This window comes from Acidovorax sp. LjRoot38 (assembly GCF_964252975.1).
GTDB classification, from domain to species: domain Bacteria; phylum Pseudomonadota; class Gammaproteobacteria; order Burkholderiales; family Burkholderiaceae_C; genus Acidovorax; species Acidovorax facilis.
The window spans coordinates 283570-339880 of record NZ_CAXUPT020000003.1; the positions used below are offsets into that span (position 1 = coordinate 283570).

55 protein-coding genes (1 of these 55 cut by a window edge) are annotated in these 56311 nt (G+C 63.3%); 30 read left to right on the forward strand and 25 right to left on the reverse strand.

Annotation, left to right across the window (positions count from 1 at the left end; translation table 11 throughout):
- The 8 genes from dnaK to leuB form a co-directional block, all read left to right on the forward strand.
- Nucleotides 1-1323, forward strand: the 3' portion of a protein-coding gene (gene dnaK / locus ACSQ22_RS06455) for a molecular chaperone DnaK (protein WP_121420741.1). The gene continues 630 nt to the left of window position 1, outside the view; 1323 of the gene's 1953 nt are visible here — the last part of the coding sequence; its start codon lies beyond the left edge, outside the window; its stop codon occupies nucleotides 1321-1323.
- Nucleotides 1324-1409: 86 nt separating this feature from the next.
- The gene (gene dnaJ, locus ACSQ22_RS06460; RefSeq protein WP_055399485.1) at nucleotides 1410-2555 is read left to right on the forward strand and encodes a molecular chaperone DnaJ; all 1146 of its coding nucleotides are present in this window, start codon (nucleotides 1410-1412) and stop codon (nucleotides 2553-2555) included.
- Nucleotides 2556-2708: 153 nt separating this feature from the next.
- Entirely contained in the window at nucleotides 2709-4073 is a 1365-nt protein-coding gene (locus ACSQ22_RS06465) for an MBL fold metallo-hydrolase (RefSeq protein WP_436129784.1), read from the forward strand.
- A 136-nt stretch (nucleotides 4074-4209) separates the two neighbouring features.
- Nucleotides 4210-5166 (forward strand): LysR family transcriptional regulator, encoded by a 957-nt coding sequence (locus ACSQ22_RS06470; protein ID WP_176886611.1) that lies wholly within the window; start codon nucleotides 4210-4212, stop codon nucleotides 5164-5166.
- Between the two features lie 22 nt (nucleotides 5167-5188).
- Nucleotides 5189-6610 carry a 3-isopropylmalate dehydratase large subunit gene (gene leuC / locus ACSQ22_RS06475; RefSeq protein WP_121420744.1) on the forward strand — a complete coding sequence of 474 codons (1422 nt, stop codon included), beginning with the start codon at nucleotides 5189-5191 and terminating at the stop codon, nucleotides 6608-6610.
- An 11-nt stretch (nucleotides 6611-6621) separates the two neighbouring features.
- Nucleotides 6622-6753 (forward strand): entericidin A/B family lipoprotein, encoded by a 132-nt coding sequence (locus ACSQ22_RS06480; protein ID WP_055399399.1) that lies wholly within the window; start codon nucleotides 6622-6624, stop codon nucleotides 6751-6753.
- A 10-nt stretch (nucleotides 6754-6763) separates the two neighbouring features.
- Nucleotides 6764-7414: a 3-isopropylmalate dehydratase small subunit gene (gene leuD, locus ACSQ22_RS06485; RefSeq protein ID WP_436129785.1), complete on the forward strand. Its 651-nt coding sequence runs from the start codon at nucleotides 6764-6766 to the stop codon at nucleotides 7412-7414.
- A gap of 90 nt (nucleotides 7415-7504) precedes the next feature.
- Entirely contained in the window at nucleotides 7505-8578 is a 1074-nt protein-coding gene (leuB, locus tag ACSQ22_RS06490) for a 3-isopropylmalate dehydrogenase (RefSeq protein WP_121420746.1), read from the forward strand.
- A gap of 82 nt (nucleotides 8579-8660) precedes the next feature.
- Here the strand turns inward: leuB and ACSQ22_RS06495 are convergent, their stop codons facing one another.
- Nucleotides 8661-9335, reverse strand: a complete 675-nt coding sequence (locus ACSQ22_RS06495; RefSeq protein ID WP_055399406.1) for a dihydrodipicolinate reductase C-terminal domain-containing protein — start codon at nucleotides 9333-9335, stop codon at nucleotides 8661-8663.
- 382 nt (nucleotides 9336-9717) lie between these two features.
- Here ACSQ22_RS06495 and asd point away from each other — a divergent pair, with 382 nt between their 5' ends.
- The 7 genes from asd to accD all read left to right on the forward strand — a co-directional run bounded on the left by asd (nucleotide 9718) and on the right by accD (nucleotide 18493).
- Nucleotides 9718-10848: an aspartate-semialdehyde dehydrogenase gene (gene asd / locus ACSQ22_RS06500; protein ID WP_121505776.1), complete on the forward strand. Its 1131-nt coding sequence runs from the start codon at nucleotides 9718-9720 to the stop codon at nucleotides 10846-10848.
- Between the two features lie 289 nt (nucleotides 10849-11137).
- Entirely contained in the window at nucleotides 11138-13807 is a 2670-nt protein-coding gene (locus tag ACSQ22_RS06505; protein WP_436129786.1) for a FimV/HubP family polar landmark protein, read from the forward strand.
- Between the two features lie 52 nt (nucleotides 13808-13859).
- The gene (gene truA, locus ACSQ22_RS06510) at nucleotides 13860-14678 is read left to right on the forward strand and encodes a tRNA pseudouridine(38-40) synthase TruA (protein ID WP_218300681.1); all 819 of its coding nucleotides are present in this window, start codon (nucleotides 13860-13862) and stop codon (nucleotides 14676-14678) included.
- Nucleotides 14675-15427 (forward strand): phosphoribosylanthranilate isomerase, encoded by a 753-nt coding sequence (locus ACSQ22_RS06515; RefSeq protein ID WP_436129935.1) that lies wholly within the window; start codon nucleotides 14675-14677, stop codon nucleotides 15425-15427. Before truA ends, ACSQ22_RS06515 begins: the two co-directional genes overlap by 4 nt.
- On the forward strand, nucleotides 15405-16688 hold the full coding sequence (gene trpB, locus ACSQ22_RS06520) for a tryptophan synthase subunit beta (RefSeq protein ID WP_436129787.1): 1284 nt from the start codon (nucleotides 15405-15407) through the stop codon (nucleotides 16686-16688). Before ACSQ22_RS06515 ends, trpB begins: the two co-directional genes overlap by 23 nt.
- Nucleotides 16689-17498 (forward strand): tryptophan synthase subunit alpha, encoded by an 810-nt coding sequence (gene trpA, locus ACSQ22_RS06525; RefSeq protein WP_055399417.1) that lies wholly within the window; start codon nucleotides 16689-16691, stop codon nucleotides 17496-17498.
- A gap of 122 nt (nucleotides 17499-17620) precedes the next feature.
- A complete protein-coding gene (gene accD / locus ACSQ22_RS06530; protein WP_055399419.1) occupies nucleotides 17621-18493 on the forward strand; it encodes an acetyl-CoA carboxylase, carboxyltransferase subunit beta in 873 nt (290 codons plus the stop codon).
- A 279-nt stretch (nucleotides 18494-18772) separates the two neighbouring features.
- On the opposite strand, the gene ACSQ22_RS06535 is transcribed toward accD, so the two are convergent.
- A complete protein-coding gene (locus tag ACSQ22_RS06535; protein ID WP_055399421.1) occupies nucleotides 18773-19321 on the reverse strand; it encodes a YggT family protein in 549 nt (182 codons plus the stop codon).
- A gap of 79 nt (nucleotides 19322-19400) precedes the next feature.
- Here ACSQ22_RS06535 and ACSQ22_RS06540 point away from each other — a divergent pair, with 79 nt between their 5' ends.
- From ACSQ22_RS06540 to ACSQ22_RS06595, 12 genes are all read left to right on the forward strand, one after another.
- Entirely contained in the window at nucleotides 19401-20042 is a 642-nt protein-coding gene (locus tag ACSQ22_RS06540) for an LON peptidase substrate-binding domain-containing protein (RefSeq protein ID WP_121420752.1), read from the forward strand.
- Between the two features lie 40 nt (nucleotides 20043-20082).
- A complete protein-coding gene (locus ACSQ22_RS06545; protein WP_436129788.1) occupies nucleotides 20083-21996 on the forward strand; it encodes a polysaccharide biosynthesis protein in 1914 nt (637 codons plus the stop codon).
- A complete protein-coding gene (locus ACSQ22_RS06550) occupies nucleotides 21993-23225 on the forward strand; it encodes a lipopolysaccharide biosynthesis protein (RefSeq protein ID WP_008903935.1) in 1233 nt (410 codons plus the stop codon). The genes ACSQ22_RS06545 and ACSQ22_RS06550 overlap by 4 nt, the downstream gene beginning before the upstream one ends.
- The gene (locus ACSQ22_RS06555; protein ID WP_436129789.1) at nucleotides 23209-23787 is read left to right on the forward strand and encodes an acyltransferase; all 579 of its coding nucleotides are present in this window, start codon (nucleotides 23209-23211) and stop codon (nucleotides 23785-23787) included. The genes ACSQ22_RS06550 and ACSQ22_RS06555 overlap by 17 nt, the downstream gene beginning before the upstream one ends.
- 1 nt (nucleotide 23788) lies before the next feature.
- The gene (locus ACSQ22_RS06560; RefSeq protein ID WP_436129790.1) at nucleotides 23789-24844 is read left to right on the forward strand and encodes a glycosyltransferase; all 1056 of its coding nucleotides are present in this window, start codon (nucleotides 23789-23791) and stop codon (nucleotides 24842-24844) included.
- Nucleotides 24845-24849: 5 nt separating this feature from the next.
- Nucleotides 24850-25881 carry a glycosyltransferase family 2 protein gene (locus tag ACSQ22_RS06565; protein WP_436129791.1) on the forward strand — a complete coding sequence of 344 codons (1032 nt, stop codon included), beginning with the start codon at nucleotides 24850-24852 and terminating at the stop codon, nucleotides 25879-25881.
- The gene (locus ACSQ22_RS06570) at nucleotides 25878-26576 is read left to right on the forward strand and encodes a class I SAM-dependent methyltransferase (protein ID WP_436129792.1); all 699 of its coding nucleotides are present in this window, start codon (nucleotides 25878-25880) and stop codon (nucleotides 26574-26576) included. Before ACSQ22_RS06565 ends, ACSQ22_RS06570 begins: the two co-directional genes overlap by 4 nt.
- Nucleotides 26577-26619: 43 nt before the next feature.
- On the forward strand, nucleotides 26620-27789 hold the full coding sequence (locus ACSQ22_RS06575; protein WP_436129793.1) for a DegT/DnrJ/EryC1/StrS family aminotransferase: 1170 nt from the start codon (nucleotides 26620-26622) through the stop codon (nucleotides 27787-27789).
- Nucleotide 27790: 1 nt separating this feature from the next.
- Nucleotides 27791-28402 (forward strand): sugar transferase, encoded by a 612-nt coding sequence (locus tag ACSQ22_RS06580; protein ID WP_436129794.1) that lies wholly within the window; start codon nucleotides 27791-27793, stop codon nucleotides 28400-28402.
- A gap of 356 nt (nucleotides 28403-28758) precedes the next feature.
- A complete protein-coding gene (gene lysS / locus ACSQ22_RS06585; RefSeq protein WP_436129795.1) occupies nucleotides 28759-30303 on the forward strand; it encodes a lysine--tRNA ligase in 1545 nt (514 codons plus the stop codon).
- 68 nt (nucleotides 30304-30371) lie between these two features.
- Complete coding sequence (locus ACSQ22_RS06590; RefSeq protein WP_436129796.1) at nucleotides 30372-31406, forward strand: GGDEF domain-containing response regulator; 1035 nt, start codon at nucleotides 30372-30374, stop codon at nucleotides 31404-31406.
- 62 nt (nucleotides 31407-31468) lie between these two features.
- A complete protein-coding gene (locus ACSQ22_RS06595; RefSeq protein WP_121422808.1) occupies nucleotides 31469-32125 on the forward strand; it encodes a mechanosensitive ion channel family protein in 657 nt (218 codons plus the stop codon).
- A 145-nt stretch (nucleotides 32126-32270) separates the two neighbouring features.
- Here the strand turns inward: ACSQ22_RS06595 and nagZ are convergent, their stop codons facing one another.
- The 21 genes from nagZ to ACSQ22_RS06700 form a co-directional block, all read right to left on the reverse strand.
- Entirely contained in the window at nucleotides 32271-33362 is a 1092-nt protein-coding gene (gene nagZ / locus ACSQ22_RS06600; RefSeq protein ID WP_436129797.1) for a beta-N-acetylhexosaminidase, read from the reverse strand.
- Between the two features lie 73 nt (nucleotides 33363-33435).
- A complete protein-coding gene (gene acpS / locus ACSQ22_RS06605; RefSeq protein WP_121505760.1) occupies nucleotides 33436-33831 on the reverse strand; it encodes a holo-ACP synthase in 396 nt (131 codons plus the stop codon).
- A 59-nt stretch (nucleotides 33832-33890) separates the two neighbouring features.
- Nucleotides 33891-34676, reverse strand: a complete 786-nt coding sequence (locus ACSQ22_RS06610) for a pyridoxine 5'-phosphate synthase (protein WP_436129798.1) — start codon at nucleotides 34674-34676, stop codon at nucleotides 33891-33893.
- Complete coding sequence (gene recO, locus ACSQ22_RS06615) at nucleotides 34673-35437, reverse strand: DNA repair protein RecO (RefSeq protein WP_228896760.1); 765 nt, start codon at nucleotides 35435-35437, stop codon at nucleotides 34673-34675. Before recO ends, ACSQ22_RS06610 begins: the two co-directional genes overlap by 4 nt.
- Before the next feature lie 90 nt (nucleotides 35438-35527).
- A complete protein-coding gene (gene era, locus ACSQ22_RS06620; RefSeq protein WP_436129799.1) occupies nucleotides 35528-36532 on the reverse strand; it encodes a GTPase Era in 1005 nt (334 codons plus the stop codon).
- On the reverse strand, nucleotides 36529-37212 hold the full coding sequence (gene rnc, locus ACSQ22_RS06625; RefSeq protein WP_121505756.1) for a ribonuclease III: 684 nt from the start codon (nucleotides 37210-37212) through the stop codon (nucleotides 36529-36531). Before rnc ends, era begins: the two co-directional genes overlap by 4 nt.
- Nucleotides 37212-37580 (reverse strand): DUF4845 domain-containing protein, encoded by a 369-nt coding sequence (locus ACSQ22_RS06630; RefSeq protein WP_436129800.1) that lies wholly within the window; start codon nucleotides 37578-37580, stop codon nucleotides 37212-37214. Before ACSQ22_RS06630 ends, rnc begins: the two co-directional genes overlap by 1 nt.
- A 38-nt stretch (nucleotides 37581-37618) precedes the next feature.
- Nucleotides 37619-38596, reverse strand: a complete 978-nt coding sequence (gene lepB, locus ACSQ22_RS06635; RefSeq protein WP_176886635.1) for a signal peptidase I — start codon at nucleotides 38594-38596, stop codon at nucleotides 37619-37621.
- A complete protein-coding gene (gene lepA / locus ACSQ22_RS06640) occupies nucleotides 38596-40404 on the reverse strand; it encodes a translation elongation factor 4 (RefSeq protein WP_055399457.1) in 1809 nt (602 codons plus the stop codon). The genes lepB and lepA overlap by 1 nt, the downstream gene beginning before the upstream one ends.
- Before the next feature lie 510 nt (nucleotides 40405-40914).
- Nucleotides 40915-42378 (reverse strand): DegQ family serine endoprotease, encoded by a 1464-nt coding sequence (locus ACSQ22_RS06645; protein WP_436129936.1) that lies wholly within the window; start codon nucleotides 42376-42378, stop codon nucleotides 40915-40917.
- Nucleotides 42379-42561: 183 nt separating this feature from the next.
- Nucleotides 42562-43638: a MucB/RseB C-terminal domain-containing protein gene (locus ACSQ22_RS06650; protein WP_436129801.1), complete on the reverse strand. Its 1077-nt coding sequence runs from the start codon at nucleotides 43636-43638 to the stop codon at nucleotides 42562-42564.
- Nucleotides 43639-43674: 36 nt separating this feature from the next.
- On the reverse strand, nucleotides 43675-44355 hold the full coding sequence (locus ACSQ22_RS06655) for a sigma-E factor negative regulatory protein (protein ID WP_436129802.1): 681 nt from the start codon (nucleotides 44353-44355) through the stop codon (nucleotides 43675-43677).
- Between the two features lie 9 nt (nucleotides 44356-44364).
- Nucleotides 44365-44991, reverse strand: coding sequence for an RNA polymerase sigma factor RpoE (gene rpoE, locus ACSQ22_RS06660; RefSeq protein ID WP_055399464.1), 627 nt, complete (start codon nucleotides 44989-44991; stop codon nucleotides 44365-44367).
- A 647-nt stretch (nucleotides 44992-45638) separates the two neighbouring features.
- On the reverse strand, nucleotides 45639-46883 hold the full coding sequence (gene fabF / locus ACSQ22_RS06665; RefSeq protein WP_055399467.1) for a beta-ketoacyl-ACP synthase II: 1245 nt from the start codon (nucleotides 46881-46883) through the stop codon (nucleotides 45639-45641).
- Between the two features lie 47 nt (nucleotides 46884-46930).
- Complete coding sequence (gene acpP, locus ACSQ22_RS06670; protein ID WP_003058049.1) at nucleotides 46931-47170, reverse strand: acyl carrier protein; 240 nt, start codon at nucleotides 47168-47170, stop codon at nucleotides 46931-46933.
- Nucleotides 47171-47273: 103 nt separating this feature from the next.
- Nucleotides 47274-48020 carry a 3-oxoacyl-ACP reductase FabG gene (gene fabG, locus ACSQ22_RS06675; protein WP_436129803.1) on the reverse strand — a complete coding sequence of 249 codons (747 nt, stop codon included), beginning with the start codon at nucleotides 48018-48020 and terminating at the stop codon, nucleotides 47274-47276.
- Nucleotides 48017-48967 carry an ACP S-malonyltransferase gene (gene fabD, locus ACSQ22_RS06680; RefSeq protein WP_426304783.1) on the reverse strand — a complete coding sequence of 317 codons (951 nt, stop codon included), beginning with the start codon at nucleotides 48965-48967 and terminating at the stop codon, nucleotides 48017-48019. The genes fabG and fabD overlap by 4 nt, the downstream gene beginning before the upstream one ends.
- A 60-nt stretch (nucleotides 48968-49027) precedes the next feature.
- Nucleotides 49028-50005: a beta-ketoacyl-ACP synthase III gene (locus ACSQ22_RS06685; RefSeq protein WP_121420773.1), complete on the reverse strand. Its 978-nt coding sequence runs from the start codon at nucleotides 50003-50005 to the stop codon at nucleotides 49028-49030.
- Nucleotides 50005-51060, reverse strand: a complete 1056-nt coding sequence (gene plsX, locus ACSQ22_RS06690) for a phosphate acyltransferase PlsX (RefSeq protein WP_055399475.1) — start codon at nucleotides 51058-51060, stop codon at nucleotides 50005-50007. The genes ACSQ22_RS06685 and plsX overlap by 1 nt, the downstream gene beginning before the upstream one ends.
- A 108-nt stretch (nucleotides 51061-51168) precedes the next feature.
- Nucleotides 51169-51351 carry a 50S ribosomal protein L32 gene (rpmF, locus tag ACSQ22_RS06695; RefSeq protein WP_005794249.1) on the reverse strand — a complete coding sequence of 61 codons (183 nt, stop codon included), beginning with the start codon at nucleotides 51349-51351 and terminating at the stop codon, nucleotides 51169-51171.
- A 111-nt stretch (nucleotides 51352-51462) separates the two neighbouring features.
- Complete coding sequence (locus ACSQ22_RS06700; RefSeq protein WP_121420774.1) at nucleotides 51463-52011, reverse strand: YceD family protein; 549 nt, start codon at nucleotides 52009-52011, stop codon at nucleotides 51463-51465.
- Between the two features lie 25 nt (nucleotides 52012-52036).
- Here ACSQ22_RS06700 and ACSQ22_RS06705 point away from each other — a divergent pair, with 25 nt between their 5' ends.
- The 3 genes from ACSQ22_RS06705 to ACSQ22_RS06715 all read left to right on the forward strand — a co-directional run bounded on the left by ACSQ22_RS06705 (nucleotide 52037) and on the right by ACSQ22_RS06715 (nucleotide 54617).
- Nucleotides 52037-52636 (forward strand): Maf family nucleotide pyrophosphatase, encoded by a 600-nt coding sequence (locus ACSQ22_RS06705; RefSeq protein ID WP_436129804.1) that lies wholly within the window; start codon nucleotides 52037-52039, stop codon nucleotides 52634-52636.
- Nucleotides 52633-53436 (forward strand): SAM-dependent methyltransferase, encoded by an 804-nt coding sequence (locus ACSQ22_RS06710; protein WP_436129805.1) that lies wholly within the window; start codon nucleotides 52633-52635, stop codon nucleotides 53434-53436. Before ACSQ22_RS06705 ends, ACSQ22_RS06710 begins: the two co-directional genes overlap by 4 nt.
- Before the next feature lie 80 nt (nucleotides 53437-53516).
- The gene (locus ACSQ22_RS06715) at nucleotides 53517-54617 is read left to right on the forward strand and encodes a toxin-antitoxin system YwqK family antitoxin (protein ID WP_436129806.1); all 1101 of its coding nucleotides are present in this window, start codon (nucleotides 53517-53519) and stop codon (nucleotides 54615-54617) included.
- A gap of 150 nt (nucleotides 54618-54767) precedes the next feature.
- On the opposite strand, the gene ACSQ22_RS06720 is transcribed toward ACSQ22_RS06715, so the two are convergent.
- Both ACSQ22_RS06720 and ACSQ22_RS06725 read right to left on the reverse strand, forming a co-directional pair.
- Complete coding sequence (locus ACSQ22_RS06720) at nucleotides 54768-55814, reverse strand: S49 family peptidase (RefSeq protein WP_436129807.1); 1047 nt, start codon at nucleotides 55812-55814, stop codon at nucleotides 54768-54770.
- Nucleotides 55815-55906: 92 nt separating this feature from the next.
- The gene (locus tag ACSQ22_RS06725) at nucleotides 55907-56284 is read right to left on the reverse strand and encodes a Rieske (2Fe-2S) protein (protein WP_055395307.1); all 378 of its coding nucleotides are present in this window, start codon (nucleotides 56282-56284) and stop codon (nucleotides 55907-55909) included.
- Nucleotides 56285-56311: the final 27 nt, after the last annotated feature.

Here is a 56311-nt window from a genome sequence, read left to right on the forward strand (position 1 = left end):
GTGGACGGCGAAAAGCAGTTCGAAGTGCTGTCGACCAACGGCGACACCTTCCTGGGCGGCGAAGACTTCGACCAGCGCATCATCGACTTCATCATTGACGAGTTCAAGAAGGAGTCGGGCGTCAACCTCAAGAATGACGTGCTGGCCCTGCAGCGCCTGAAGGAAGCGGCCGAGAAAGCCAAGATCGAACTGTCGAACTCGGCCTCGACAGACATCAACTTGCCCTACATCACGGCAGACGCATCGGGTCCCAAGCACCTGAACATCAAGCTGACCCGCGCCAAGCTGGAACAACTGGTGGAAGAGCTGATCGAGCGCACCATCGCTCCTTGCCGCATGGCCATCAAGGACGCTGGCGTGTCGGTGTCTGACATCCATGACGTGATCCTGGTCGGCGGCATGACCCGGATGCCCAAGGTGCAGGAAAAGGTCAAGGAATTCTTCGGCAAGGACCCCCGCAAGGACGTGAACCCTGACGAAGCCGTGGCCGTGGGCGCCGCCATCCAGGGCCAGGTGCTGTCGGGTGACCGCAAGGACGTGCTGCTGCTGGACGTGACACCCCTGTCGCTGGGTATCGAAACCCTGGGCGGTGTCATGACCAAGATGATCACGAAGAACACGACCATCCCGACGAAGTTCGCACAGACCTTCTCGACGGCCGATGACAACCAGCCTGCCGTGACCATCAAGGTCTACCAGGGCGAGCGCGAAATCGCTACCGGCAACAAGCTGCTGGGCGAATTCAATCTGGAAGGCATTCCACCGGCAGCCCGCGGTGTTCCGCAGATCGAAGTGTCGTTCGACATCGACGCCAACGGCATCTTGCACGTGGGCGCCAAGGACAAGGGCACGGGCAAGGAAAACAAGATCACCATCAAGGCCAACTCGGGCCTGTCGGAAGAAGAAATCCAGCAGATGGTGAAGGATGCCGAGCTGAATGCGGCCGACGACAAGAAGAAGCTGGAGCTGGTGCAAGCCCGCAACCAGGGTGAAGCCGCCGTGCACAGCGTGAACAAGAGCCTGGCCGAACACGGCGACAAGCTCGACGCAGGTGAAAAGGACGCGATCACTGCCGCAGTCAAGGCGCTGGAAGAAGCCTTGAAAGGCGAAGACAAGGCCGCGATTGACGAAAAGACCACGGCGCTGATGGCTGCCAGCCAGAAGCTGGGCGAAAAGATGTACGCCGAGTCCCAGGCAGCGCAAGCTGCTCAGGCAGCCGGGGGTGCAGAGGCCGCAGGCGCGTCGGCTGGTGGCGCGTCCGCCAAGCCCGCAGACGACGACAACGTCGTCGATGCCGAGGTGAAGGAAGTCAAGAAGGGCTGAGCACGCCGCCGTTGACCCCAGCCGCCGCGCGGGGCCCTTGACGGGGCTTGCGCGGCGTTCCTGTTCCAACCGGGCTCAGAATGACCATGTCCAAACGAGACTTTTACGAAATCCTGGGCGTTCCGAAAAACGCCTCGGACGAAGAAATCAAGAAGGCCTATCGCAAGCTGGCGATGAAGCACCACCCTGACCGCAACCAGGGGGATGCAGCCAAGCCTGCCGAAGAGAAGTTCAAGGAGGCCAAGGAGGCCTACGAGATGCTCTCCGACCCGCAAAAGCGCGCTGCCTACGACCAGTACGGCCACGCCGGGGTGGACCCCAACATGCGCGGCCCCGGCGGCGCAGGGGCAGAAGGCTTTGGCGGTTTTGCCGAGGCCTTCGGCGACATCTTCGGCGACATGTTTGGCCAGCAGGGCGGACGTGGGCGCGGTGCCGGTGGCCGCCAGGTGTACCGGGGCAGCGACCTCAGCTACGCCATGGAGATCACGCTGGAAGAAGCCGCACGCGGCAAGGACGCGCAGATCCGCATTCCGTCGTGGGAGAGCTGTGACACCTGCCACGGCAGCGGTGCCAAGCCCGGCACCAGTGCCAAGACCTGTGGCACCTGCCAGGGCGCAGGCACGGTACAGATGCGCCAGGGCTTCTTCAGCGTGCAGCAGACCTGCCCCCACTGCCGCGGCACGGGCAAGATCATTCCCGAGCCGTGCACGACCTGCCATGGCCAGGGCAAGCTCAAAAAGCAAAAGACGCTGGAAGTGAAGATTCCTGCGGGCATCGACGACGGCATGCGCATCCGCTCCACCGGCAACGGCGAGCCGGGCACCAACGGCGGCCCACCGGGTGACCTGTACATCGAGATCCGCCTGAAGAAACACGACATCTTCGAGCGCGATGGCGACGACCTGCACTGCCAGGTGCCCGTGAGCTTCATCACGGCAGCACTCGGCGGCGAGATCGAAGTGCCCACGCTGGCTGGCAAGGCAGCGATCGACATTCCTGAAGGCACCCAGGCCGGCAAGCAGTTCCGCCTGCGTGGCAAGGGCATCAAGGGCGTGCGTGCCAGCTACCCGGGCGATCTGTACTGCCACATCGCAGTCGAGACACCCGTCAAGCTGACCGAGCACCAGCGCAAGCTGCTGCGCGAACTGGAAGATTCGCTCAAGAAGGGCGGCGCCCGCCACTCGCCCAGCGGCGAGAGTTGGACGGACCGGCTGAAGAACTTCTTCAGCTGACCGCGCACCGGCATCCCATCGAAAACCGCTTGTGGCCTTTTGGCCCAGGCGGTTTTTTCTTGACGCAGGGCAAGAAACTCCCTTAGGCCCGTGCGATGCACGCACAGCGCAGTAGGATGGGTCTCATCGATGATCACCCGGGAGCTTGGGCACATGAACGTCAACATCACCTTCCTGGGCGGCTCCGGCACGGTCACCGGCTCCAAGTACCTGGTGCGTTACAACGGCAAGAGCCTCCTGGTCGATTGCGGCCTGTTCCAGGGCTACAAGCAGTTGCGCCTGCGCAACTGGCAGCCTCTGCCCGTCACGCCGCACCAGATCGACGCCGTGGTGCTGACCCATGCCCACCTGGATCACAGCGGCTACCTGCCGCTGCTGGCGCGCGACGGCTACACCCACGCCATCCACTGCACACCGGGCACACGCGACCTGTGCACCATCCTGCTACCCGACAGCGGGCACCTACAGGAAGAAGACGCGGCCTTTCTCAACCGCCACCAGCTCAGCAGCCACAGCCCCGCCCTGCCCCTGTACACCCGGCTCGACGCGCTGCACTGCCTCAAGCAGTTCCAGATCCACCCATTTCACAAGGCGTTTGAGCCCCTGCCCGGCTGGCGTGTGACGTTTTCGCCCGCAGGCCACATCCTTGGTGCAGCCAGCGTGCTGCTGGAGGTGGGAGGCAGGCGCATTCTGTTTTCGGGCGACCTGGGGCGGCCCGATGACCTGCTCATGAACCCGCCTGACGCGCCGCCCCAGGCCGACACCGTGCTCATCGAGTCCACCTACGGCGACCGCGAGCACCCGCCCGAAGGCCCGCTCGATGAACTGGGCCCCGCCCTGCAGCGCCTGGCAGCGCGTGGCGGTATTGCCGTGGTGCCGGTGTTTGCCGTGGGGCGTGCGCAGGTCGTGCTGCACGCGATTGGCCTGCTCAAGGCGCAGGGTGTGGTGCCCGCATCGCTCAAGGTGTTTCTGGACAGCCCCATGGCCGTCAGTACCACGGGGCTGTTCCAGCACCACATGCAGGAACACCGCCTGAGCGGCCGCGAGGTGCAGGCACTGGAGCATGGCGCCACCATGGTCCAGACGCCCGAGCAATCCAAGGGGCTGGCCAAGCTTCATGGCCCCATGGTCATCCTGTCGGCCAGCGGCATGGCCACCGGGGGGCGCGTGCTGCACCACCTGGCACTGCACGCAGGCGACCACCGCAACATGATCATCCTGACCGGCCACCAGGCCCCAGGCACCCGTGGTGCGCGGCTGGCAGAGGGCGAAAAAACCATCCGTATCCACGGCCAGGACGTGGCCGTGCGGGCCGAGGTGGTTCGGCTGTCCTCTGCATCAGCCCATGCAGACGGCAACCAGCTCATCGCCTGGCTGCGCAGCATGGGGCACGCGCCGGACAAGGTGTACGTGGTGCATGGTGAAATGGGCGCGGCCGATCTGCTGCGTCAGCGCATTGAGCATGAGCTGCGCTGGCGTGCCGCTGTGCCAGAGCACGCCAGCACCTGCACCGCCTGAGCCACGGTAGCTTTCTGGGCCTCAGCGGTTCTACCCTCGCGCAGAAGGGCAGTGCCGCCATCGCGTATCGCGATGTCAAAGCGGCAATAATGGGGAGAAAATAGGCAACCTTCTCATTTCGAGAAGTTAAAACCCCATGAAAAGCTCCGAGCGCAGTTTTGCGCGCCGTATCGACCTAACCTCGCTGCAACTGTTTGTGGCGGTGTGCGAGCTCGGCAGCATTGGCCGCGCGGCTGAGCGCGAATTCATTGCGGCATCGGCCGTCAGCAAGCGCCTGTCGGACCTGGAAACCGCCGTGGACACCGCCCTGCTCTACCGCCACAGCCGGGGCGTCACGCTCACACCCGCAGGCGAGAGCCTGCTGCACCATGCGCGCACCGTGCTGTTTGGCCTCGAACGCATGCAGGGCGAGTTGAGCGAATACGCCGACGGCGTGCGCGGCCATGTCCGCATGCACGCCAACATCTCGGCCATCTTCCAGTTCCTGCCCGAAGACCTGGGCGCCTTTGCGCGCGAGCACAGCCAGATCAAGATCGACCTGCAGGAGCACCTCTCCAGCGACGTGCTGCATGCCGTGCAGGAGGGCGCCGCCGACCTGGGCATCTGCAACATCGGCATGGCCAGTGGCAACGGTGCCCTGGAATTGCAAAGCCGCCCTTACCGCGCCGACAATCTGGTGCTCGTTGTACCCCTGGCGCACGACCTGTCTGCGCTGGACGCTATCAATTTTGAAGAAGTTCTGGACTGGGACATCGTGGGCCTGCATGCCAACAGCAGCATCAGCCTGGCCATGCGCGCCGCCGCCGCCGCCGCCGGGCGCCCGCTGCGACAGCGCATCCAGGTCACAGGGCTCGATGCCATGTGCCGCATGATCGACAACGGCCTGGGCGTGGGCCTGCTGCCCGACCGGGCATTTGCGCTGATGCGCGGCGTGGGCAACCTGCAAGCCATCCCGCTGACCGATGCCTGGGCCCACCGCGAGCTGCGTGTGGTGGCTCGCGACTTCGACGCCCTGCCCGTCACGGCCCGTTTGCTGGTGGAACACCTGTCACCCCGGCCAGACCCCGACACTAAAATCCAATCACCCACCTGAAATGCAGAAAGAAAGCCACGCCATGGGACGCACCCTGTACGACAAGATCTGGGACGAGCATGTCGTCCACACCGAAGAGGACGGCACCTCCATCCTCTACATCGACCGCCATCTGGTGCACGAGGTGACCAGCCCCCAGGCGTTTGAAGGCCTGCGCGAGGCGGGCCGCAAGGTCTGGCGCATGAGTTCCATCGTGGCCACCGCCGACCACAACACGCCCACCACCGGCTGGGAAAACGGCTACGACGGCATCACCGACCCCATCAGCAAAGAGCAGATCACCACGCTGAACGACAACATGGCGCAGATCTCTCCCGCTGCGTTCTTCCCCTTCATGCACAAGCGCCAGGGCATCGTGCACGTCATCGGCCCTGAAAACGGTGCCACCCTGCCCGGCATGACGGTGGTGTGCGGCGACAGCCATACCAGCACGCACGGCGCGTTCGGCGCACTGGCCCACGGCATCGGCACCTCCGAGGTCGAGCACGTGATGGCCACACAGACGCTGCTGGCCAAGAAGGCCAAGAACATGCTGGTGCAGGTGGACGGCACGCTCGCCAAGGGCGTGACGCCCAAGGACGTGGTGCTGGCCATCATCGGCAAGATCGGCACGGCCGGCGGCACCGGCTACACCATCGAATTTGCAGGCTCCGTCTTCCGCGCGATGAGCATGGAAGGCCGCATGACCGTGTGCAACATGGCCATCGAAGGCGGCGCGCGCGCTGGCCTGGTGGCCGTGGACGACAAGACCATTGAATACGTCAGGGGCCGCCCCCTGTCGCCCACGGGCGTCGAATGGGACCAGGCCGTGGCGTACTGGAAGACGCTTCACTCCGATGCCGACGCGAAGTTCGACACCGTGGTGAAGCTCGACGCCTCCGAAATCGTGCCGCAGGTGACCTGGGGCACCTCGCCCGAGATGGTGCTGGGCGTGGATGCCCGCGTGCCGGACCCCGACAAGGAAAAGGATGCCAACAAGCGCGGCGCCATCGAGCGCGCCTTGACCTACATGGGCCTGCAGCCCGGCAAGGCGATCAACGACATCACCATCGACAAGGTGTTCATCGGCAGCTGCACCAACAGCCGCATCGAAGACATGCGCGAAGCCGCTGCTGTGGTGAAGAACCTCGGCCGCAAGGTGGCCAGCAACGTGAAGCTGGCCATGGTGGTGCCCGGCTCGGGCCTCGTCAAGGAGCAGGCCGAGCGCGAAGGCCTGGACAAGATTTTTGTGGCCGCAGGCTTTGAGTGGCGCGAGCCCGGCTGCAGCATGTGCCTGGCCATGAACGCCGACCGCCTGGAGCCGGGCGAGCGCTGCGCATCCACCAGCAACCGCAACTTCGAAGGCCGCCAGGGCGCTGGTGGCCGCACCCATCTCGTCAGCCCCGCCATGGCAGCAGCCGCTGCCGTGCACGGTCATTTTGTGGACATTCGCCAATTCGCCTGAAGGAGCCCGCCATGAAGAAAATCGCCGCCATCCTCATCGCACTGTCTGCCGCCTTGCTGCTGGGCGGGTGCAACACCGTCAAGGGCGTAGGCCAGGACGTTCAACGGGCAGGGGGCGCACTCGAACGCGCCGCCAACAAGTAACAAGGCACCCATGCAGAAATTCACCTTACTCAAGGGCCTGGTGGCCCCGATGGACCGCGAGAACGTCGATACCGACGCGATCATCCCCAAGCAGTTTCTGAAGTCGATCAAGAAGACCGGCTTTGGCGTGAACCTGTTTGACGAATGGCGCTACCTGGACCACGGCGAACCGGGCCAGGACCCGGCCAGCCGCAAGCTCAACCCCGACTTCGTGCTGAACCAGCCGCGCTATGCAGGCGCCTCCATCCTGCTGGCACGCAAGAACTTCGGCTGCGGCTCGAGCCGCGAACACGCGCCCTGGGCACTGGACCAGTTCGGCTTTCGCGCCGTGATCGCGCCGAGTTTTGCCGACATCTTCTTCAACAACTGCTTCAAGAACGGCCTGCTGCCTATCGTGCTGCCCGAGGCAACGGTGGCCCAGCTGTTCGATGAAGTGCACGCCTTCCCCGGCTACCAACTCACCATCGACCTGGAGCGCCAGGTCATCGTGCGTCCGCAAGGCGAAGAGATTCCGTTCGAGGTGCAGGCCTTCCGCAAGTACTGCCTGCTCAACGGCTTCGACGATATCGGCCTGACCCTGCGCCAGTCCGACAAGATCAAGGCGTTTGAAGCGCAGCGCCTGGCGACCAAGCCCTGGCTTGCGCACACCATGGTGTCGTAAGACACCGCAGGCATCAAAAAATATCATTTAAATTAGCCTCTAGCGCTTTATCCATAAGCGGTAACAGCTATCAAAATCAAAGCAAATTCAATGAAAATCGCAGTTCTGCCGGGTGACGGCATCGGTACCGAAATCGTCTCCGAAGCCGTGAAGGTTCTGGAAGCCCTGGACCTGAAGTTCGAGATGGAATCTGCCCTGGTCGGCGGCGCCGCCTACGAGGCCCACGGCCACCCGCTGCCCGAATCCACCCTGAAGCTCGCCAAGGAAGCCGACGCCATCCTGTTCGGCGCTGTGGGCGACTGGAAGTACGACAAGCTCGACCGCCCCCTGCGCCCCGAGCAGGCCATCCTGGGCCTGCGCAAGAACCTGGGCCTGTTCGCCAACTTCCGCCCCGCCATCTGCTACGAGCAACTGGTGGGCGCATCGAGCCTCAAGCCCGAGCTGATCGCGGGCCTCGATATCCTCATCATCCGCGAGCTGACGGGCGACATCTACTTTGGCCAGCCGCGTGGTCGCCGCGTGGCCACCGATGGCCACTTCCCCGGTGCCGAGGAAGCCTTCGACACCATGCGCTACAGCCGCCCCGAGATCGAGCGCATCGCCCACGTCGCCTTCCAGGCCGCGCGCAAGCGCAACAAGAAGGTCACCAGCGTGGACAAGGCCAACGTGCTGGAAACCTTCCAGTTCTGGAAGGATGTGGTCACCGACGTGCACAAGGAATACCCCGACATCGAGCTGCAGCACATGTACGTGGACAACGCGGCCATGCAGCTGGTCAAGGCCCCCAAGGCGTTTGACGTGGTGGTGACCGGCAACATGTTCGGCGACATCCTGTCGGACGAAGCCTCCATGCTCACTGGCTCCATCGGCATGCTGCCCTCGGCCAGCCTGAACAGCAGCAACCAGGGCCTGTACGAACCCAGCCACGGCAGTGCGCCCGACATCGCCGGCAAGGGCGTGGCCAACCCGCTGGCCACCATCCTGTCGGCCGCGATGATGCTGCGCTTCAGCCTGAACCAGGAAGCCGCCGCCCAGCGCATCGAAGCCGCCGTGCAAAAGGTGCTGGCGCAGGGCCTTCGCACGCCCGATATCTACAGCGAAGGCACCACCAAGGTGGGTACGGCGCAGATGGGCGATGCAGTGGTGAAGGCGCTGACCGCCTGATCCCCCGCTCAGCGGTCACAAAAAAAGCGCCGGACACTCCCGGCGCTTTTTTATTGTGGAGCCGGGGTACTGCCCGTACCGCCTACAGCCACCCGTTGTCGATGAATTCGATGATGGCGTAGCGCCGGTTCTCCAGCGGCCGCTCGCGCACGGCTGCCACGATGTGCGCAACGCCCTCCGCATACGGCGCATCGCCATAAACACGGGTTTCCAGCGTCACGCTGCAAGCCCCATCCTCTATCAGAACCTGGTGGTAGGCATGGCGGCCAAGATGTTCTGGGGGAATCTGCAGCACGCGCTGCTGAACCTCGGCATCGCGCACAGACCGGATATCACTGGGCACCAGACCCAGCGCCTGCGCCATGCTCACGGCCGTGCCCGGCACCGACGACTTCTGAGCCTGGTGCGATTCGGTCAGCCCGATGCGATAGCCACGGAACAAGTGCCCACTGCGCTCCAGCATGGCCATGAACTTGAGCATGAGAAGGTTGGTGTTGGGACACAGGACCACGGGAAAACCTACAGCCAGGTGTTCCAGCGCTGATCCCGTGGACAGCTCCACCAGCGCAGAGCACGTGGATTCACAGAACGCGCTCACCGCTTGTAGCTCCCGGCCCGAGCCTGCATGCACCACCACCGATTTTTCTGCAGGCAGCCCCTCGGCAGCCCAGGGCACAACCTGCCCTGCGTCCCCAGACGGCAGCGCCCCCAACAGCTCCCTGGCCAGCTTGCCAGACCCCACAACGATGACTTGCATTTTTCCACTCTCGATGAATCGCAGACAAAGCGATAGGCAGGACTGTAGTGCGGTGCAGACCATGGGCGCAGGCTCTCCCCCAAGTCATTGGCTTTTTTCTACCGTCTATCCCGCCGATCGCTCCCCAGAGATGCCTGTTGGAACAACGGCACAGAGCCCAAAGCCCGCATCCGCTACAATCTTCGCCTATGTTTGCCGCCCACACGTTCGCCCTGAACATTGCACCCGCCGCCACGGCCGGTGTGGCTGCGCGCGCAACCATCACCAAAACCACGACCATTAAGGGCTGACTCAGCCTGGTTCGTCGTGCGCCCTTCCTGGCCAGACGAGCCAGGCGAGCAGTCCGGTCTGGCACTGTTTCTTACTTAGAAAGGGCGTTGAAATGAGCAAGTTGGTAGGGTTGGTCGGCTGGCGCGGCATGGTCGGCTCGGTCCTGATGGACCGTATGGAACAAGAGAAGGACTTCGATCTGATCGAACCCATGTTCTTCTCCACCTCGAACGCAGGCGGCAAGGCCCCTGCCCAAGCCAAGAACGAGACTGCACTGCAGGATGCGTTCAACATCGAGGCTCTCAAGCGCTGCGAAATCATCATCACCGCCCAGGGCGGTGACTACACCTCTGAAGTGTTCCCAAAGCTGCGCGCCGCCGGCTGGAACGGCCACTGGATCGATGCCGCCTCCACCCTGCGCATGGACAAGGACGCCGTGATCATTCTCGATCCGGTCAACATGCCCGTCATCAAGAACGCCCTGGCCAACGGCGGCAAGAACTGGATTGGCGGCAATTGCACCGTGAGCTGCATGCTGATGGGCGTGGGCGCTCTGTACAAGGCAGGTCTGGTGGAATGGATGAGCACCCAGACCTACCAGGCAGCATCAGGCGGCGGCGCGCAGCACATGCGCGAGCTGCTCACGCAGTACGGCACGCTGAACGCCGAAGTGCGCGCGCTGCTCGACGATCCCAAGAGCGCCATCCTGGAAATCGACCGCAAGGTCATCGCCAAGCAGCGCAGCCTGTCAGCCGCTGAAACCGCCAACTTCGGCGTACCGCTGGGCGGCTCGCTGATCCCCTGGATCGACAAGGACCTGGGCAACGGCATGTCCAAGGAAGAGTGGAAGGGCATGGCCGAGACCAACAAGATCCTGGGTATGGGCGAGGGCTTCAACGCCTCCGCCATTCCCGTCGATGGTTTCTGCGTGCGCGTGGGCGCTATGCGCTGCCACAGCCAGGCGCTGACTTTCAAACTCAAGAAGGATGTGCCCGTGGCCGACCTCGAAGCCATGATCGCCGCCGACAACCAGTGGGTCAAGGTGGTGCCCAACACCCGTGAAGCCACCATCCAGGACCTGACCCCCGTGGCGGTGACCGGCACCATGAACATCCCCGTGGGCCGCATCCGCAAGCTGGCCATGGGCCCTGAATATGTGGGCGCCTTCACCATTGGCGATCAGCTGCTCTGGGGCGCCGCCGAGCCCTTGCGCCGCATGCTGCGCATCTTGCTCGACGCCTAAGCCGGCAATCCCCAAAAAGCGCGCACGGCCCTCGCCGTGCGCGCTTTTTTACGCCCGGCGCCTTGACACACTCAGTTACGCCACGTTGGCAATTGGCAACATTTGAATGCCCCAATCTGGTGCGTCTGAACCTCGCTCAAAGCTTCGGAGCCACCTCAGCTTGTCAGTGCAAAACATTGATGCTATGGTGCTTTTTACATATTTTCACGCGCCGGGGCGGGACCAGACCATGAGAAAAAAAGCACCGCTCGACCGAGCCGCACAAAAACCTAATCAGTTGTTGGCAAACATGCATCGTTGGAAATTTTCTGTCCTGGCGGCTGCGGCCGTAGCGTCGGCTGGCTTTTACGCTGGCGACGCCTCGGCCCTGGCGTTGGGCCGCATCACCGTGCAGTCTGCCTTGGGCGAGCCTTTGCGCGCCGAAATTGACCTGCCCCAGATCACCCCCGCCGAAGCCGACACCCTGCGCGCTACGACGGCTACCCCGGAAGTTTTTCGCGCCCAGGGCATGGAATACACGCCCGCGATCAACAACCTGCAAATCCAGCTGCAGCGTCGCCCAGACGGCACCGCCGTGCTGCGTCTGACGAGTGATCGCCCGGTGAACGACCCCTTCCTTGATCTGGTGCTGGACGCCAACTGGGGCTCGGGCCGCATTGTGCGCAGCTATACCATGCTGTTTGACCCGCCAGCACTGCGCCGCGCAGCACCGAATGTGACGGCGTCCCCTCAGATCTCGGCACCTGCTGCCCCATCGGCGCCCGCCGTGCGCGCACCGGTTGCCCCGCGCGCCACCGAATCCTCTGCCGCTGCTGCACCTCCAGCACCACGCCCGGCAGCAGCTGCCCCTCGTCCAGCCCCCGCAGACGGCGTCAAAGTGCAGGCCGGTGACACCGCTGGCCGCCTGGCGAATGCCTACCGCCCCGCCAGCGTGTCTCTGGATCAGATGCTGGTTGCCATGATGCGTGCGAACCCGGACGCATTCATTCAAGGCAATGTCAATCGCCTCAAAGCTGGCGCGGTACTGCAGATGCCCGATGAAGTTGCGGCGCAGGCAACCCCAGCCCCCGAGGCACGCCAGATCCTGGCAGCCCAGGCCAAGGATTTCAACGAATTCCGCCGCAAGCTGGCAGGTGCCGCCCCGACCACGGCAGTGGCCGCTGCCGAGCGCTCTGCGTCGGGCACGGTGCAGACCCGCGTGGAGGACAAGAAACCTGCCACGACCGCACCCGACAAGCTGACGCTGTCCAAAGGCTCCGTGAAGGGCCAGAAGGCCGCCGAGGACCAGCTCGCCAAGGACAAGCAAGCCAGCGAGGCCGCCACCCGGATGGCCGAACTGTCCAAGAACATTACCGACCTGAACAAGCTGGGCGCAGCATCGGCCGCTGCTGGCAGTGCCGCGCCCGCTGGCGGTGCCAGCGCCCCCGCTGGCGTGGCCGTGCAGGCCCCCGCAGTCCCCGCCACGCCTACAGCACCCGCCACGCCTACAGCACCCGCCGCGCCTGAAACACCTGCGTCGGCCCCCGTGCCCCCAGCCAGTGCCCCAGCGGATGTTGCCGTTCCTGCCGAGGCGGCCTCCGAACCCGCCTCTGCACCGGCTCCCGTCGCATCCGCACCCGCAGCCCCCGTACGGATGCCTGCGCCAGCACCAGCCCCTGTTGAAGAGCCGAGTTTCCTGTCCGGCCTCATGGACGATCCGATCCTGCCCCTGGCCGGTGGTGGCCTGCTGGCCCTGTTGCTGGGTTATGGCGCTTACCGTGTGGTGCAGCGTCGCCGCCAGAACGCTGGCGTAGACAGCTCGTTCCTGGAAAGCCGCATCCAGCCTGATTCATTCTTCGGTGCCAGCGGCGGACAGCGCGTGGATACCGCCAACAGCGAAATGACGACCGGCTCGTCCATGGCCTACTCCCCGAGCCAGCTCGATGCTGGCGGCGATGTGGATCCCGTGGCGGAGGCAGACGTTTATTTGGCCTATGGCCGCGACCTTCAGGCCGAGGAAATCCTGAAGGAAGCGATTCGCCACAATCCGGCCCGCGTGTCGGTCCATGTGAAGCTCGGCGAAATTTACGCCAAGCGCCAGGATCGCAAGGCACTGGAAGCGGTGGCAGGGGATGTGTTCAAGCTGACGCAGGGCGAAGGCCCGGACTGGAACCGCATTGCCGAACTCGGCCGCGACCTGGACCCCGAAAACCGCTTGTACCAGCCTGGCGGCCGCCCCGGCATGGCCGAGGACGAATCTCCATCGCTGCCCCCAGGTGGCTTCCCGAGCACCTTCACGGGCGGTGCTGGCAATGCGGCGGCCACAGCGGCACTCCCCCCCGATCTCGATCTGGATCTCGATCTGGACCTGCCAGATGACGCACTGACCGACGCTCCCTCGGTGGCACCAGCACCCCCAGGCGGGTTTGCAGCGGCTGCCGCTGCAGCAGCGGCCGCAGGTGGCACCCGTCGCACTACGGACGCCGATGCCAGCGATGAACCACAAACACTGCGCCCAGAACTGGATTTGCCAGAGCTGCCCTCTGCAACGGCACCAGCCTGGGGTGGTCAAGATACAGCCCCCGGCCCGATGATGGCCCCTCCGCCCGTCGCCAACCTCGACTTCCCGAGCGCAGACGACCTGAGCATGGCGCCATCTGGCCCCATGCCGCTGGCAGGCGACGCCAAGGATTCCGGCCCCATGGAATTTGATCTGGGCGAACTGTCTCTGGACCTGAACGCACCGTCCAAGCCCATGGCAGCCCCCGCGGCCAAGGCACCCGCTCCGGCACCCGAGTTCGTCGATGACGGCTCGGCTGCGGCGCAGGATGATCCGCTGGCTACCAAGCTGGCATTGGCCGAAGAGTTCAACGCCATTGGCGACACCGACGGTGCTCGCACGCTGATCGAAGAAGTGGTGGCCGAATCCAGCGGCGCCCTCAAGACCCGCGCCCAGCGTATGCTGGCCGAACTGGGCTGATGCAGCCGGGTTCTCTCACGGCGCGCTTTCCCCACCCCCAGGCCGCCCCATGATGCGGGTGGCGCTGGGTGTCAGCTACAACGGACAGGCCTACAGCGGCTGGCAAAGCCAGTTGTCGGGCAACACGATTCAGGACAAACTCGAAGCGGCCCTGGGCCGCTTTGCCACGCACCCTGTCAGCACTTTGTGTGCAGGCCGTACCGACGCAGGTGTGCATGGATTGATGCAGGTGGTGCACTTTGACACGCCGCTGAACCGCCCGCCCTCCTCCTGGGTACGGGGTACCAACACCTTTCTTCCTGCCGATATTGCCGTGCAATGGGCGCAGCCCGTGCCGGACGGCTTCCATGCCCGCGCCAGCGCGATCGCGCGGCGCTATGCCTATGTGCTGCTGCAGTCCCCCGTGCGGCCGAGTGTGGACGCCGGTCGCGTGGGCTGGGTTTTCCATCCGCTGGACCACCAAGCGATGCGGCAAGCTGCGGACTACCTGCTGGGCGAGCACGACTTCACCTCGTTTCGTGCGTCGGCGTGCCAGGCCAAGTCCCCCGTCAAGACCCTGCAGCGCATCGACATTACGCGCCGGGGTCTGGGAGAACCACACCCGGAGCTGGGCTGGAGCCCCTGCTACTGGCGCTTTGAGTTCGAAGCCAACGCGTTTTTGCACCACATGATCCGCAACATCATGGGCTGCCTAATTGCCGTGGGCCAGGGCAACCAGCCTCCTGAATGGGTGGCGCAGGTGCTCGCCGCCAAATCCCGCGATGCGGCAGCGCCCACGTTTTCGCCGGATGGGCTGTTTTTTCAAGGCCCGGTCTATGACGCCGCCTGGGGCTTGCCCCAGCGCACGGCTGCGTATGATTGGTTGCCATGAACGCACAAGACATCTCCAAGCTGCCGCATGCACGCACCCGCATCAAAATCTGCGGCCTGACCCGCGAGCAGGACGTGGATGCCGCAGTGGCGGCAGGCGCCGATGCAGTGGGTTTCGTGCTGTATGCCCCCAGCCCGCGTGCGGTAACACCCGAACGCGCAGCACAACTGGCCAGACGCCTGCCGCCCTTTGTCACACCAGTTTTGCTGTTCGTGAACGAGCCCGCTACCAATGTGATAGCTACCAGCGCTTTGATAGCAGGCGCTACGATCCAGTTTCACGGTGATGAATCTCCCCAGGATTGCCTGGCCGCCACCCACCAAGGCGCACGCCCCTACCTGCGAGCCGCCCGAATTCCCCTGGGCGACGGTGCGGCCAGCTTTGACCTCGTAAAATACGCCCACGATTACTCTCACGCCCAGGCCATCCTGCTCGACGCCCATGTCGAAGGTTTTGGCGGCAGCGGCAAGGCATTCAATTGGTCACTCCTTCCACCAAGCGTCAGCTCTCACCTCGTTTTGTCTGGTGGACTCACGCCTGCAAACGTGACCGATGGCATTTTGCAAGTCCGTCCGCGGGGTCTCTCGCTGGCGGTTGATGTCAGTTCCGGCGTCGAAGCCGATGGCCCCGATGGAAAGCCCATCAAGGGCATCAAAGACGCACTGAAGATCCAACGCTTCGTTGCCGCCGTGCGGGCGGCCGATGCACAACTTGCAAAGAACCCCCATGAATTCCTATCAGCAACCTGATACTTCTGGCCATTTCGGCCCCTACGGCGGCAGCTTCGTCAGCGAAACCCTGACCCACGCCATCCAGGAACTGCGCGAGGCCTACGCGCGCTACCAAAACGACCCCGAGTTTCTGGCCGAGTTTCACTACGAACTCAAGCACTTCGTCGGTCGCCCATCACCCATCTACCATGCAGCCCGTACCAGCCGCGAAATGGGTGGCGCGCAGATCTACCTCAAACGTGAGGACCTGAACCACACCGGCGCCCATAAGATCAACAACGTGATTGGCCAGGCCATGCTGGCCAAGCGCATGGGCAAGCCCCGCGTGATTGCAGAAACGGGCGCAGGTCAGCACGGCGTGGCCACGGCCACCATCTGCGCGCGCTATGGCCTGGAATGCGTGGTGTACATGGGTGCAGAGGACGTCAAGCGCCAAAGCCCCAACGTGTACCGCATGAAATTGCTGGGCGCCACGGTGGTGCCCGTGGAATCGGGCAGCAAGACGCTGAAAGATGCCCTCAACGAGGCCATGCGCGACTGGGTGGCCAATGTGGACAACACCTTCTACATCATCGGCACGGTGGCAGGCCCACACCCCTACCCCATGATGGTGCGTGACTTCCAGAGCGTGATCGGCAAGGAGTGCATCGACCAGATGCCCGCCATGTTGGCAGAGCAAAAGGCGCTGGGCGACCAGCCCGATGCCGTGATCGCCTGCGTGGGTGGCGGCAGCAACGCCATGGGCATCTTCCACCCCTACATCCCGTTCGAGAAAACGCGCCTCATTGGCGTGGAAGCGGCAGGCGAAGGGCTGGAGTCGGGCAAACACTCGGCATCGCTGCAAAAGGGCAGCGCGGGCGTGCTGCACGGGAACCGCACCTTCATCCTGCAGGACGACAATGGCCAGATCACAGAAACCCACAGTATCAGTGCAGGTCTGGACTATCCGGGCGTGGGCCCGGAGCACGCCTGGTTGCAGGAAATCGGCCGTGCCGAATACGTCGGCATCACTGACAAGGAGGCTCTGGAAGCCTTTCACTACCTGTGCCGCACCGAGGGCATCATCCCCGCGCTCGAATCCAGCCATGCCGTGGCCTACGCCATGAAACTGGCCAAAACCATGCGCCCTGACCAATCGATCCTGGTCAACCTCTCGGGCCGTGGTGACAAGGACATTGGCACCGTGGCCGACCTGAGTGGCGCCGATTTTTACTGCCGCCCCAGCTGCCAGGGGCAGTCCGTCAAGGGCGGCGAGCAATCCATCAAGGTGGTGAAGTAAATGAGCCGTATTGCATCCACCTTCTCTGCCCTGCAAGCGCAGGGCCGCAAGGCACTGATTCCCTATGTGACCGCTGGTTTCCCCTTCGCCGACATCACCCCTGCACTCATGCACGGCATGGTGGAGGCCGGTGCCGACGTGATTGAACTGGGCGTGCCCTTTTCCGACCCCATGGCCGATGGCCCGGTGATTCAAAAGGCGGGCGAAAAAGCCCTCAGCCTGGGCATTGGCATGGTGCAGGTGCTCGACCATGTGCGCGAGTTCCGCAAACGCAACAGCACCACACCCGTGGTGCTGATGGGCTATGCCAACCCCGTGGAGCGCTACGACCAAAAGCACGGTGCAGGTGCCTTTGTGCGCGATGCCGCAGCCGCTGGCGTGGACGGTGTGCTCATCGTGGACTACCCACCCGAAGAGTGCGAGACCTTTGCCGCCAGCCTGCGTGAGCACGGCATGGACCTGATCTTCCTGCTGGCCCCCACCAGCACCGATGAGCGCATGGCCCAGGTGGCGCGCGTGGCCAGCGGCTACGTGTACTACGTGTCGCTCAAGGGCGTGACCGGCTCGGGCGCGCTGGACACCTCGGCCGTGGAGCAAATGCTGCCCCGCATCCGCCAGCATGTGACGATCCCCGTGGGTGTGGGCTTTGGCATTCGCGACGCCGCCACCGCCCAGGCGATTGGCAAGGTGGCCGACGCCGTGGTCATTGGCAGCCGCATCATCCAGCTGATTGAAGACCAAGAGCACGCCAAGGTGGTGCCAATCACGATCGACTTCCTGCGCGGCATCCGCAAGGCAATGGACGCGTAGACGCATAATGCAGCCCGGCGCGCCGCCCTCATCGGGGCACGGCGCGCCACAGATTCCACCCGGCCTGCCCCCTGCGGCGCCCCAGCGCCCCGGCAGGCCGAGCCACTGAAGAGGAGAACACCATGTCCTGGCTCGAAAAACTTCTGCCCTCCAAGATCCAGCAAACCGACCCCACCGAGCGCCGCCAGGTGCCTGAAGGGCTGTGGATCAAGTGCCCGAGCTGCGAAACGGTGCTCTACAAGGCCGATCTGGAGCAAAACCAGAACGTTTGCCCCCATTGCAGCCACCACCACCGCATTGGCGCCCGCGCGCGGCTGGACGCTTTTCTGGACGCCGAAGGCCGCTATGAAATCGGCCAGGAAGTGCTGCCCGTGGATGCCCTCAAGTTCAAGGACAGCCGCAAATACCCCGAGCGCCTGAAGGAAGCCCTGGAAAACACGGGTGAAACCGATGCCCTCATCGTCATCGGTGGCGCGGTCAAGAGCATCAACGTGGTGGCAGCGTGCTTTGAGTTCGACTTCATGGGTGGCTCGATGGGCTCCGTGGTGGGCGAGCGTTTTGTGCGCGGCGTGGAAACCGCCATCGAGCAGAAGGTGCCCTTTATCTGCTTTACCGCCACCGGCGGCGCACGCATGCAGGAAGGCCTTCTGTCCCTGATGCAGATGGCCAAAACCAACGCAGCGCTGACCCGCCTGGCCAAGAAGGGCCTGCCCTACATCAGCGTGCTGACCGACCCGACCATGGGCGGCGTGAGCGCAGGTTTTGCGTTTGTGGGCGACATCGTGATTGCCGAGCCCAAGGCCCTGATCGGCTTTGCCGGACCGCGTGTGATCGAATCCACAGTGCGCGTGACCCTGCCCGAAGGCTTCCAGCGCGCCGAATTCCTGCAAACCAAGGGCGCCGTGGACTTCATTTGTGACCGCCGTGAACTGCGCAACACCGTGGCCAGCAGCCTGGCCATGCTGCAGCGTTTGCCTGCTGACGCAGTGATGTAACACCACCGGGTGGGTGCGTGCGCAAAGCCTCGTGCTGAGGTGATGCGCCCGCCAAAGCCGCGAAAACACTATTATTTTGATAGCTGCTAGCGCTTTATGGATAAGCGCTAGATGTCAATTTGAATCATATTTTTGGTATCAGATAGATATCCATTTGCCGCGCATCATGCGCAGCCGCCGAAACCGGCGCGGCCCCAACCAGGGACGGCAAGCAAGGGCCGCCCCGCAGCAAGGCCGTCGTCCCCCTGGGGGGAAGGCGCCAAAGGCGACTCAGGGGGGCTACTTCATTACGCTGGCCTGCAAATGGCCCAGCACGATCATCGCCACCTGCAGCAACACCAGCACGGCCAGCGGCGACAGGTCGATACCGCCCACCAGCGGGATGATGCGGCGAAACGGCCGCAGGATGGGCTCGCACAGCCGGGCAATCACATCGGCCAGGGGTGACCGCGCCTGCACCCACGACATCACGGCATAGACGATCAACAAGCCAATCAGCCCCGACACCGCCACCCGCGCGAGGCCAAACAATGCCAGCCACGGCAGCCAGGCCCATGCCGAGGCGGCGCCCAGCAGCAGGGTCAGCAAAAAATACTGCGCCAGCTGCAGCAACACGGCTGCCACTAGGCTCGACACATCCCAGCGCCCCACCGGCGGGATCACGCGGCGCAGCGGCATGATGAGCCAGTCCGTCAGCGCAAAAACCAGTCCGCCGACGGGGTTGGAAAACGGCACGCGCTGCCACTGCATGTACAGCCGCAACAGGCATGCCCCGGTGAGCAGGCCACCAACAACGTCGAGCAGGAAAGAGGCGATCTGGTAGAGCATGGATGAGACAAAAATAAGGGGCCGCCGCGAAAGCAGGCTGCGCCATGGGATGATAGCGAGCCAAGGTATCCCCCCTTTCATGACACAACCCCTCACCCTGTCATCCTTGCCCCTTTTCCCTCTGGGCTCCGTGCTGTTCCCAGGTGGTCTGCTGGCCCTGCGCGTGTTCGAAGTGCGCTACCTGGACATGGTGCGCAAGTGCCATCAGGCGGGCGCCCCCTTTGGCGTGGTCGCCCTCACGCAAGGCCGCGAAGTGCGCCAGGCGGGCGCGCCTGAAGAACAGTTCAACGATGTGGGCACCCTGGCCGTCATCGAGCAGATCGACACCCCGCAGCCTGGCCTGATCACACTGCTATGCCGTGGCAGCCAGCGCTTTCGCATCACCCAGCGCAGCCACCTGCCCCATGGCCTGTGGATCGCCGATGTGGGGCACATCGACCCGGATCTGATGGTGCCAATCCCGCAAGACCTGAGAAAGGCATCGACAGCCCTCGCCCAGGTGCTGCACACCCTAAAGCAGCGTGACCCCGAAATTCCGACTGCGATTGTCCCCACGGCAGCCCAGCTGGACGACTGCGGATGGGTGGCCAACCGCTGGTGCGAGCTTTTGCCCGTGCCCCTGGAACTCAAGCAGCGCCTGATGGAGCTGGACAACCCGCTGGTGCGGCTGGAACTGGTGGGAGATATCCTTGAGCGGACCGGGATTGCGCCCACGCAATGAGCCGCCGAATCGCAACTACCCCCTCTTCTTCTCATAGCCCATGCTGAACCGCATCCTGGGCTGGTCACGCGCAGCCAAGCGCCTCGTGGTGGTGGCCATGGACATCTGTCTGGGCCTCATCGCCATGTGGCTTGCCTTCACGCTGCGGCTGGAGACGCCCCACTGGCCTGAGGGCATGCAGTGGCTCGCGTATGCACTGGCCCCGGCCCTTGCCTTTCCGATTTTTGCCAAACTGGGGCTGTACCGCGCCATCTTCCGCTACACGGGGATCACGGCGCTCATCACTACCGGCAAGGCCGTGGCCATCTACGGCGCGCTTTTGCTGGGCTGCCTGCTGGCGGCTCAGTGGGAGGGCGTACCACGCAGCGTCGGCATCCTCCAGCCGCTGTTGTTCATGCTGCTGGTGGGTGCCAGCCGTGCACTGGGGTGGCTGGCGCTGGCGGGGCGCAGCAGCCATGCGCCGTACCGCCTGCTGATCTACGGCGCTGGCAGTGCGGGCGCACAGACGGCTGCAGGGCTGGGCAGCATGCGCCAGTACCTGCTAAAGGGGTTTGTGGACGACGATGCCAGCAAGATCGGGCGCAGCATCAACGGCGTGCGTGTGCACGCCTCCAACGCGCTGCCCGAGGTGGTACGCCGCCTTGGCATCACCGACGTGCTGCTGGCGCTGCCCAGCACCACGCGCGAGCGACGGCGGCAAATCATCGAAAGCCTGCGCGAGCTGCCCGTGCGGATCCGCACGCTGCCGGGCCTGTCGGACCTGGCCAGCGGCCGGGTGACCGTCACGGACTTCCAGGACCTTGAAATCGAAGACCTGCTGGGCCGGGAGCCGGTGGCGCCGGACCCAGGTCTGCTGGGGCGCAATCTGGCGGGCACCGTGGTTCTGGTGACCGGCGCGGGCGGCAGCATTGGCAGCGAACTGTGCCGGCAGATCGTGCGCGAAGGGCCGTGCCAGTTGCTGCTGGTGGACCATAGCGAATACGCGCTGTACTCCATCCACCACGAATTGGCGGCGCTGGTGCACCAGGGCGAGCATGCATGTGCGCTGGTGCCCCTGCTCGCCAGCGTCACCCACAAGGCGCGCATGGCAGACATCTGCCGACAATACCGGCCCACATCCATCTACCATGCGGCCGCCTACAAGCACGTGCCCATGGTGGAGGCCAACGCGGGCGAAGGTATTTTGAACAACGTGTTTGGCACCTTGAACATGGTGCAGGTGGCGCTGGAGTGCGGTGCCAACCATTTCGTGCTGATTTCCACCGACAAGGCCGTGCGCCCGACCAACATCATGGGCGCCACCAAACGTGTGGCAGAGATGGTGCTGCAAGCAATTGCAGCGTCGCCCCGAGCGCCTTTCCCGCAGCTTGCCGACAGCTCACCCGCCTGGACTTGCCCCACCCGCCTGTCGATGGTGCGCTTTGGCAATGTACTGGGCTCTAGTGGCAGCGTGATACCGCTGTTTCGCAAGCAGATCGCGGCCGGTGGCCCCCTTACCGTGACGCACCCGAACGTCACGCGCTACTTCATGACCATTGCCGAAGCCGCCCAGCTGGTACTGCAGGCAGGGGCGATGGCCGAGGGCGGCGACGTGTTCCTGCTGGACATGGGCGAGCCGCTGCAGATCCTGGAGCTGGCTGAGCGCATGGTGGCCCTGTCGGGATTGACGGTGCGCGACGATCTGCACCCCGAAGGAGACATCGAAATCGTTTTCACCGGACTGCGCCCGGGTGAAAAACTGTTCGAGGAACTGCTGATTGGGGACAATCCCTTCCCCACCGACCACCCCCGCATCCTGCGGGCGCGTGAAGAATACCGCCCATGGGAGGAGCTGCAGACCTTGCTCCAGGCATTGCAGAAGGCAGCCCAAGCGGGCGACCCCATCGCCATGACCGCTCTGCTGCGACAGCTGGTGCCTGGCTACCACCCCGAAACGCAACCCGTACTGCCATGAAGTCGGGACTTGTACGGGCAACGCTGACCCTGCTCACGGGCAGCGTTGCAGCCCACGCCATCCCGCTGGTGCTGGGCCCCGCACTCACACGCCTCTACAGCCCTGAGGACTTCGGACAGTTTGCACTGCTGTGGGCGCTGGCCACCAACCTGGCGGTGGTGGGCTGTGCGCGCTATGAATTCGCACTCCCCCTCGAAAGCACCGAGCCGCGCGCCGCCCAGCTCATGGCGCTGTGCGCTCGCATCTTGCTCGCTGTCACCACGGCATCTGCTGCAGCCGCAGCCGTGCTTCTCCTGTGGCGCGGCATGCCGATGGTGTGGGCGCTGCCATTGGCGGTGTTCGCAGGCGGCGCTGTGCAATGGCTCACCCTGTGGGCAACTCGGTCCCAGCGCTTTGGTCTGCTGTCGGCGGCCAGGCTGCTGCAACAAGGCGGTGGCGCCATCCTGCAATTGCTGTTCGGATTCATGAAGACCGGCCCGCTGGGTCTGGTGCTGGGCGCCACATTGGCCAGCCTGGGCGCGGCATGGATGCTGGCCAGGCCTGCCCCTGCGGGTGGCTGGGTGGGTCTGTGGCGCCAGCCGTTGGCCACCCTCCGGTCCATGGCCCAACAGCACCGGGACTTTCCGTTGCTCAACACACCCCACGCTTTCATGGGGGCGCTGCAGGACACCCTGACTCTGGTGCTGGTGGCGGCCTGGACCGGAGATGCCGCAGCGGGGTTCTGGGCGCTGGCGCTGCGCTACCTCAAGGCCCCTGCGACCCTCATCGGCGGGGCCTTGTCGCAAACCTTGTACCCCCGCCTTCTGAAGGCGCAGAGCCCCAACGAAGCGCGCACCCTGGTGCGCCAGGCCATGATGGGGCTGGCCGCCCTGGCCTGCCCGCTGGCGGCAGTGCTGCTTGCCTGGGGCCCGGACATCTTTTCCCTGGCCTTTGGCGACCAATGGGCGCAGACCGGGGAACTGGCCCGGGCCATTGCGCCGTACATCGCCGTGCATTTCATGGCATCGCCCCTCGCGGTGGTCACCATGGCCTGGGGCGCGCAGGCCTGGGCGCTGCGCCTGGCGTTGGTTGGACAATGCCTGTTTTTCGCGGGCCTGCTGCTGGGCCTCCATCTGGGCGGGCTGACCGGTGCCGGATGGGGGGTGTCAGCGAGCATGCTGGCCTACTTTGCCTACTATTTCTGGGCGTTGGCAAACTGGAAGGACATCCCCCATGAGAGCCGTGCTTAACCGCTGGCGCCGCCGCCTCTGGCAGGCGCTGTTCTACCGCATGGTGTTCGGGGAAAGCGACCACCTGGGCCGCGGCCTGCCCCACACCCGCATTGCCCCCAGCACCTGCATCGAAGGCGCCGAGGGGCTGCTGCTTTCCGACCACGTGTTCATTGGGCAATTCAACTTCATCGACGCCACGGCAGGCCTGCAGATTGGGCAAGGGGTACAGATCACCAACTTCGTCAGCATCGTCACCCACAGCTCCCACCGCGCCATTCGCCTCCTGGGCAGCAGCTACGCAGTCCACGAGGGCCCCAAGCCTGGCTACATCAGCGCGCCCGTTGAGATCGGCGCCTACACCTTTGTTGGCCCCCACAGCCTGATCGAAGCGGGTACACGCATCGGCAAGGGGGTGGTGGTGTGCGCCTACGCGCAGGTGCGCGGCGAAGTGCCCGATTTCGCCATCATGGCAGGGGCCCCAGCGCGCAAGATTGGCGACGTGCGCGAGCAGGATGAGCGCCTGCTGTTGCAGCATCCGGAACTGCGCCCACACTACGAATCCTGGGCACGGGCAAGCTGACATGGCCACACACCTGTGCCTGCTGGGCGATGCCACCAGCCCCCATGTCCAGCGGTGGGCGCGGGAGATGCTCCAGCGCGGGTGCCGCGTTTCGCTGATCACGGCCCGCCCCGCGTCCATCGATGGCGTCACGGTGCGGGCCATCCGGCCTGTGCACCGATCACTGGACTGGCTGCTCCGTGTACGGGAAACGAGGCGCCACGTGGCCGAACTGGCTCCTGACCTCCTGCATGCCCACTACGTCACCTCCTACGGCTATCTGGCCGCACGTTGCGGCAAACATCCGCTGGTGATGACCGCCTGGGGCAGCGACCTGTTGGTGACCCCCGGCAAAAGCGCCTGGATGCACTGGCTGACCGGCTGGATACTGCGCCAGGCTGACCTCATCACGGGCGACTCAGCGAGCCTGATGAGCGCGGTGGCAGACTTCCGCCCGCCCGGCGCTGCCGAGGAAATCCATTGGGGTGTGGAACTGCAACGCTTCCACCCCGTTCCCTGGAGTCACAAGCAAGGCAGCCAGCTGGTGAGCCTGCGCGCGTGGGAACCCAACTACAACATCGACACCATCATCGAAGCGTTCGCCCTGCTGCAGGCGCGATTGCCGGGCGCCGATCTGCGCTTGCACCTGCTCGGCGGAGGCAGTCTGGAAGATGCCCTGCGCAGCCAGGTGCACACGGCGCAGCTGGACAACAAGGTGCAGTTCCACGGCCGACTCGATGACGCGGGCATGACCCGGGTACTGGGCGAAAGCAAGATATCTGTGTCGGTGCCCAGCAGCGATGCAACATCGGTCGCCATGCTGGAGAGCATGGCGTGTGGCCTCGCCGTGGTGGCCAGCGAACTGCAGGCCAACCGGCACTGGATCGACGCTCAGTGGCTGGTTGCAGCCGGAGATGCCACAGCGCTCGCCGCCCGGCTGGAAGCCCTGATTGCCAATGACGCCATCGCGGAACAAGCCGGGCTGCAAAATGCTGCCCGCATCGCGCAAGACGGCGACCGCGCGGTGCAAATGAACCGCATGCACGCGCTGTACCAGCAACTGCTCCGTACACCTTGAACCCCATGCCCCAAGGCCTTGAATTGGACAACCTGATCAGCGTCATCGTGCCGTGCCGCAACGAGCGCCAGCACATCGACGCTTTCTGCAACTCCGCCCTGCGCCAAGAACTGCCCGCAGGCTGGCGCATGGAAGTGCTGATTGCAGACGGTGACAGCGATGACGGTACGCGCGAACACCTCGCGCAGCGCTGCGCCGCAGACCCCCGGCTCGTGCTGGTGGACAACCCCGGCCGCATTGTGTCCACCGGACTCAACGCCTGCATTGCCCGCGCACGGGGCGGCACCATTGCCCGCATGGACGTGCACAGCCAGTTTGCCCCCGACTACCTTGCGCAGTGCATCGAGGCGCTTGAACGCACCAGCGCTGACAACGTGGGCGGCCCCTGGGTTGCCCACGGAACGGACCCCACCGGGGCCGCCATAGCCGCCGCCTTCCAATGCCGCTGGGTGGTGGGTGGCGCACGGTCGCGCGATGTGCAATACGAAGGCGAGGTGGATACCGTCTACCTCGGATGCTGGCCCCGCGGCGTGTTTGACCGATTCGGGCTGTTTGACGAAACGCTGGTGCGCAACCAGGACGACGAGCACAACCTGCGCATGCGCCTGGGGGGTGCACGCATCTGGCAGAGCAGCCGCATCCATTCCACCTACCACCCGCGCAATTCGCTGAGGCACCTGTTCGCGCAACAACGGCAATATGGCTACTGGCGGCCTTTTGTGATGCGCAAACATGGGCAGCCGGGCTCCGTGCGACAACTGGTGCCCGCAGCTTTTGTGGCCGCAGCAGTGGGCGCCTCCGCTGCCTTGCCGTGGTCCGCCTGGCCCTTGGCTGCACTGGGCATCGCCTACGCCGGGTATCTTCTGGCGGCATCCGTGGCGGCAGCCCGGTCGGCCCGCAACGGGGGGCTGCTGCCCCGCCTCCCGGCGACGATTGCAGCGTTTCATGTGGGCTACGGCCTGGGCACCTGGCGAGGACTGTGGGACATTGCGCGCTCGCGCGCCCCTTCGTCCGACTTTGCACGCATCACCCGATGACCGACAACGAACCCCAGGCCGTCAAGGCCCGCTACGCCCGGCGCGACACAGTGGCCGACGAAGCGCGCTACAGCCTGTATGCCAACGCTGCGGCGCTGCAGGCGCAGCAGGAGCGCCTGCGCGCCATGGCACGCATCTGGCAGGCCCACGGCTGGAGCAGCCTGACCCAGCGGCCCATGCTGGAGGTTGGCTGCGGGAGTGCGGGCAATCTGCATGATCTCGTGCGGCTGGGCGCCACGCCCGCGTGCCTGACAGGCCTGGAGCTTCTTCCCGAACGTGCCGCCGCAGCGCGCGCCTCGCTGCCAGCAGGCGTGGCCATTGTGGAAGGGGATGCCGCCCTGGCCCCGGTGCAGCCCGCCAGCCAGGATGCCGTGCTGGCGTTCACACTCTTCAGCTCCTTGCTCGACGAGGGCTATCGCCGCCATCTGGCCGACGTGATCTGGCAATGGGTCGCGCCCGGCGGCGGTGTTCTCGTCTATGACTTTGTCGTCAACAACCCCGCCAACAGCGATGTACAGGGCATTCCACTGCGCGAACTGAGCATCCTGTTTCCCGGGGCACAGATACACTCCCGCCGCGTTACGTTGGCACCTCCGCTGGCACGGCGCCTGCCCGCGCCAGCGATTGCGCCAGCATCCGCACTGCTGTGGTTTCTGCGCACCCACCGCCTGACCTGGGCCGTGAAGCCACGCTGAGCGCGGCCTCGCTCTGGCCCTTTTAGCACGCACCACAACGCCCATGAACTCCCCCGCCGACCTACCCTTTCTCCCGTTCGCCCGCCCCGACATCGGGCCGGCAGAAATCGATGCCGTCAGCGCGGCCATGCGCTCGGGATGGGTCACGACCGGGCCCAAGACCAAAGAGTTTGAGCAGGCATTCACCGCCTTCCTGGGCGGCGGTGGTCTGCAGAGCATCGCCGTCAACTCCGCCACGGCGGGCCTGCACCTCGCGCTGGAGGCCCTGGGCATCGGCCCCGGCGATGAAGTGATCGCGCCCACACTGACCTTCACCGCCACCGTGGAGGTGGTGCGCTACCTGGGTGCGGACCCGGTACTGGTGGACGTGGACCCGGTGACCCTCAATATCGACCCGGCCAAGGTGCGCGCGGCCATCACACCCCGCACCAAAGCCATCATGCCCGTGCACTACGGGGGCCTGGCCTGCGACATGGACGCCATCCTGGCCATCGCCAAAGAACATGGCTTGAAGGTGGTGGAAGACGCAGCCCATGCCTTGCCCACCACCTGGCACGGCACCCTGGTGGGGCAGTTGCAGTCCGATGTCACGGTGTTCAGCTTCTACGCCAACAAGACCATCACCACCGGCGAAGGCGGCATGGCCGTCACACACGACCCGGCGCTTGCGCAACGCATGCGCACCATGCGCCTGCATGGCATGAGCCGGGATGCGTTTGACCGCTTCACCTCCAAAACCCCGGCCTGGTACTACGAGGTGGTCGCTCCGGGCTTCAAGTACAACATGACGGACGTTGCCGCCGCCATGGGCGTGGAGCAATTGGCGCGGCTGCCGCAATTTGTGCAGCGGCGCCAGGACTTGGCAACCCGCTACCACGATCAGCTGGCGCCGCTGCCCCTGACCTTGCCAGCCGATGCACCCCAAGGCGACACCCACGCATGGCACCTGTATGTCATCCGGCTGCGGGCGGACGCACCACTGGGGCGTGACGCGGCCATCCAGGCACTGTCGGACAGGGGCATCGGCACCAGCGTGCACTATGTGCCGCTGCACCGGCACCCGTACTGGCGGGACCGCTATCAGCTCACGCCGGAGATGTTCCCCCAGGCCGATGCAGCCTACCAGGCCATGATCAGCATTCCCCTTTTCACAGCCATGGGTGACAGCGATCAGGACCGTGTGATTGCCGCGCTGCACGAGGTGCTGGGCTGACATGCCCAAGCGGCTGTTCGACCTGTTCTTGGCCGCCCTCGGGCTGCTGCTGCTCGCGCCCGTGCTGCTGGCCGTGGCACTGTGGGTGGTGTGGGATTCGCCCGGCCCGGCATTCTTTCGCCAACAGCGTGTGGGCCGCGCAGGCAGGTTGTTTCGCATCGTCAAGTTCCGCACCATGCACCCGCGTGCAGAAGCTGCGGGCCCGGCGATTACCGTGGGGGCCGACGCCCGCATCACCCGGGCGGGCCACTGGCTGCGGCGCACCAAGATCGATGAATTGCCGCAGCTTTTCAACGTGCTGCTTGGCCATATGAGCCTTGTCGGCCCCCGGCCCGAGGTGCCGCACTATGTGGAGCTCTACCCGGATTCCGTGCGGGACCTGGTGCTCAGCGTGCGGCCCGGCATCACGGACCGCGCCTCCATCGAATTTCGCGACGAAAGCACTTTGCTGGGCCAGAGCAGCGATCCAGAGCGCACCTACGTGGAACAGATTCTGCCCATCAAGCTGCGCTACGCCGCCGAGTACGCCCGCTCGCACACGCTTTGGAGCGACCTGAAGATCATCGTGAGGACGGCATCCGCGCTGTGGGGCGACCGGCCGTCCAGGGGATAAGAACCTGTTCTAAATCTTTTCGGGGTCGCACAAGGTCCTTGCCGGGATGGGATGCAAGGCGCGGGGTGCAGTGGATAGCCCGGCTATCCACAAGCGCCGCAACGCCGCAGACCGCCCGGCAAGGCACTTGCCCGAAGGGTTGGAGTGAAATCGGGCGATTGGACGCCCCGGCTGCTTGCATGGGCACAAGCCCATGCGGCGCATCCGAAGCATCCACTCATCCCGATTGCACTCCAATGCGATCCCCGAAAAGATCTTGAACAGGTTCTTAGGACCTGTCGGCAACACATAGCCGATAAAATGAGGGGTTTGGCTGAACCCAGCCCCCATTTCACGCCCCCGCACCCACGGCACCTATGTCAGACCAAAACCACGCCCCCGCTCCCCAGGACGAAAACCAGCTCATCGCAGAGCGCCGCGAAAAGCTCCGCGCTCTGCGCGAAGTCCAGGCCACTGGCGGTGGGGTTGCCTTCCCCAATAACTTCAAGCCCGGCCACAAGGCTGCCCAGTTGCACCTGGAACACAGCACTGCCACGAACGAGTCCCTCGAAGCCACGCCGGTGAACGTCTCGGTCGCTGGCCGGATGATGCTCAAGCGCGTGATGGGCAAGGCGAGTTTCGCCACCGTGCAGGATGGCTCGCTGGGCGACGTGGGCGGGCGCATCCAGCTTTACGTAACCCGCGACGCCGTGGGCGAAGACCTGTATGCCGCCTTCAAGCACTGGGACCTGGGCGACATCGTGGGCGCCGAAGGCACGCTGATGAAGACCAAGACGGGCGAGCTGTCGGTCAAGGTGACCAGCCTGCGCCTGCTCACCAAGAGCCTGCGCCCGCTGCCCGACAAGTTCCACGGCATGGCCGACCAGGAGCAGAAATACCGCCAGCGCTACGTGGACCTGATCACCGATGAGCACGCCCGCAAGCGCTTCATGGCGCGCAGCAAGGCCGTGAGCGGGCTGCGCGAGTTCATGGTGAGCCACGGCTTCCTTGAAGTCGAAACGCCCATGCTGCACCCCATCCCGGGCGGCGCCAATGCCAAGCCGTTCGTGACGCACCACAACGCGCTGGAGCAGGAGATGTACCTGCGCATCGCGCCCGAGCTCTACCTCAAGCGCCTGATCGTGGGCGGCTTCGAGCGTGTGTTCGAAATCAACCGCAGCTACCGCAACGAAGGCATCTCGGTGCGCCACAACCCCGAGTTCACCATGATGGAGTTCTACGCGGCGTACTGGAACTACCTGGATCTGATGGACTTCACCGAGACGCTGATCCGCGAAGTCGCGTTCAAGGCCACCGGTTCGCTGCAGATGACCTACCAGGGCCGCGCGGTGGACCTGACCCAGCCCTTTGCCCGCCTGACGATCCGCGAAGCCATCTTCCAGCACACCGAAGCAGGCGCCCATGTGGACGATGCCGCCTGGCTCATCAGCGCATTGAAGAAGCTGGGCATGACCGAAGAAAAGGACAAGCTCTCGGCCCGCACGCTGGCCAGCCTGCAGGTGCTGTACTTTGAAGAAACGGTGGAAGACAAGCTGTGGCAGCCCACCTTCATCATGGAGCACCCCACCGAGATCTCGCCCCTGGCACGTGCCAACGACGCGCGCCCCGAGGTGACGGAGCGCTTTGAGCTGTACATCACCGGCCGCGAGTTCGGCAATGGTTTCAGCGAACTGAACGATGCCGAAGACCAGGCCGCCCGCTTTCACGCCCAGGTGGCCGCCAAAGACAGCGGCGATGACGAAGCCATGTTCTACGACCACGATTTCGTGCGCGCACTGGAATACGGCATGCCCCCCACGGGGGGTTGCGGTATCGGCATTGACCGTCTCATGATGCTGCTGACTGACAGCCCCAGCATTCGCGACGTGATCCTGTTCCCCGCGCTTCGCCGCGAGTCCTGAGTTGCGCGTCCGGGATGCCCTCGGGGCATCCCGGACCCGCCCTTTGACGGCCCCAAGGAGACACTACCGTGCCCTTCAGTTCCAGCAGCGCCCCCTACCCGGCCAGCCAGCCCTTGCCCTCGGGCAACGCTTTTTCGGTGCTGGTGGTCGAAGACCAGGGATCCGTGCGCGCAGCGCTGGTGGCCGAGCTGCGGCGGGCTGGGGTGTCAGACATCTTTGAGGCGCCCGAGGGCAACGCAGCGCTGCACCTGTTCAAAACCCACCGCCCCGATCTGGTGCTGCTGGACATCCGGCTGCCCGGCCGGGACGGCTACTGGGTGGCCCAGCAGATGCGCGAGAGCGAGGCGGGCGACTGGACGCCCATCATCTTCCTCTCGGGCCTGGACAACGAACTCGATGTGTGGCGCGGTATTGAAGTGGGTGGTGACGACTACCTCGTCAAACCCGTCAAGCCCATCGTGCTGATGGCCAAACTGCGTGCCATGCGCCGGCTGCTGGACATGCGCCGCAGGCTCGTCTCCATGTCGGCCGAGTTGCATCTGGCCAACCAGCGGCTCAACGAAATGGTGGAGATCGATGCGCTCACCGGCCTGGTCAACCGCCGGGGGTTTGACCGCATTTTGCACAACGAAATCCTGGCTGCGCGCCGGGACGGTACGCCGCTCACGCTGATGCTGTGCGACCTGGACCACTTCAAGCTCTTCAATGACGCCAGCGGGCATGTGCAGGGCGATGCCTGCCTGAAGGAAGTCGGCCGCCTGTTGCGCGAGGTGTGCGTGCGCCCGCGTGACATCGCCTCACGCTACGGTGGTGAGGAATTCGCCCTCATCCTGCCCAACACGCCACGCTCGGGTGCCATGACCTTCGCGCGGGCCCTGGGACAGCTGCTCAAGGTGCGCGCCCTTCCACACGCAGATTCCCCGCTGGGCAACATCCTCACGCTGTCAGGCGGCATCACCACCTGCGTGCCTGACGACAGCACGAACGCCGAAAGCATGATCATGCGTGCCGACCAGGCGCTTTATGCCGCCAAGGCCCAGGGCCGCAATCGCTTCTTCAGTTTTGAAATGCAGATGGACACCGTGGAGCAACTGCGCAATTGAGTTTCTTTTCTGCCCTCACGTTTGACGCCACCGAGCGCAACGCCCGCACCGCCGTTTCGCGCATGCAGCTGCTGAAAACCCGCCTTCCCGACTGGGTACAAGACTGGCTCGAAGTCATCATCCCCGGCACGCAGATCCTGCTGATCCTGTTTGTCGCCTGGCTGCTGCAACGGGTGCTGCGCCGCATAGTGCGCCGTGCCAGCGCGCACTACCAGGTGCCCGACGAACTGGTGGTGCCCATGAACGGGCTGATCCGCTGGCTCATCATTGCCAGTGCGGCGCTGCTGGTGCTGGAACGCATGGGGGTGTCGGCCACCGTGCTCTGGACCGCGTTCACCGGGTTTGCCACTGTCGGGGCCGTGGCCTTTTTCGCGGCGTGGAGTGTGCTCTCCAACCTGTTTTGCGCGCTGCTCATCTTCACCGTGCGACCCTTCAAGATTGGCGACTACATCGAGGTGCTGGACACCGCCGAAAAGCCCGGGGCCAAAGGACGTGTGGTGGACATCAACCTGCTCTACACCACGCTCGAAGACCATGGCGCTGCGGCGGACCAGGTCGCCTGGCTGCAGATTCCCAATGCGCTGGTGTTTCAACGCGTGGTGCGCAGGTTTCAGGGGGTGCCACCACCGCCTGCACTACCCGCCAACGCTGCAGAGGCCGCAGAAAGTGCACCGGCAGCCCCGCCTCCAGTCACGCCAGGGCCTTTCAACACGCCCTAGTCCACTGAAGCCGAGAAATCGGCTGTGCGTGAGGGTCTGGCAGGGTCGCACGCTAGGCGGCGGGCGCAGGCGGGTTGCACACCCGGCGAGCACGGTAACGACGAGGGGCGCCGCACCAGACTCCGGGCCAGGGGCTCTCACGGCGTCAGGGCAACAGGTCCAAGGCCTGCAGATAGGCGGGCTGGTACATCAACTCATCCCAGGCCTGGGGCAGGGTTTCGGGCAGCAGCGCCAGGCGGCGGGATTCGCTGTCCACACTCGGCTGCCAGCGGCCCTGGTTCTGGGCCTGTTCCAGGCCGTCGATGAGTTCATCCACGGCCTTGCCATCGCCCACGCTCTGGTTGCACAACAGCACCAGGTCGCAGCCTGCCTCCAGCGCTGCAACGGCTGCGTCGGTGTAGCTGACGACCTGGCCGTCCAGACGCCGAGCGCCTTCCATGCTGAGGTCGTCGCTGAAGATGGCGCCGTCAAAACGCATCTGCCGCCGCAGGATGTCCTGCAGCCAGCGCTGCGAGAAGCCTGCGGGGCGGCTATCGACCTTGGGGAAGATCACATGGGCGGGCATCACGCTGGTGAGCGTGCTGCTGAGCCAGGGGTATGGCGCGGCGTCGTCGGCCAGGATGGCCTTCAGGCTACGCTTGTCCACCGGCACCTCGGTGTGCGAGTCGGCTTTGACAAAGCCGTGCCCCGGGAAGTGTTTGCCGCAGTTGGCCATGCCGGCCTGCAGCAGACCGTGCATGAGGCTCTTGGCGAGCAGCGCCACCACACGCGGGTCGCGGTGAAAGGCACGGTCGCCGATCACGCCGCTTTCACCCCAATCGAGATCGAGAACGGGGGTGAACGAGAAATCAACCCCACAGGCGCGCAACTCCGCACCCAGCACGTAGCCCGCCGCCGTGGCGGCATTGGTGGCGCGCAGCGCGCCGCTGCCAGGCACGGCCTTGGCGCCCTTGCCATCGTCCATCCACATCTCGCCCAGGGCGCGCATGGGCGGCAGGTGGGTGAAGCCATCGGTGCGAAAGCGCTGCACGCGGCCGCCCTCATGGTCCACGCAGATCAGCAGATCGTCACGCACGGCCTTGATACTGCTGGTCAGCTGCAGCAGCTGCACGCGGTTTTCCCAGTTGCGGGCAAACAGGATCACGCCGCCGGTCAGCGGGTGGGCCAGGCGGCGGCGGTCGGCGGCAGTCAGCTCTGTGCCTGCCACGTCGAGGATGAGGGGGGCGTGTTCGGTCATAGGGTGTCAAACATCAGGTTGCTATTACAAACATAGCTGCTAGCACTTATCCATCAAGCGCCAGAGGCCATTTTTAATCCAATTTCTCTACCACACAGAAGCTGGCGGCGTAGTCGGTCTCGTCCGTCACGCTCAGGTGCGCTTTCAGCCCTTTGGCGTCAAACCATTCCTTGAGTGCGCCGTGCAGCACGATCACGGGCTGGCCGCTCGCAAGCTTGGCCACTTCGCAGTGGCGCCAGGTCATGGGCATGCGCATGCCCAGGCCGATGGCTTTGCTGAACGCTTCCTTGGCAGAGAACCGCGTGGCCAGGTAGCGCAGGCCGCGGTCGGGCCAACGGCCACTCCTCTCGCGCCAGGTGGCCAGTTCGCCGTCGGCCAGCACCTTCTGGGCAAAGCGCTCGCCGTGGCGCTCCAGGCTGGCCGCGATGCGGCGCACGTCGCAGATGTCGGTGCCAATGCCGTAGATCATGATTTTTTGAATGAAATTGGGCTCTAGCTCTTATCCATCATGCACTGACAGCTATCAAATCAGGAGCAATCAGGTTGTGCGGCACAACCCGACTGGATGCAGCCCAGGTAGGCCAACACCGTGGCGGCGTAGCCCAACTCCAGCGCGTCGGCAATGAGGGCGTGGCCGATCGAGACTTCGAGCACACCGGGCACCTCGCGCACAAAGGCGGCGAGGTTGTCACGGTTGAGGTCGTGACCCGCGTTCACGCCCAGCCCCACATCCAGCGCGGCCTGAGCAGCGGCGGCGTAGCGCTTGAGCTCAACGTCTTGCTGCGGCGTGCCCCAGGCTGCAGCGTAGGGCTCGGTATAAAGCTCCACCCGGTCTGCGCCCACGGCCTTGGCGGCGGCCATCTGCTCGGGCACGGGGTCCATGAACAGGCTCACGCGCACGCCCAATGCTTTGCACTCGGCGATCAGGGGCGCCAGGCGCTCGGCATCCTGCGGAAAGCTCCAGCCGTGGTCGCTGGTGAACTGGTCTTCGCTGTCGGGTACAAAGGTCGCCTGGTGCGGGCGAACCTTGCGGATGAAGTCCATCAGGTTCTGAGATGGATTGCCCTCGATGTTGTATTCGCGGTCGGGCCAAGCCTTCATCAGCGTGGCCAGCTCGAACACGTCCTGGCTGCGGATGTGCCGCTCGTCGGGCCGAGGATGCACGGTGATGCCCTGGGCCCCCGCCTGCAGGCACAGCTCGGCCGCCCGGGTGACACTGGGAATGCCCAGGTGGCGCGTGTTGCGCACCAGGGCGACTTTGTTGACATTGACCGAGAGGGCCGTGGCGTGGGGGGTGTGTGAGGTCTGGTTCATAGGGCCTGCAGATCGATCATGAGCTGGCGGGTGCGCAGCATGGGGCTGCCGCAATGGTATTGCAGCAGGGCGCGCAGCTGGGGTTTGAGTTCTGCAGCCACCGGCGCGCAGGCACGCAAGGTGGCGGTGTAGGTGGCCGCGTCGTCCAGCGCGCGTTGCAACGTCTGCCACTGACCGCCGAGCAGGCCCACGCGGTCGGCCGAGGAGGAGGCGCGCAGGCCGCCTTCGGGCACCAGCGTGTAGCGCGTCTTGGGTTGCAAGACCTCCAACGTCATGGTCTGAACATCCAGGCCAGGAAGCAAGCCAATCTCGCGCAGCAGCAACAGTTCGAAGCTGCGCAGCACGGGCTCTAACGCATCGCCGTGTTCGCTGGCCAACACGCGCACCACACCGGCATAGGCATCGAACAGGGCTGCATGTGGATCGGCGCGCGCCAGCAGGCGCAGCAGTAGCTCGTTGAGGTACATGCCCGACAGCAGGGCATCGCCCGTGGGCATCACATGGCCGCCCACCCACTCCGCCCCCTTGAGGGTGTGGATGTCTGCGCTGCCATCGCCGGTGAGCGTGTAAGTCACCAACAAGGGCTGGAGCGGCAGCAGCACCGGGCGGAAGTTGGAGCTGGGCTTCTTGGCCCCCTTGGCCACCAGCGCCACACGCCCTTGCTGACGGCAGAAAACCTCCAGGATCAGGCTGGACTCGCTCCAGTCGTAGCTGTGCAGCACGAAGGCGGGTTCATCGGAGATGCGCTTGGCGGCAGCCATTGGCTTCAGGCCCGCAGAAATGCATGCGGCTGGCAAGCGCCAGACAGCTTGTGCCGCCCGGGCAAGACAGGGTCGCAGGCGGGCACGGAATTATTCGTAACCGAACGAACGCACGCGCGCCTCGTCGTCGGCCCAGCCGGAGCGCACCTTGACCCAAAGCTCCAGGAACACCTTGGCATCCATGAGCTTTTCCAGTTCCTGGCGGGCTTCGGTTCCAATACGCTTCAGGCGCTCGCCCTTGTCGCCGATCACCATCATCTTGTGGTTGTCACGCTCGACCACGATGGTGGCAGCGATCTTGACCAGCCGCTTGTGCTGCTTGCTGGCTTCTTCCTCAAACTTGTCGATCACCACGGTAGAGGTGTAAGGCAGTTCGTCGCCCGTGAAGCGGAAGAGCTTCTCGCGCACGGTTTCGGACGCCAGAAACTTCTCGCTGCGGTCGGTCAGCTCGTCTTCGCCGTACCACCAGCCCTGCACGGGCAGGTACTTGGCGCAGATGCCAAACAGGCGCTCGATGTCGCCCTTGTTCTTGGCCGACATGGGCACAAACTCGGCAAACGGGTGGCGCTCCTGCATGCTCTTGAGCCAGGGGGCCAGCTCGGCACGGCGGTGCACCATGTCGAGCTTGTTGGCCAGCAGCAGCGTGGGGATGCCGGGCTTGAACAGCGACAGCACCTTGGCATCGGCCAGCGTGAAGTTGCCAGCCTCGACCACAAAGAGGATCAGGTCCACATCGCCAATCGCGCCCATCACAGTCTTGTTCAGCGACTTGTTGAGTGCGGTGGCATGGCGCGTCTGGAATCCCGGTGTGTCCACGAAGATGAACTGTGTCTGCTCGCGCGTACGAATACCGGTGATGCGGTGCCGCGTGGTCTGCGCCTTGCGCGAGGTGATGCTGATCTTCTGCCCCACCAGCGCATTGAGCAATGTGGACTTTCCCACGTTGGGCTTGCCCACGATGGCGATCACACCACAACGCTGGCCGGGCACGGCGGCCGGGGAGCCTGCTGCCGCCAGCATGGCTTCGAGGTCATTTTGCGCTCCAGCGCTTGCTGGAGCGGCTTCATTCGCTACATCTTTGGTAGCATCATTCATAATTTCTTTGCTTTCAATGTGGCCAGCATGGCAGCAGCGGCTGCCTGCTCGCCCGCCCGGCGGGAGCCGCCGATGCCGCGTTCGGTGAGGCCAAGTTCAGGAATATCGCACTCGACGTCGAAGGTCTGACGGTGCGCAGCGCCCACTGTGCCGACGACCTTGTACTGCGGCAGCTTCATTTTGCGGCCCTGGAGCAACTCCTGCAATGCAGTTTTCGCGTCCTTGGATGCAGCCTGCATCTGCGGGTTGATCTCCACGCCCTGAAAAAGGCGGTGCACCAACGCTTCGGCACTCGCATAGCCGGCATCCAGGTACACCGCGCCAATCAGCGCTTCGAGCGCGTCGGCCAGGATGGATGGACGTTGCTGTCCACCTGATTTGGACTCGCCCTCACCCAATCGCAGCACATCGGAGATCTTGAGGCCCAGCGCCAGCTGGTGCAGCGTGTCCTGCTTGACGAGGTTGGCACGCACGCGAGAGAGATCGCCTTCCGGCAACGCTGACAACTGCCGATACAGCAGGCTCGCAACCGCCAGATTCAACACGGAATCACCCAGAAACTCCAGCCGCTCGTTGTGGTCGGCCGAAAAACTGCGATGCGTGGTAGCGCGCTGAAGAAGGGATGGATCGGAAAAAACATGCTGCAGACGGGTCTGCAGCGCTTGAAGGCCGGGATGCACTAGTTGGTCTGTCCTTCAAAGCGATAGACAAGGTAAGCGGGGCCTGCCAAGGGAATCTCGCGGGAATATTTGTAAGACACAACGATTTTGTTGTCACCGCGCTTGGCAATCTCCAGGTCTTTACCTTGGATCGAATTGATGGTGTCAATGGCTGCAGCGCGATCAAACGAGGCACGGACATCAGCAACCGTAGAGCCCTCCTTCGCGGCCTTGGCTGCAGCCTTTTTGATCGCCTGATACTCCAGAAAAATGGGGACAGACTGTCCACCAATCGCAAATACAGCCACGGCGAACACCCCGACGAACACCAAACCAAAGAAAGACAAACCGCGTTGGCGAAATGGGCTGGTAGAACGATTGATATGCATGTGTTTCCCCCTCAGTGTCCAAAAAAGCAGGTCATCCATCAATGGAACGACCCAATGCGCTTGAGATTGCCGAAATTCATCCAGACAAAAAAGGCCTTCCCCACGATATTGCCCTCAGGAACAAAGCCCCAGTAGCGTGAATCGAGCGAGTTGTCCCGGTTGTCCCCCATCATGAAATAGTGGCCCTCGGGCACCTTGCACACAACGCCCTCAACACTGTAACGGCAGTTCTTGCGATAGGCAAAATTGCTGGCGCCTTGCACAAAGGCGGGCACATCCGGGTTGTTCAACAAACGATGGGGCTGTGCACCCAGTTGCTCTTCAAACTGTTTGAAGTAGCGCATCGAGTCTTCTTCGAAAAAGTCTGGCAGCGCCTTGGTGTCAATGGCCTGACCGTTGACCGTGAGGCGCTTGTTGATGTAGGCCACCTCGTCACCAGGCACACCCACCACCCGCTTGATGTAGTCAAGGCTCGGCTGGGGTGGATAGCGGAACACCAGAACATCTCCACGCGCAGGCTTGGTGCCCTCGGTGATCTTGGTATGGATCACCGGCAGGCGGACGCCGTAGGTGAACTTGTTCACCAGGATCAGGTCGCCCACCAATAGGGTGGGAATCATCGAACCCGACGGGATCTTGAAGGGTTCGAAAAGAAACGACCTCAGAACAAACACGGCAACGATGACCGGGAAAAGCCCCGCCGTCCAGTCCAGCCACCAAGGCTGCATGAGCAGCCGCCCCTTGGCCTCCTGCACATCCACATCAACCTTCTGGATGCCCATGCGGTCCAGCTCCGCACGGCGTGCGGTCGCCGCATCTTCGACGGCCTGTGCGGCTCGGCGGCGTTGGGGCAGAAAGTAGAACCGCTCGGCCAGCCAGTACGCGCCCGTGACCACCGTGGCCAGGAACAACAGCAAGGCGAAATTGCCTTCGATGGCACCAAAGTACCAGGCCCCGATATAGCCACCAAATGCGGCCAGCACCAGGGATGTGAAAATCTGCATGAACTGGAGCATCAGTCTTCCACCTGCAAAATGGCCAGGAATGCCTCTTGCGGCACTTCGACCGATCCGATCTGTTTCATGCGTTTCTTGCCTGCTTTCTGCTTCTCAAGGAGCTTGCGTTTGCGGCTGACATCGCCGCCGTAACATTTTGCCAGCACGTTCTTGCGCAGTGCCTTGATGGTCTCGCGCGCAATGATATTGGCGCCAATGGCCGCCTGGATGGCCACGTCATACATCTGGCGGCTGATGATCTCGCGCATCTTGGCAACCACGGCGCGACCCCGGTACTGCGATTGTGATCGGTGCACGATGATGGACAGTGCATCCACCTTTTCGCCGTTCAGAAGGATGTCCACCTTCACCACGTCGGACGCACGGTATTCCTTGAACTCGTAGTCCATGGATGCATAGCCGCGCGACACCGACTTGAGCTTGTCGAAGAAGTCGAGCACGATTTCGCCCAGCGGCATTTCATAGGTGAGCATCACCTGGCGACCGTGGTACGCCATGTTCATCTGCACACCGCGCTTTTGGTTGGCGAGCGTCATCACCGGGCCGACATAGTCCTGGGGCATGTACAGATGCACCGTGACGATGGGCTCGCGGATTTCCTCAAGCCGCCCCTGGTCCGGCATCTTGGAGGGGTTCTCGACCATGATCACTTCACCATCGGCCTTGACCACTTGGTAGACCACGCTGGGTGCAGTCGTGATGAGATCCTGGTCAAACTCACGCTCCAGACGCTCCTGCACGATTTCCATGTGCAGCAGGCCGAGAAACCCGCAACGAAAACCGAAGCCCAACGCTTGGCTCACTTCCGGCTCGTAGTGCAGCGAAGCATCGTTGAGCTTGAGTTTTTCAAGCGCGTCACGCAGCGAGTCATATTCGCTCGCCTCGGTCGGGTACAGACCGGCAAACACCTGGGGCTGGATTTCCTTGAAGCCGGGGAGCGCCTCGGCGGCAGGGCCCGCATTGTTGGGCAATTTCTTTTCGAGCGTGATCGTGTCACCCACCTTGGCAGCCTGCAGCTCCTTGATACCAGCGATGATGTAGCCCACCTGCCCTGCGTCAAGCGAGTTGCGCGGCTCGTTGGCGGGCGTGAACACACCGAGGTTGTCCGCGTTGTACACCGCACCACTGGCCATCATCTTGATGCGCTCGCCTTTGAGCAAACGGCCATCGACCACGCGCACCAGCATCACCACACCCACGTAGCTGTCGAACCAGCTGTCGATGATCATCGCGCGAAGCGGTCCATCGGCATTGCCGCGCGGCGCGGGCACCTTGGCCACGATGGCTTCGAGGATCTCATCAATACCCATGCCGGTCTTGGCGGAGCAGGGAATCGCGTCGGTCGCGTCAATGCCGATCACATCTTCGATCTCAGCCTTGGCATTGTCGGGATCGGCATTGGGCAGATCCATCTTGTTGAGTACCGGCACCACCTCGACACCCAGATCCAATGCGGTGTAGCAGTTCGCAACGGTCTGAGCTTCCACGCCTTGCGAAGCATCCACCACCAGCAACGCGCCCTCACATGCCGACAACGAGCGGCTCACTTCATACGAGAAGTCCACATGCCCCGGTGTGTCGATCAGATTGAGGTTGTAGACCTGCCCATCCTGCGCCTTGTATTGCAGCGCTGCGGTCTGCGCCTTGATGGTTATCCCACGCTCTTTTTCGATATCCATCGAGTCCAGAACCTGGGCCTCCATCTCACGGTCCGCAAGGCCTCCGCAGCGCTGGATCAAGCGATCTGCAAGCGTCGACTTGCCATGGTCGATGTGCGCAATGATGGAAAAATTTCTGATGTGGTTCATCAACGGAAAGCGTCAAGTGATTGAATTAAAACGGAGCACACAAGAAAAAAGGGCGCGTCGAATGGCGACGCGCCCTGAACCAACAATCATTGGCAACTGCGATAGTTGGAGCTTCATTGTAGGCAAAAAGCCCGCAGTAAAAAGCCCATCCGACTGCATCCAAGGGGAGTTGCCAGGGTGCAACAGGGATCTTATCAACAACTTATACACAGTCTGCACAACTACAACGCTGGACAACTTGTGGGTGAGCTGTGGATCGGCTGTGCATGACACCGTCACATCCCGCATCGTGAATCAACGTCCAGCTAATATATGAATTAGCGTTGAACAGGGGCCTCTATTCTATCGAAATCAGTTGATAGACCTTCATAAAGTTAGCCAAGGCTAACTTTCAACATCGAAAGAAGGAAAAGACAAAAAAACCAAAATGCCCACACCTCCGACAAAGGCCTGCTGCAAACGTGGGGAAATGGGTCAACCATCTTCCCACATCTGCCACAACGCCACTCGTCATCGTCCGGGACGGATCAAGGCATATTGGGCCCACTCGCCGCGCCGATACAGCACATTGATAGGCTTGTTCTTGTCGGCCTTGGCGAGCACAGCCTCAAACTCCTTCACACCAGACACTTCCGTGTTGGCAATCGCGAGAATCACATCCCCTTCGCGCAGGCCGGCACGTGCTGCGGCCTCTGTGGCGGTCGCGACCAGCACACCGCCCTTGATCTTGAGCTCCTTTTTCTGGGTGTCCGAAAGTTCCGTGACCGCCAATCCCATTTGCTGTGCAGCAGCCGAAGCCTTGGGTTTCTCCTCACGCTCCGCCGTTTTGGCAGTTGGCTTGTCGGGCTCAATTTCGGCAATGGTGATGCCCAGGTCCCGCGAGGCGCCACGGCGGAACACGGTCATCGTGCTCTTGGTACCAGGCTTGGTATTGCCCACCAGTCGGGGCAGGTCCGCAACCTTCTCGATGGACTTGCCGTCAAAGCGGGTGATGATGTCACCAGCCTCCACGCCCGCCTTGTCTGCGGGTGACCCCGCCTCTACCCCGGTCACCAGCGCACCCTGGGCCTTGCCCAGGCCAATGGACTCCGCAACGTCCTTGGTGACCTGCCCGATCTGCACGCCGATACGGCCCCGTGTCACCCGACCGGATGCGCGCAACTGCTCACTCACGCGGATGGCTTCGTCCATCGGAATCGCGAACGAAATGCCCATGAATCCACCCGAGCGCGAATAGATCTGGCTGTTGATCCCCACCACCTCGCCACGCATGTTGATGAGCGGACCGCCCGAGTTGCCCGGGTTGATGGCCACATCGGTCTGGATGAACGGGAGGTAGTCCCCCGTATCGCGCTGCTTGGCACTCACAATGCCCGCAGTCACCGTGTTCTCCAACCCGAAGGGCGATCCAATCGCCATCACCCATTCGCCCACCCGCAAACGCCCCACATCACCCACCTTGACGGCGGGCAAGCCCGTCGCCTCGATCTTGACCACCGCCACATCGGTTCGCTTGTCCGCACCAATGATCTTGGCTTTGAATTCGCGCTTGTCGGTCAGCGTGACGATCACCTCATCAGCGCCGTCCACGACATGCGCATTGGTCATCACAAACCCGTCCGCAGTCAGGATGAAGCCAGAACCCACGCCGCGCGGCTGCTCATCGTCTTGCGGCCGCTGAGGACGTTGCTGCCTGGGCACATTGGGGATCGGCACGCCAAAGCGGCGGAAGAACTCCATCATTTCCTCGTCCATGCCGTTTGCACTTGCACGGCTCGACGCTTTTTCTACCGTCCGAATATTGACCACCGAGGGCCCCACCTGGTCCACCAGATCCGTAAAGTCTGGCAAACCGCGAACCGCTGCAGCAGGTTGTGCCAAGGCCGCTTGGGGCAAACCCATGCCGCCAGCAACCCCTGCGAACATGCATGCAAATGCCAGGGAGCGCAGCGCATTTCCATCGAACTTCGACATCATCGACCTTTCGTGATTGGTAGCAAATACAGTCATCAAACTGTGTGTAACTGTGAAGAGTGTGCGGCCATTTGGTTCCCGCATCGCAAATGCACTTCGCATGCCCCTGCAAACGGCCCCGCCACAGCGCTGGCTCAGAGACAGCAGCCGCCAGCGTCACGCCCACTGGCCTCAGTGTCAGTGTCAGCGTGTGCGCTCCAATTGACCCGCAAACAGGCGAAGGGTCTGCAAAGGAACCTCCCCCACTACTGTGAGCCATACATCGGGCAAGACCCGTTGCGCAAGAAGCTGCGTGGCCCCCATACCCGAGACCTGGGGCTGGGAGGGGTGTCGCTGGGGATCAAAGGTCTCGATGAACAGCGATACCGATGCAAGACCATCGGAGTACAGGCACTGCAAGACACCCTGCGCACCGTCGTCAGCAGACACAGCGCGCCGATGGCAGCTCACCGGAACAAAGCCAGCAACCGGCTGACGAAGCACCCAGCCCTCGGCCGTGGCCGTGGTCTTGACCACAACCGGCGCCACCACCTTGTAACCAGCGGTCGCGTCCATCAGGCGTGAAAGCTGCTCCACGCGAACGGGGGCGTTCAAGTCCAACTCCGAGAATGCAGCCTGCTCCAGAACGCGTCCGTTCGCGCCCAAGGTCTGCAGCTTCACGACCAGACCGGTCTCCCGCTCGCTCCACAGCTTGTAGCCAAAACGCAGCGAGTCCACGGGCTTGAACCACACCACGTCGGCAACAAATCCTGCAACGCGCTCTTGGCCCACAGGGCGTGCGGCATAGAACTGGGATATGGAAGTGCCCTCAACCACCGGAACTCGTGGAAACAGCCCAGCGGCATCCCGTCGATCCGACCGCACCACACGCGACTGTGGCCAGAACGTACGTACCTCGTCGTTGCGCCGAAAAATGGTCCGGGGAGTGCCACTGAGAGCCTCCACGCGCTCCATCTGCTGCGCCCCTTCACAGGCGTGCCAGATGCGTGAACTGGCCATCGCTCCGGAAGCAGCCAGCACCACAAAGGTACCGGCATACGGGCGCGCGCAGGGCGCGCTGTGCATGCGCTCGATCCACTGCAGAATACTGCGCTCCACAGGCGCGGGAGCCGCCTCTGCTGCAGAAGAAACACCCCCCTCAGCCGACGAGACCCCTGCCGATACGGAGAGTCCTGTCACACACAGGGCAGCAACCACCCCGTGTTTGAACTGCTGCGGCAGTGCTTTCAACCAAACGCACAAAACTCCCGGGTAGCTCATCACACAATCTCACCACGCCAGCAAGCCACTCCCGGCTCAGCGGCTGGGCGTCTCAAAGGTGGCATTGCGCAAAAATCCTGCAGGCATCTGCAATGCGGATGTGCTGCCAAACTGCTTGTGTGCCGCCAGCAACTCATCCAGGCGGGGATCCCGAATCATCACCTGCGCTCCGCCATCGGCATCAGCCACTGCGACCACAGGGGCACCGGAGCTGGGGCCATTCGCACCCGACTCGGGAGAGATGGCCAGCTGGGCTCCACCCGTGGCACCGGGTGCGCCATTGCCTTGCAACGTGGCCAGAGAGGTCCAACCAATCGCCGCAACTGCCGCCAAAGACGCAAAACCCGCGACCATTTTCCAGCGAAAGACCGACGCATTGGCAGCATCCGCCATTGCCGGGGCCACCACATCCGCCTGCTGCACAGCAGCGGCCGCAGGACGTACAACAGGCCCTTCCTTGGCCAGTTCATCACGCAACCGCGCCATGAAATTCGGATTGGCAGGTTGCGCGAGGTCGGAAGAACGCAATACATCTCCCACCAAATGGTAGAGCTGCCAAGTGGCATGGCCTTCGGCTTGCGCCGCATAGGCCAGGGCGTCCGCCACCTCGTCCCCATGCAACTGACCATCCGCCAGTGCCGACAATTGCTCGCGCCTGCTTATCTCAGCCACCACAGCACCGCCCACCAATCCATCACTTCGTACAGCGTTGTTCATTTCATTACCTCACCACCGTTTGCCTGACTGGTTCTCAAGCAGAGGACGCACTTTTGCCGAAATGGCCTCTCGCGCCCGAAAAATCCGTGACCGCACCGTGCCGATGGGGCAATCCATGGCCGTCGCAATCTCTTCGTAACTCAGCCCTTCAATCTCGCGCAACGTTACCGCCTGGCGCAGATCGTCGGGCAACGCCTCCATAGCCGCATTCACGGCTTGCGCGATTTCTCGGGCAGCGAGTACGGTTTCGGGGGTTTCGTCGCTGGTTAGTTCGTGTCCGAGGCGGGAAGTTTCATCTTCGTCCTCGTTCCCCCGCAAAGCGTTCTCAGAGATGACCGGATTGCGTTTCATGTCCATGAGCGCCTTCTTGGCGGTATTGACAGCAATCCGGTAGAGCCAGGTGTAGAACTGCGCATCTCCCCGAAACTGGTGCAGCGCGCGGTAGGCCCGGATGAACGTTTCCTGCGCTATGTCTTGAACGATGTCGGTGTCCCGCACCATCCGGCCAATGAGACGCTCGATACGGCGCTGGTACTTGATGACCAGTAACTCATAGGCACGCTGATCGCCCGCTACCGCGCGCTCCACCAGTTGGAGGTCGCTATCTTCGGAAGGGGAAGGCGGAATTACAGTCATGGATACTCAGGATTCACGCCCACGGCTGCTGGCCGGGGCGGTTTCGTCAGCGTTGTCAGCGCCCGGTCTGGCGCGCGAATATACCGCACGCCGCAGATCCAGCCAACGCTCGGGCTGCGCGGAACACGCCAGCCACAGCCAGGTGCGGCGGTGCCCCACCGGAATGACATGCAGCCACAGATGTGACTGCAAATCGAGAAGGACTTCAGGAGGCCCGGACAATGCCATACAGGCCGCCCCGGATTTCGGAGCCACCAGCGTCCAGGTCTGGCCGTCCCAGTGGATACCACCAGAAAATTGACAGAACCAGAAATGGAAGGCGCTGGCGGCAGCCAGACACCAGAGACCACCCGCCATCGCTGCGGGCCATGGAGATGCAGCACCACCACTTCGCACGAACCAAGCAACCAGCCCCGCTGCACTGATCAGCAACAATGCCCCCAGCAAGCCCCCGAACAGGCGGCTGCGCCGCAGGGGGTAAAACACCGAAGGTGGTCGCTGCGAAGTCACACCCACGAAACGCTACCGAGGCTGTGCCGCCTGCTTAGCACGGAACATAGGCCCGTGCTGAGCAACCAAAGATTGCAGGATCGCAACAAGACACCACGGCCTCGCCAAGTCGGGCGGCAGAGCACCTGACCCAACAATCAGACGCGCTTGAAAACCAGCGTCCCGTTGGTGCCACCAAAACCGAAGTTATTCTTGACTGCAACGTCGATCTTCATGTCGCGCGCCGTGTTGGCGCAGTAGTCCAGATCGCACTCGGGGTCCTGATTCGCCAAATTGATGGTGGGTGGTACCTTTTGCTCATGCAAGGCCAGCACTGTAAAAATGCTCTCAATACCGCCCGCACCACCCAGCAAATGACCGGTCATGGATTTGGTGGAGCTCACCACAGCCTTGTAAGCATGGTCGCCCAAGGCCGCCTTGATGGCATTCGTCTCATTAATATCACCCAGCGGCGTGGAAGTGCCATGGGCGTTGAGGTAGTCAACTTGATCGGCATTCATGCCGGCATTGCGCAGGGCGTTGAGCATGGCACGGCGCGGACCATCCATACTGGGGGCCGTCATGTGGCCTGCATCGGCGCTCATGCCAAAACCACCCAGTTCCGCATAGATCTTGGCACCACGGGCTTTGGCATGCTCGTATTCCTCCAGCACCATGACCCCGGCGCCTTCACCCAAAACAAAACCATCTCGGTCCTTGTCCCAGGGGCGGGAAGCGGTCTTGGGGTCATCGTTGCGGGTAGACAGGGCGCGCATGGCCGCAAAACCACCAATGCCCAGCGGCGACACCGTGGATTCAGTGCCACCCGCCACCACCACATCCGCATCACCGTATTCGATCATGCGACCAGCCTCGCCAATGCAATGCAGGCCGGTTGTGCAGGCCGTCACGACCGCGAGGTTCGGCCCCTTGAAGCCAAAGCGCATGGACACATGGCCCGCCACCATATTGATGATGGACGCTGGCACAAAGAACGGCGTGATGCGCCGCGGACCGCGACTGACCAGTTCCGCGTGGGTATTCTCGATCAGTGGCAAGCCACCAATCCCCGAACCGATCACGCAGGCTATGCGTGTTGCGAACTCTTCACTGAGCGCTTCACCCGTGGGCAGACCGGCATCTTCAACCGCCTGTGCAGCAGCTGCAATGCCGAAATGGATGAAGCTGTCCATCGCGCGCGCATCCTTGGCGCTGATGTACGACTCCAGGTCAAGACCTTTGACCTCCCCTGCAATCTTGCAGGCAAAGTTCGACGTGTCGAACTTGGTGATGAGGTCAATACCGGATTTTCCGGCAAGGAGATTGGCCCAGGATTCGGCCACCGTGTTGCCCACGGGGCTGACGCATCCCAGGCCGGTCACGACAACGCGACGACGGCTCATGCGTAAAAACCTTCTGTTGATCGCTTGAGTCAGGCGCAGTGCGCCGCTCAGGCCTTCTGGTGGGTGTTGGCGTAGTCGATGGCGTTTTGCACCGTCGTGATCTTCTCGGCGTCTTCGTCAGGGATCTCGATGCCGAATTCGTCTTCCAGTGCCATCACCAGTTCCACCGTGTCGAGCGAGTCGGCACCGAGGTCTGCCACGAAGGCCTTTTCATTGGTGACTTGGGACTCCTCCACACCGAGTTGTTCGGCAATGATTTTTTTGACGCGTGCTTCGATATCGCTCATGGTTTCCCTCTGGGGGTTGTGAATGAATCCGCGATTCTAGCCGCTTAAGGAGAAGCCCCTCAGCAGCCCGCCGTCCGGATGAACCGGCGTTAACTTGTCTCAATTACATGTACATGCCGCCATTGACATGCAACTCCTGACCGGTCACGTACCCTGCTTCGCGCGAAGCAAGGTAGGCCACGGCATGTGCGATGTCTTGCGGCTTGCCCATATGCCCCAAAGGGATCTGGGCGTTGAGGGCTTTTTGCTGTTCTTCGGGCAGCACCGACGTCATATCCGTCTCGATAAATCCCGGCGCTACACAATTGACCGTGATGCTGCGGCTGCCCAGTTCGCGGGCCAGTGCACGGGTCATTCCCGCCACTCCAGCCTTGGCTGCCGCGTAGTTGGCCTGACCAGGATTGCCCGATGCCCCCACCACACTGGTGATGCTGATGATGCGCCCGAATCGCTGTTTCATCATCGGGCGAATCGCCGCGCGGCTCACGCGGAAAACTGCCTTGAGATTGGTGTCCAGCACCGCATCCCAGTCATCGTCCTTCATGCGCATGGCCAGGGTGTCGCGGGTGATGCCCGCATTGTTGACCAGCACATGCAGACCACCCTGCTGCTTGACGATGGAATCCATCAACGCCTCGATGGCAGCTCCGTCATTCACATTCAGATTGGCACCACGGCAGCCGGGGTAGGCCACCAGGGCCTGGCTGATGCGCTCGGCGCCATCGTCCGTCGTGGCCGTGCCCACCACCTGGTAGCCACGTACCGCCAGCTCGAGCGCAATGGCCGCACCAATGCCGCGCGATGCGCCTGTGACCAACGCCACTTGCGCGGCCGATGAGGATTGCGTCATGCCAACAACTCCCGGGTTTCGGCCAGCGTGGCCATATCAAACAGTGCCGCACCCACCAGCTCAGGATCGATGCGCTTGGTCAGACCCGCCAGCACTTTGCCAGGGCCACTTTCAATAATATGGGTGACCCCCCGGGCCTTGAGGGCCTGCACACACTCCACCCAGCGCACGGGGCCAAAGGCCTGGCGGTAGAGCGCGTCTCGGATCGCCTCAGCGTCCTGCTGCACCGCGACATCCACATTGTTCAGAACCGGAATCTGGGGCGCAGCAAGCGCCACATCCGCCAGCGCCAAGCGCAGCTTCTCAGCGGCAGGCTTCATCAGGCTGGAGTGAAAAGGGGCGGACACCGGCAACGGCAGTGCGCGCTTGGCACCTGCCGCCTTGAGCATTTCGCAGGCCTTTTCGACGCCGGCCTTGGTGCCCGCAATGACCGTCTGGACGGGGTCGTTGAAATTGACAGCCTCAACCACTTCTGCCGTTCCCACACCGAACGAGGCCACTGCCTCGGCACATCCTGCGATGACCTTGGAAGCCTCCATCCCCAAGATGGCAGCCATGGCGCCAGTGCCGACCGGCACGGCCTCCTGCATGGCAGCTGCACGCAGGCGCACCAGCGGCGCCGCCTGGGCCAGCGTCAACACACCTGCGGCAACCAGCGCCGAATACTCGCCCAGAGAATGCCCCGCAACAGCGACCGGGGCTGCACCACCTTCTGCACGCCAGACACGCCATGCAGCCACCCCAGCCACCAGCATCACCGGCTGCGTGTTGGTGGTCAGGGCCAGCGCCTCCTTGGGACCTTCCTTGATCAGCAGGCCGATGTTTTCACCCAGGGCATCCGAGGCTTCCTGCACGGTCTGGGCCACCACCGGGTGATCACCCCATCCGTCGAGCATGCCCACCGATTGCGAGCCTTGTCCCGGAAAGACAAATGCAAAAGACTTCATGAAAAATCCAGAAATATGATTGAAATTGATGCCTAGCGCTTATCCAGCAAGCGCCAAAAGCTATAACTTCAGGAGCACCGCGCCCCAGGTAAAGCCGCCGCCCACACCTTCGAGCAGCAGGGTCTCACCCTTTTTGACTTGGCCCGTACGCACCGCATGGTCGAGCGCCAGGGGAATGGAGGCTGCCGAGGTGTTGCCATGCTGGTCCACCGTGACCACCACCTTGTCCATGGACAGCTTGAGCTTGCGGGCCGTGCCCTGCATGATGCGGATATTGGCCTGGTGTGGAATCAGCCAGTCAATATCGGCCTCGGTCAGCCCCGCCTTGGCCAGCACCGCATGCGCGGCCTTCTCCAGCACGCCCACCGCCAGCTTGAAGACAGCCTGCCCGTCCATCTTGAGGACGGGGTCCCCCAGGACCTTGCCACCCGACACGTTGCCGGGCACACACAGGATGCCGACATGCTTGCCGTCGGCATGCAGGTCGCTGGACAGGATGCCCGGCGTTTCCGACGCCTCCAGCACCACGGCACCCGCACCATCACCAAACAACACGCAGGTCGTGCGGTCATTGAAATCCAGAATACGGCTGAAAACTTCTGCCCCAATGACCAGCGCGCGGTTGGCAGCACCCGTCTGGATCATGGCATCCGCCACGGACAGGGCATAGACAAAACCGCTGCACACCGCCTGCACATCAAACGCAGGGCAACCATTGGCTCCCAGCTTGTTCTGCAATATGCAGGCAGCCGAGGGAAACACCATATCCGGGGTGGACGTGGCCACGATGATCAGATCAATGTCGGTCGGCAGAAGGCCCGCCGCCTGCAAGGCATTGCGCGCAGCCTCCAGACCCAGATCGCTGCAGGCAACATCAGGCGCTGCAAAGTGGCGCGCGCGGATGCCGGTGCGCTCCACGATCCACTCATCTGAGGTTTCGATGCCGCGCTGGGCCAGTTCAGCCACCAGATCAGCGTTGGTCAGCCGGCGCGGGGGCAGGTAGCTGCCGGTGCCGGTAATGCGGGAGTAGCGTCTCATCAATGTGTCATCGTCGCCGCAACGCCAGGCTGGGGCTGGGCATCCGCAGGCACCAGAAGCGGCGCTGCGTGCGCAATCCGGGTCCGGACGCGGTCGAGCAGGTTGTTGCGGGCTGCATCATACGCCCGGTTCAAAGCCTGCTCGAACGCCATTGTGTCAGCCGACCCATGGCTCTTGAACACCAGCCCGCGCAGCCCCAGGAGCGCCGCGCCGTTGTAACGGCGGTAGTCCATGCGCTTCATGAGCGCTTTTAAGATCGGATACGCGGTGATCGCAGCGATTTTAGTGAAGATGTTGCGGGAGAACTCCGTTTTCAGGGCGCCAATGATCATTGATGCCACCCCTTCACTGGCCTTGAGGGCCACATTGCCCACAAATCCGTCACATACCACGATGTCAACAGTGCCCTTGAAAATGTCATTGCCTTCAACATTTCCATAAAAATTCAAATCACCGGAATTGGCTGCAGATCGCAGCAATTCACCGGCTTTTTTGATTACTTCACTACCTTTGATCGCCTCTTCACCGATATTGAGCAAACCGACGGTGGGCTCCCCGCCATCCCGAAGGACCGATACCAAGGCAGAGCCCATCACGGCAAACTGCAGCAAATGTTCGGCGGAACAATCCACATTCGCCCCAAGGTCCAGCACCGTGGTGGCACCACCTGCGGCGTTGGGCAATTGCGTCGCAATGGCGGGGCGGTCGATGCCGTCCAGCGTCTTGAGGAGATACCGGGCAATAGCCATCAGCGCGCCGGTATTGCCTGCCGAAACGGCCGCAGAGGCCGCGCCATCCTTGACCTGCTGAATCGCCACGCGCATGGAAGAATCTTTCTTCTTGCGCAGAGCCACCTCGACAGGATCATCCATGGCCACCACTTCGGTAGCAGGAATGATCGTGGCACGGTCGTGCGAAAAAGATTGCAAACTATCCACCAGGCCGACGAGCAGCAGGCGGGCATCAGGGTGGGTATCGAGAAACTGGCGGCACGCCGCGAGCGTGACGCGGGGGCCATGGTCGCCCCCCATGCAGTCAACAGCCAGTGTGATCATGGGCGACTTGTCCGGCCGGCCAGGAGGGCCGGAAAAATAAATACGACGGTCAAAACAAAGGCCCGCGCTACGGTTTCAGTAGCAACGGGCCTTTGGATGGGGCGAAGATCAGGCTTCAGACTTGTTCTTCAGCACCTGACGGCCACGGTAGAAACCGTTGGGGCTGATGTGGTGACGCAGGTGCGTTTCACCGGTGGTGGGTTCCACAGCAATGCCTGGCACATTCAGGGCATTGTGCGAGCGGTGCATGCCGCGCTTGGAGGGGGACTTTTTGTTTTGCTGAACGGCCATGATGGCTCCTGATCTGGAATAGGTTGGTAAAAACGCGATCAGCCCAAAAAGACACGATGGGGTTCGCGTGAAGCCCACGATTATAACCCAAATGATTTTTGGGTCGTCCAATCAGCCCTTGTTGTCTTTGCGCAGTGCGGCCAACGCCGCAAAAGGATTGGGCTTTTCGTCGTTGGCTTCCTCAAAATCGTCGTCCGAAGAAGCCAGTGGTACTGCGGTAGGGCACTCGTCGTGTTTGGGCACCACGGGCAAGGCCATCAGCAACTCATCCTCAATCAGCTCGTGAAGGTCAAACTCGCGGCTCATGGCCAGCAGGTCTTCTTCGCTTTCGTCGTCCAGAGCCTCTGCGGTGGCCTCGTCGGCCACGAAGCGAAACTCACGGTCCACCTCCAGCGGCACATCCACCGGCGTCATGCAACGCTGGCATTCCATGGGGAAGCTCGCAGTAACCTTGATATGCAGCCAGACTTGGCCCATGCCGCCCAGCGCCGTGCGCACTTCGCCCACAGCCTCCCAGTCCACCATCAGGTCCGGGTGCAGGCCCTTGGCCTCCTGGGCCAGGCGTTCGTACTTCAGCAGTGAATCGTGGCCCGCCAGCCGACCGCCCGCCTGTGCAAAGGCTTTCACGTCGAGGCGCTGGGGGGAGAATTCCTTGGTCATGGCGGCAGTGTAAGAGAATCGGCGCATGCATCAATCCCCCCCCCTGAAACGCCCTCTGGTATTGGGCTCCACATCGCGGTATCGGCGTGAATTGCTAGAGCGGTTGAACCTGCCTTTTGACGTCACGGCCCCGGAGGTGGATGAGACCCCCCTGCCCGGCGAAGCCCCTCGCTCATTGGCCTTGCGCCTGGCGCTGGCCAAGGCACGCGCCGTGGCGCAACTCCACCCCGATGCGGTGGTAATAGGCTCCGACCAGGTTGCCGACCTCGCTGGCGAGCCCCTGGGCAAGCCCGGCCACCACGAGCGCGCGGTGGCGCAACTGCGCCAGATGCGCGGCCAAACCGTGGTGTTCCAGACCGCCGTGGCCGTGGTGTGTGCCGCGACGGGTTTCGAGCAGATCGACCTGGCCCCGGTGGAGGTGAAATTCCGTGACCTGTCTGACGCGGAAATCGAGCGCTACCTGCGCGCCGAGCAACCCTACGATTGCGCCGGCAGCGCCAAGAGCGAAGGCCTGGGCATTGCGCTGCTGGATGCCATCCACAGCGACGATCCCACAGCCCTCATCGGACTGCCTTTGATCCGCACCTGCCGCATGCTGCGCGCGGCAGGCTTGGTGCTGCCATGACAAATCCCCCCACCGAACCGCGCTCTGGCGCTCGCAAGGGCACGCTTTATCTCGTGCCCGCCCCCCTCGACTTTGGCTGCGACACCCAGGTCCCGCTGCAGAATGCCTTGCCCTCGGCCACCCTTCAGACGGCTGCACGGCTGACCCAATGGGTGTGCGAGAACGCCAAGAGTACACGCGCCTACCTCAAACGCATCGACGCACTGCACCCCCTGGCAGCCCCCCTGCAGCAGCAGCAGATCACCGAGCTTCCCCGCGAAGTCCACAAAAAAGGCGACCATGGCGACAAGGGATCAGCCCCGTTCGACGCACGCCCGCTGCTCGCAGCGGCACTGAATGGGCACGACATGGGGCTGATCAGCGAGGCGGGCATGCCAGCAGTGGCCGACCCCGGTTCGTCCGTGGTGCGCGCGGCACACGACCTTGATATCCCCGTTGTGCCCCTGGTGGGCCCTGTGTCGCTGCTGCTGGCGCTGGCGGCCAGCGGATTGAACGGGCAAAACTTTGCGTTTGTCGGCTACCTGCCCCAGGACAGCCAGGAGCGCATCCAGCGTATCAAGGAGCTGGAAAGCCTGGCCCTCAAGACAGGACAGACCCAGCTTTTTATCGAAACTCCTTACCGCAACGCCGCCCTCTGGCAGGCCCTGGTGCAAACGCTGCAGCCCCACACCCGCCTGGCGCTGGCCAGCGGGCTGACGCTGCCCGACGCACGCATCCGCAGCCAGCTCGTGCGGCAATGGCGCCAGCAACCCGCGCCCCCAGACAACCGCACCCCTGTCGTGTTTGCGATGGGCCGCTAAGCATGAACCGTCTATTCACTATATTTTTTATAGCTGTTAGCGCTTATAGTTCAAGCGCTGAGGCCATTATTCGTTGTGAATTGAATGGCAAACCCATCAATATTTCCAACGGTGCCGAAACCGCCGGCCAGTCCGGGCTGGTGCGCTGCCGCGAAGAAGACACCGGCCACCTCCAGCGCGAGCAGGAACTGCGCGACGGAAAGTTCGTGGGCCTGGAGCGCATGTTCGACCGCGAAGGCCGCCTGCAGCGCGAACGCACGGTCAACGAACGCGGCAACAGCCACGGCCGGGTGGCCGAGTTCTGGCCCAACGGCCAGGTGCGGCGCGAAGAAGCCGCCGACAACGGCCGCACCCAGGGGGCCGTGAGGCGCTTTGACGCCACCGGCCGCGTGGAGCGCGTGTCGTTCCACGGCGGCGGGCAGGAGCTGTTCTATGTGGAAACCAACAGCAAGGGCCAGCCCACACGCCTGTTCTGCCCGCGCACCAGCGTGCTGCCCGAAGACCGCAAACTCTGCGGCTTCGACGGTGCCACTGACACCCTGCTCCATGCAGACAACGGCGCCAAAACCGCGCAGCTGCACTACGACCAGGGCCGCCTGCTGAACGCGACCGAATGGACCCGCGACGGCATCGTCGCCGCCCAGCAACTCGTGGTGGACGGTCGGCGTGTGCACCGCAGCTTCACCACTGAGGGCGGCCAAAGTGTGCTGCGCGAGGAACGGGTGTTCGCGCCGGACGAGCGCACACTGCGCGATACGCGGGGATCGCTGTTCAGCGCCAAGCGCTACGGCGCATCCGGCCAGCTGATCGAGCAGCGCAGTTTTGCCGATGGGCGGGAGGTGCAGGTCGAGCGCTGGTACCTCAACGGATCGGTGCGAGAGCGCAGTACCTGGACCGGCGCCGGTGAGCAGGCGCGCGTGCAGCGCGAGATGTACCGTGACGATGGCAAGCTGGCGCGGCGCGAGCAGCTCAATGCCGAGCAATGGCCCGTGGGCACGCAGCAGGCCTTTCACGACAACGGCCGGCTGGCGATTGAAGAACAGTATTCAGCCCCCGATGCCCGGGGACGCACGCGCCTTACGGCCCGCAAGCAGTGGGACGAGACGGGCAAGCTGGTGGCCGACGACACCATCCTGGAAGACGGCTCGCGCCAGCGCAAGGCGGGCGGGCTGGACAGCTAAACCCCCCCTCCTGCCAGCCCTCGGAGGCCCGGCACTGCAGGATGCGTCACACCACGTACCGCCACGCAGGCCCAGATGCAAAAAAGCCCCGTGTGGAGTCTCCACCCGGGGCTTTTTTTGTGCATGGCCCAAAGGCCGCGTCGGACAATGTCAGCGCAGCTGAGGTCCAGCCACGGCCAATGACTTCACGGCGCCCACACCAATCGCCGCGCCAAAGCGCTTGACAAGCCGTTCCGCCACGTTGTCGCGGCGGGTGTAGTCAATGATGTCTTCGGCCTTCACCACCTCGCGGGCCACGTAGTCCAGGTTGCCCAGCTTGTCGGCCAGGCCCATTTCCACGGCCTGCTGGCCGGTCCAGAACAGGCCACTGAAGGTGTCGGGCGTGGTCTTGAGGCGGTCACCACGCCCGGCTTTCACCACGGCAATGAACTGCTGGTGGATCTGGTCGAGCATGGTCTGCGCGTAGGCGCGCTGCTTTTCGGTCTGCGGGCTGAAGGGGTCGAGGAAACCCTTGTTCTCGCCAGCGGTCAGCAGGCGGCGCTCCACGCCCAGCTTTTCCATGGTGCCGGTGAAGCCAAAGCCATCCATCAGCACGCCGATACTGCCCACGATGCTGGCTTTATCCACGTAGATGTCGTCGGCTGCTGCGGCAATGTAATAAGCCGCCGAGGCGCAGGTTTCTTCCACCACGGCGTAGATCGGCTTGTTGTGCTTGGCCTTCAAACGAACAATTTCGTCATTGATGATGCCGGCCTGCACCGGGCTGCCGCCGGGGGAGTTGATGAGCAGCACCAGGGCCTGCGAGCCTTCGTCCTCCAGTGCGCTGCGCATGGCGGCCACCACGAACTCGGCACTGGCCTCGGCGCCGCTGGCGATCTCACCTTTGATGTCCACCACCGCCGTATGGGGCGTGCTCTTGCTGGCACTGGGCGATGCCTGGCGCAGGGCCGCAAAGGCAACTACGGCAATCAGCAACAGCCATGCCAGGCGGAAGAAGATCTTCCAGCGGCGGGCGCTGCGCTGTTCTTGGAGGGCGGAGAAGGCCAGCTTTTCCAGCGTGGCGCGCTCCCAGCCGGGTTCACGCGATGAGTCGCTCACAGATGCTCCTGAATTTGTAGCTGCTTGCGCCCACAGGTCGGGCGCGGGATTACTTTTTGGGTCAAAACCCGAAGAGCCGGGCTGCTGGGGGTCTGTCATGTCGTACGTCCTGGGCACTGCAACACTGCTGCCCGCGCATCGCGCTGGCTGGCACCAGGCGACAGCACACAAGGGTAATTCATCTGGATTTTCTAGAACTCTACGGGTTGCAGGTTGTAGGCAGTATGCCAGTGCACCACACCATCGCTTTCGGACAAAGCAATTTTCACCAGCCCGCCGCGGCACGGGCCGCCCGCGCACTGGCCGGTGCTCGGCAGGTAGGCGGCCCCGTGGGTGGCACACAGCAGCCAGTGGCCCGTGTCGTCAAAAAAGCGGTCCGGCTGGTAGTCCATCTCCATGGCCACATGGGTGCAGCGGTTCAGGTAGGCATGCGGCAGGCCCTGGTAGCGGATCGCAAAGGCCCGGCAGGTCTGACCTGCGTACTGCACATCAAACGGAACCGCCAAGCCCCCATCGACGAGGTCGGCACTGTTGCACAGCGCAATGGGCTGATCGGGTGGTGTGGTCATGGGCTCGTCCCGCTCCAATATCCGGCG

What these genes read in the sequence shown, in the direction of transcription:
- ACSQ22_RS06610 (WP_436129798.1), bottom strand. Translation starts at nt 34,676, where the DNA reads ATGAACCAGACCTCACACACCCCCCACGCCACGGCCCTCTCGGTCAAT.
- ACSQ22_RS06720 (WP_436129807.1), bottom strand. Translation starts at nt 55,814, where the DNA reads ATGACAGACCCCCAGCAGCCCGGCTCTTCGGGTTTTGACCCAAAAAGT.
- rpmF (WP_005794249.1), bottom strand. Translation starts at nt 51,351, where the DNA reads ATGGCCGTTCAGCAAAACAAAAAGTCCCCCTCCAAGCGCGGCATGCAC.
- ACSQ22_RS06465 (WP_436129784.1), top strand. Translation starts at nt 2,709, where the DNA reads ATGAACGTCAACATCACCTTCCTGGGCGGCTCCGGCACGGTCACCGGC.
- trpB (WP_436129787.1), top strand. Translation starts at nt 15,405, where the DNA reads ATGAATTCCTATCAGCAACCTGATACTTCTGGCCATTTCGGCCCCTAC.
- ACSQ22_RS06710 (WP_436129805.1), top strand. Translation starts at nt 52,633, where the DNA reads ATGACAAATCCCCCCACCGAACCGCGCTCTGGCGCTCGCAAGGGCACG.
- ACSQ22_RS06555 (WP_436129789.1), top strand. Translation starts at nt 23,209, where the DNA reads ATGAGAGCCGTGCTTAACCGCTGGCGCCGCCGCCTCTGGCAGGCGCTG.
- rpoE (WP_055399464.1), bottom strand. Translation starts at nt 44,991, where the DNA reads ATGACTGTAATTCCGCCTTCCCCTTCCGAAGATAGCGACCTCCAACTG.
- ACSQ22_RS06650 (WP_436129801.1), bottom strand. Translation starts at nt 43,638, where the DNA reads ATGAGCTACCCGGGAGTTTTGTGCGTTTGGTTGAAAGCACTGCCGCAG.
- truA (WP_218300681.1), top strand. Translation starts at nt 13,860, where the DNA reads ATGCGGGTGGCGCTGGGTGTCAGCTACAACGGACAGGCCTACAGCGGC.
- ACSQ22_RS06505 (WP_436129786.1), top strand. Translation starts at nt 11,138, where the DNA reads ATGCATCGTTGGAAATTTTCTGTCCTGGCGGCTGCGGCCGTAGCGTCG.
- acpP (WP_003058049.1), bottom strand. Translation starts at nt 47,170, where the DNA reads ATGAGCGATATCGAAGCACGCGTCAAAAAAATCATTGCCGAACAACTC.
- ACSQ22_RS06570 (WP_436129792.1), top strand. Translation starts at nt 25,878, where the DNA reads ATGACCGACAACGAACCCCAGGCCGTCAAGGCCCGCTACGCCCGGCGC.
- ACSQ22_RS06655 (WP_436129802.1), bottom strand. Translation starts at nt 44,355, where the DNA reads ATGAACAACGCTGTACGAAGTGATGGATTGGTGGGCGGTGCTGTGGTG.
- lysS (WP_436129795.1), top strand. Translation starts at nt 28,759, where the DNA reads ATGTCAGACCAAAACCACGCCCCCGCTCCCCAGGACGAAAACCAGCTC.
- ACSQ22_RS06630 (WP_436129800.1), bottom strand. Translation starts at nt 37,580, where the DNA reads ATGCATATCAATCGTTCTACCAGCCCATTTCGCCAACGCGGTTTGTCT.
- ACSQ22_RS06545 (WP_436129788.1), top strand. Translation starts at nt 20,083, where the DNA reads ATGCTGAACCGCATCCTGGGCTGGTCACGCGCAGCCAAGCGCCTCGTG.
- ACSQ22_RS06645 (WP_436129936.1), bottom strand. Translation starts at nt 42,378, where the DNA reads ATGTCGAAGTTCGATGGAAATGCGCTGCGCTCCCTGGCATTTGCATGC.
- leuD (WP_436129785.1), top strand. Translation starts at nt 6,764, where the DNA reads ATGCAGAAATTCACCTTACTCAAGGGCCTGGTGGCCCCGATGGACCGC.
- recO (WP_228896760.1), bottom strand. Translation starts at nt 35,437, where the DNA reads ATGGCTGCCGCCAAGCGCATCTCCGATGAACCCGCCTTCGTGCTGCAC.
- ACSQ22_RS06700 (WP_121420774.1), bottom strand. Translation starts at nt 52,011, where the DNA reads ATGACCAAGGAATTCTCCCCCCAGCGCCTCGACGTGAAAGCCTTTGCA.
- ACSQ22_RS06515 (WP_436129935.1), top strand. Translation starts at nt 14,675, where the DNA reads ATGAACGCACAAGACATCTCCAAGCTGCCGCATGCACGCACCCGCATC.
- ACSQ22_RS06560 (WP_436129790.1), top strand. Translation starts at nt 23,789, where the DNA reads ATGGCCACACACCTGTGCCTGCTGGGCGATGCCACCAGCCCCCATGTC.
- accD (WP_055399419.1), top strand. Translation starts at nt 17,621, where the DNA reads ATGTCCTGGCTCGAAAAACTTCTGCCCTCCAAGATCCAGCAAACCGAC.
- ACSQ22_RS06705 (WP_436129804.1), top strand. Translation starts at nt 52,037, where the DNA reads ATGCATCAATCCCCCCCCCTGAAACGCCCTCTGGTATTGGGCTCCACA.
- acpS (WP_121505760.1), bottom strand. Translation starts at nt 33,831, where the DNA reads ATGATCTACGGCATTGGCACCGACATCTGCGACGTGCGCCGCATCGCG.
- fabF (WP_055399467.1), bottom strand. Translation starts at nt 46,883, where the DNA reads ATGAGCCGTCGTCGCGTTGTCGTGACCGGCCTGGGATGCGTCAGCCCC.
- ACSQ22_RS06470 (WP_176886611.1), top strand. Translation starts at nt 4,210, where the DNA reads ATGAAAAGCTCCGAGCGCAGTTTTGCGCGCCGTATCGACCTAACCTCG.
- plsX (WP_055399475.1), bottom strand. Translation starts at nt 51,060, where the DNA reads ATGATCACACTGGCTGTTGACTGCATGGGGGGCGACCATGGCCCCCGC.
- ACSQ22_RS06480 (WP_055399399.1), top strand. Translation starts at nt 6,622, where the DNA reads ATGAAGAAAATCGCCGCCATCCTCATCGCACTGTCTGCCGCCTTGCTG.
- asd (WP_121505776.1), top strand. Translation starts at nt 9,718, where the DNA reads ATGAGCAAGTTGGTAGGGTTGGTCGGCTGGCGCGGCATGGTCGGCTCG.
- ACSQ22_RS06565 (WP_436129791.1), top strand. Translation starts at nt 24,850, where the DNA reads ATGCCCCAAGGCCTTGAATTGGACAACCTGATCAGCGTCATCGTGCCG.
- lepA (WP_055399457.1), bottom strand. Translation starts at nt 40,404, where the DNA reads ATGAACCACATCAGAAATTTTTCCATCATTGCGCACATCGACCATGGC.
- ACSQ22_RS06540 (WP_121420752.1), top strand. Translation starts at nt 19,401, where the DNA reads ATGACACAACCCCTCACCCTGTCATCCTTGCCCCTTTTCCCTCTGGGC.
- trpA (WP_055399417.1), top strand. Translation starts at nt 16,689, where the DNA reads ATGAGCCGTATTGCATCCACCTTCTCTGCCCTGCAAGCGCAGGGCCGC.
- ACSQ22_RS06575 (WP_436129793.1), top strand. Translation starts at nt 26,620, where the DNA reads ATGAACTCCCCCGCCGACCTACCCTTTCTCCCGTTCGCCCGCCCCGAC.
- nagZ (WP_436129797.1), bottom strand. Translation starts at nt 33,362, where the DNA reads ATGACCGAACACGCCCCCCTCATCCTCGACGTGGCAGGCACAGAGCTG.
- leuB (WP_121420746.1), top strand. Translation starts at nt 7,505, where the DNA reads ATGAAAATCGCAGTTCTGCCGGGTGACGGCATCGGTACCGAAATCGTC.
- ACSQ22_RS06595 (WP_121422808.1), top strand. Translation starts at nt 31,469, where the DNA reads ATGCAGCTGCTGAAAACCCGCCTTCCCGACTGGGTACAAGACTGGCTC.
- ACSQ22_RS06685 (WP_121420773.1), bottom strand. Translation starts at nt 50,005, where the DNA reads ATGAGACGCTACTCCCGCATTACCGGCACCGGCAGCTACCTGCCCCCG.
- fabG (WP_436129803.1), bottom strand. Translation starts at nt 48,020, where the DNA reads ATGACGCAATCCTCATCGGCCGCGCAAGTGGCGTTGGTCACAGGCGCA.
- fabD (WP_426304783.1), bottom strand. Translation starts at nt 48,967, where the DNA reads ATGAAGTCTTTTGCATTTGTCTTTCCGGGACAAGGCTCGCAATCGGTG.
- lepB (WP_176886635.1), bottom strand. Translation starts at nt 38,596, where the DNA reads ATGCTCCAGTTCATGCAGATTTTCACATCCCTGGTGCTGGCCGCATTT.
- ACSQ22_RS06550 (WP_008903935.1), top strand. Translation starts at nt 21,993, where the DNA reads ATGAAGTCGGGACTTGTACGGGCAACGCTGACCCTGCTCACGGGCAGC.
- era (WP_436129799.1), bottom strand. Translation starts at nt 36,532, where the DNA reads ATGAATGATGCTACCAAAGATGTAGCGAATGAAGCCGCTCCAGCAAGC.
- ACSQ22_RS06725 (WP_055395307.1), bottom strand. Translation starts at nt 56,284, where the DNA reads ATGACCACACCACCCGATCAGCCCATTGCGCTGTGCAACAGTGCCGAC.
- ACSQ22_RS06495 (WP_055399406.1), bottom strand. Translation starts at nt 9,335, where the DNA reads ATGCAAGTCATCGTTGTGGGGTCTGGCAAGCTGGCCAGGGAGCTGTTG.
- ACSQ22_RS06580 (WP_436129794.1), top strand. Translation starts at nt 27,791, where the DNA reads ATGCCCAAGCGGCTGTTCGACCTGTTCTTGGCCGCCCTCGGGCTGCTG.
- ACSQ22_RS06535 (WP_055399421.1), bottom strand. Translation starts at nt 19,321, where the DNA reads ATGCTCTACCAGATCGCCTCTTTCCTGCTCGACGTTGTTGGTGGCCTG.
- dnaJ (WP_055399485.1), top strand. Translation starts at nt 1,410, where the DNA reads ATGTCCAAACGAGACTTTTACGAAATCCTGGGCGTTCCGAAAAACGCC.
- leuC (WP_121420744.1), top strand. Translation starts at nt 5,189, where the DNA reads ATGGGACGCACCCTGTACGACAAGATCTGGGACGAGCATGTCGTCCAC.